Genomic DNA, 57,167 nt, shown 5'->3' with positions numbered 1-57,167 from the left:
CCAGGGCGCTGCGTGCGGCGGTGGATGCGCTGCCCACGCCGTATATCGAGCTGCATACCGATGCGGCGCAGGAGCTGGAGCCCTGGCTGCACCCGCAGCATGCGCCGTTGGCGGTGGTGATCGCCCCGCACGATGCCTCGCGTGCCTATGCGATGTCGCTGGGGATCGCGGCGCGTTGCCTACCGTCGTTGCACGCGCCGCTGCGCGTGGCGGCCTGAGGGCGCCGCCATGTCGATCATGATCGTGCGTGGGCCGGAGGCATCGTTGCCGTTGGTCCGTGGTCCGCAGCCGTTGCCGCGCGCGGTAATCCGGCAATTGGTGGAATGCGCCGGGGATGCGGGCAGGACGGTGGCGTTGCGTGCCTGCGGCTCGGAGCAGGAATTGCTGGATGCCTTGCGCGTGGCTGGCCAGGCGCGGATGGAGATCGCGTTGATCGATCCAGGCAGTTGCGTGGATAGCCCGCGCCTGCACCGGGTGCTGGGCGCGCTGCCGTATCCCTACGTGGAGACCCACGACGACAGTGCCGACAGGCCGGAACGCTGCCTGCCGGCCGGGTTGCCGCATTGCATCGCCACCGTACGCGGCTACTGCGCGCAGAGCTATCTGCTCGGGCTGGAGATCGCGTTGGAACACCTTGGCTGCACGGAGATCCAGGGCGATGTCCACGTCGGTACCTGAGCCGCGTCAACTGCATTACTTCGCCGATTACGAGGGGTATTGCGATGGCCGGGCCGTGCTGTGGGGGCAGCTGGCGCACAGCGTGCAAGTGCCTGCCGACGGCGAGCTGGATGCGGCGGGCCTGGTCTGCGCCCTGCGCCGCCGTGCCGCCGAGGCCCATGGACTGGAAGCCGGGCAGATCCGGCTGTGCCAGGTCACCCGGTTGTAGTGGCCATGCAGGGCTGCCGGCGGCGCCGGCACCCACACCGCCCACACGCCATTGCAGCGCGGAACGGGCGGCACGGCGGTCTGTCTAGGCCGGCTCGGTCCTTGTGCGGGCAAGCTGCGCGATTGCGTCCTGGACCACCTCCGGCACGCTGGCATCCACATCCACCGCGACCACATCGGCTTCGTCCAGTGGCAGCTCCAGTGTTTGCAGCTGGCTGTCCAGCAGGCTGGGCGGCATGAAGTGGCCGGCGCGGGCGCTCAGGCGCGCGGCGATCACCTGCGGGGCGGCATGCAGGAACACGAAACGCATCGGGATACCGCTGCCGCGCAGCAATTGCCGGTGCGAGCTGCGCAACCCGGAGAACGCCAGCACCACCGATTCGCCGGCGTGCACGCAGTCGCGCAAGGTGGCCGACAGCAGTTCCACCCATGGCACCCGCATGGCGTCGGTGAGCGGCTGGCCAGCGGCCATCTGCGCGCGCGCGGCCACGCTGTGGTAGTCGTCGGCATCCAGGAAACGGTAGCCGTAATGTGCGGCCAGGGCCTGTGCGATGGTGGTCTTGCCGCTGCCGGACACGCCCATCACCACGATGGCCAGGGGCGAAGCGGACGCGGGTATGGCGAGTGCGGCGGTGTCCATCACGTCAGGTTATATCTCCGGATCGATTCGGCATTTGAGCCGATTGCACGTTGGCGGCAGCCGATGCGTGGTGTAGCGTCGGCGCTCCTTGCCAGGTGAGCGGGCACCCAGCGTAACGGCGTGCCCGGCCGGGTACAACGCACCCGGAGGTCTGTCGATGACGTCATCACCCGCACCGTCTCCCGCATCGGCGCGCTTGCGCTGGCGCGAAAGACTCGGCTACGGCGCCGGCGATCTGGGCCTGAACCTGTACTGGGCCAACATCGGTTCGTTCCTGCTGATCTTCTACACCGACACCATGCACCTGCCGGCCGCGGCGGTGGGCACGATGATCCTGCTGACCAAAATCGCCGATGCGATTGCCGACCCGGCGATGGGTGCCCTGGCCGATCGCACGCGTAGCCGCTGGGGCAAGTTCCGTCCGTACCTGCTGTGGGGCGCGCTGCCGATGGCGCTGACCGGCGTGCTGGCGTACACCACGCCGGACCTGGATCAGCACGGGCGCATGTGGTGGGCAACGATCAGCTTCCTGCTGATGATGCTGGCCTACACCGTGGTGAGCATTCCCTACTCGGCGCTGTCGGGAGTCATCACCGCCGACAGCAACCAGCGCACCAGCCTCATCAGCCTGCGCTTCATCGCCGCCTTCGCCGGCACCACCCTGGTCAACTACTGCACGCTGGACCTGGTGGCCTGGTTCGGCGCCGGCAACGACGTGCTGGGCTGGCAGCGCACCATGATGCTGTACGGCGCGGTGGCGGTGGCCCTGTTCGTCACCGTGGCGCTGACCACCCGCGAGCGCGTGCAGCCGCCGCCGCAACAGCGCACCCCGATCGGCCGGGATATCGCCGACCTGCTGCAGAACAAGCCCTGGTGCGTGCTGTTTGTGCTCTCGCTCATCATCATGATTACCATCGTGATGCGTGGTGGTGCCGGCGTGTACTACCTCAAGTACTACGTGCAGCGACCCGATCTCACCGGCCTGTTCCTGGGCAGCTACTCGGTGTCGCTGGCGGTGGGTGCGGCGATCACCCCGCTGCTGACCCGGCACTGGGACAAGCGCCGGCTGATGGGCGTGCTGCTGGCCGTGGTCGGGGTGTTGAGCTGCCTGATGTTCTTTGTACCCGCCGATGCGGTGTGGGCGATCTTCGGTCTGAATGCCTTGATCGGCCTGGCGCTGGGGCCGAAATCGCCGCTGGCGTTTTCGATGTATGCCGACAGTGCCGACTACACCGAATGGCGCACCGGCCGGCGCGCCACCGCCATGACGTTCGCGGCGGCCACCTTCTCGCAGAAACTCGGCGGGGCGCTGGCTTCGGCGGGGATTGCCTGGGTGCTGGCGGGCATGGGCTATGTCGCCAACCGCGCGCAGTCCGACGGCTCGCTGACCGGCATCGTGCTGCTGCTGACGGTGATCCCCGGTGCAGTCGCCCTGCTGGCGGCATGGACCATGCGTTTTTATCCGCTGGACGACGGCTTGCTGCGTCGTCTCCAGCACGAACTGGCCGCGCGCAAGCGCGATGAACCGGAGCACCTTTGACCGTGTCTGCAACGCCTCTTGCTGCTTCCGACGATCTGTCCACCCTGCTGGCGCCCAGCGCCGATGGCGCGCGCTACGCGCTCTACAGCCCCACCGCCATGCCCAACGCCGGCGGGTTCCTGTGGAACCGCCGCATGATGCTGCAGCTCACCTGCCGCGGCTACGCCACCGGCCAATTCATGCAGCCAGAGCCATCGAAGTACGCGCATGCACCGATGCTGGAAGCGCGCAACTTCATGATGCCGGAGCAGCCGTATTACGCGCACCATCCCGGACGTTTCTTCTATCTCAAGGACGAGGACAGCGGAGCCCTGTACTCGGTGCCGCACGAGCCAGTACGTGCGCCGCCGCAGGCATTCGAATTCTCCGCCGGCAAGCACGATGTGCGTTGGCGCGTGCAGCATGACGACATCGTGGTGGACCTATGCGTGGCCTTGCCCACCGACGATGCGGTGGAGTTGTGGGAATGCCGGGTGCACAACCGGTCCGGACGCGCGCGCCGGTTCAGCCTGTATGCGTACTTCCCGGTCGGCTACATGTCGTGGATGCACCAGGCCGGTGGCTATGAGCCGGCGCTGGGCGGCATCGTCTGCCGCAGCGTGGCGCCGTACCAGAAGATCGACGATTACTTTCGCCAGCGCGATTTCAAGGACTGCACCTTCCTGCTGCACGAACAGCCGCCGGTGGCCTGGGAGGCGCAGCAACTGGCCTTCGAAGGCGAGGGCGGGCTGCATGCGCCGTCGGCGATACAGGCCGAACAACTGGGCAACCACGAGGCGCATTACGAAACGCCTGCGGCTGCGCTGCAATATCGCCTGCACCTGGAACCGGATGCAGCCAGCGTGTACCGCTTCGCGTTCGGGCCGGCCAAGGACGATGCGGAGATCGCCGCACTGCGCGCGCGCTATCTGTCCCAGGACGGCTTCGCCGCCGCCGCGCGCGATTACGCGCAGTATCTGCAAGGCGGGCGCGGTTGCGTGCAGGTTGCCACGCCGGATCCGGCGCTGGACAACCTGGTCAATCATTGGTTGCCACGGCAGGTGTTCTACCACGGCGACGTCAACCGCCTGACCACCGATCCGCAGACCCGCAATTATCTGCAGGACCACATGGGCATGGCCTATCTGCAGCCGGCCACCGCGCGCGCGGCGTTGCTGCATGCCTTGTCGCAGCAGGAGCCCAGCGGTGCGATGCCGGACGGCATCCTGCTGGTGGAAGGCGCCGAGCTGAAATACATCAATCAAGTGCCGCATACCGACCACTGCGTGTGGTTGCCGATGTTTCTGAGCGCGTATCTGACCGAAACCGGCGATGCCGGCATCCTGGATGTGATCGTGCAGACCCATGACGGGCAACGCCTGAGCGTGGCCGAACGGCTGGATGCAGCGATGCAGTGGCTGCTGGATGCGCGCGATGCGCGCGGCCTGAGTTTCATCGCGCAAGGCGACTGGAACGACCCGATGAACATGGTCGGCTGGCGCGGCAAGGGGGTGTCCGGCTGGCTCACCGTGGCCACCGCCTACGCGCTGCGGCTGTGGTCGGATATCTGCGCGGCGCACGGACGCAGTGCGCAGGCAGACAGGTTCGGCAAGGCAGTGGGCATGGTCAACGCCGATGCCAACCGCGAGCTGTGGGACGGCAACTGGTATGCGCGCGGCATCACCGACGATGGTGTGCGCTTCGGCATCGCCGATGACGTGGAGGGTCGCATCTACCTCAATCCGCAGAGCTTCGCACTGCTGGCCGGCACGGCCGATGCGCAGCAACGCGCGGCGCTGCTGGAGGCGGTGCGCGAACAGCTGCACACCCCCTATGGTCCGGTGATGCTGGCGCCGGCGTACACACACATGCGCGACGACGTGGGCCGCTTGACCCAGAAGTGGCCGGGCGCGGCGGAGAACGGCGCGGTGTACAACCATGCGGCGGCGTTCTATCTGTACAGCCTCTATCAGGTTGGCGAATCCGACCGTGCCTGGGAGATCCTGCGCGCGCTGTTGCCTGGGCCAACTCGTGAGGATGTGCTGCAGCGCGGCCATCTGCCGGTGTCGCTACCCAATTACTACCGGGGTGCCTGGCATCAGTACCCGCGTACGGCCGGACGTTCGAGCCAGCTGTTCAATACCGGCACGGTGGCCTGGGTGTATCGCTGCGTGCTGGAGGGTTTGTTCGGCCTGGTCGGCGAGGGCGATGGGTTGGCGATCCGCCCGCAGCTGCCGTCGCACTGGCCGCAGGCGCAGGTGACGCGCCAGTTCCGCGGTGCGACCTTCGAGGTGCAGCTGCAGCGCGAGGCCGGACGCGTGGCGGTGGAAGTGCTGGTGGACGGTGTGGTCAGCGCGGATCAGCGCGTGCACGCGGTGACCGCCGGCCGGGTGTATCGGGTGCAGGTGCGCCTGCCGGGCTGAGCGGCCCTCACCCGCCCTTCGGGCACCCTCTCCCGCAGGCGGGAGAGGGGAGCAGGCCAACCAGATGGGCCGCCCTCACGCAGCCATGGGGCAGTCCCCTGCTAACCGCCGCTGCCCGCCTGCGGGGGAAGGTGCCCGAAGGGCGGATGGGGGGCTGTTGGCCCGACAGTCCAGCACGCTCCCCACGGCCAATCCCCTTTCCGTAAACTCCCTGCTCGCCTTGCCCTGGGAACGCCCGTTGGTTTCGAGCTGGATTCTGCTGCTGGTGTCCGTGGGCTATGCCGCGCTGCTGTTCGGGGTGGCGTGGTGGGGCGATCGCCGGCCGATGTATACACAACGGCCGTGGCTGCGGCCGGCGGTGTACAGCCTGGCGCTGGCGGTGTACTGCTCGTCGTGGACCTTTTACGGCGCGGTGGGGTCGGCGGTGCGCAACGGCATCGGCTACCTTCCGATCTACCTCGGCCCACTGCTGTTGTTGCTGTTCGGCTGGCGCATCATCGAGCGCCTGGCGCTGATCGCGCGCGCCGAGAACACCGTGTCCATCGCCGATTTCATCTCCTCGCGCTACGGCCGCTCGCGGCGACTGGCGGCGCTGGTGGCGGTGATCGCGCTGGTCGGCATCGTGCCGTACCTGGCGCTGCAGTACAAAGCGGTGGCGATGAGCCTGGAGGTGCTGACCGGGCATAGCAGCGCCGGGCGCGGCGTCCTGGCCGATCCGGCACTGTACGTGGCGTTGTTGATGGCTTTGTTCGCCACCTTGTTCGGCACCCGCCAGGTGGATGCCACCGAACACCATCACGGCATGATGCTGGCGGTCGCGCTGGAATCGGTCATCAAGCTGGTGGCTATCGTGGCCGTGGGGTTGTTCGCGTGGCTGTGGTTGAGCGATCACCAACTGCGCATCGCCGATTCGGCACGCACGCTGTTCGAACATACGCCGTCGGTGGGCTTCATCTCGCAGACACTGTTGAGCTTCCTGGCGGTGATCTGCCTGCCGCGCCAGTTTCATGTGGCCGTGGTGGAGTGCAGCGACGTGGGCGACATCCGTCGTGCGCGCTGGTTGTTCGGTGCCTACCTGGTCGTGATTTCGGCCATGGTGGTGCCGATCGCCTCGGCCGGTGTCGCCTTGTTCGGGCAGAACAGCACGGTGGTGGACGATGCGGTGGTGCTGGCGTTGCCCCTGAGCCAGGGCAACACCGTGTTGGCGCTGGTGGCCTATGTCGGCGGCTTTTCTGCGGCCACCGGCATGGTGATCGTGGCCAGCATCGCGCTGGCTACCATGGTCAGCAACGATCTGGTGGTACCGATGTTGCTGCGCCGGCGCGTCAGCGCCGATGCGCGCGCGGCGGTGGCTTCGCGGGTGTTGTGGATCCGTCGCGTGGCCATCCTGCTGCTGGCGTTGGTCGCCTATGGCTATCACCGCAGCGTGGCCAACGACACCACGCTGGCGACCTACGGCCTGATGGCCTTCGCGGCGGTGGCGCAGTTCGCGCCGGGCCTGATCGGCGGGTTGTACTGGCGCGGCGCCAGCCGCAAGGGCGTGGAGGCCGGCATGGTGCTGGGCTTTGCGACCTGGATCTACACGTTGCTGCTGCCGGCGGCCACGCGCGCCGGCTGGCTGCAGCCGCAGTGGCTGGTGGACGGGCCCTTCGGCATCGCGTGGTTGCAGCCGCAGCAGCTGTTCGGCATGCGCGGCTGGGACCCGCTGGCGCATGGCACGTTCTGGTCGCTGCTGGTCAATGTCGGTGCGATGATGCTGGTGTCGGCGCGTTGGCGCCCGGGCGTGGACGAGCGGCTACGCGCTGCGCCGTTCCTGGACCCCTATGCACAACGCCCGGCGGTGGCCGGCGAATGGCCCGGGCATGTGCGGGTTGGCGACCTGCAGGCGCTGGCCGAGCGCGTGGTGGGCGAGCGGCATGCACGGCGCGCGTTCGTGGAGCAGGCGCAATTGCTGGAGCGCGAGCTGCAACCGGCAGCGGTGGCCGACCGCGCCTGGGTGCAGTTCACCGAGCGCCTGCTGGCGGCCTCTATCGGCGCGGCTTCGGCGCGGCTGGTGCTGACCAGCCTGTTGCGCGGCTCGGGTATGGAGCTGGGCGAAGTGGTGGCGGTGCTGGACGAGGCCGGCCAGGAATTGCGCTTCAATCGTGAGATTCTTTCGACCACGCTGGAAAACATCAGCGCCGCGGTCAGTGTGGTCGATCCGGACATGCGCCTGACCGCGTGGAATCGGCGCTACCAGCAGTTGTTCGGCTACCCGGACGGCATGCTGTACGTCGGCCGCCCGGTGGCCGACCTGATCCGCTACAACGCCGAGCGCGGCGAGCTGGGCGAGGGCGATGTCGAAGACCAGATCGACCGCCGTATCCGCCACATGCGCGCCGGCTCGCCGCATGTGTTCGAGCGCACCCGCAGCGACGGCAAGGTGATCGAAATGCGCGGCCAGGCGTTGCCCGGCGGTGGCTACGTCACCAGCTACAACGACATCACCGACTACAAGCGCGCCGAGCGCGCGCTGCTGGATGCCAACGAGAACCTGGAACAGCGCGTGGCCGACCGCTCGCGCGAAGCCGAGCTGGCGCAGCAGTCCAAGACGCGCTTTCTGGCGGCCATCAGCCACGACGTGTTGCAGCCGCTCAACGCCGCGCGCCTGTTCGCCTCGGCGCTGCGCGAGAGCCATCAGAACAACGAAGAACAGCGCCACCTGGCTGAACGCGTGGATGCCTCGTTGCGTGCGGCCGAAGAACTGCTCGACGGCTTGCTCGACGTCTCGCGGCTGGATGCCGGCGGGCTGCGGCCGACGGTGGAGGATTTCGATGCCAGCGCGCTGATGCACGAGCTGGCTGCGCAGTACGCGCCGGTGGCGGCCAGTCGCGGCCTGCGCCTGCAGGTGCATAGCCGCTCGATCTGGGTGCGCAGCGACCGCCGCCTGCTGCGCCGGGTGATGCAGAATTTTCTGGCCAATGCGTTGCGCTACACGCGCCAGGGCCGCATCGTGCTGGGCATGCGTGGGCGTGGCACGCATGTGGAGCTGCAGGTGTGGGACACCGGCCCTGGTATCCCCGAGCACCACATGCGGCAGATCTTCGAAGAATTCCGCCGTTACCAGCAGCCCTTCGACTGGGGTGAGCAGGGGCTGGGGCTGGGGTTATCGATCTGCCAGCGTATTTCGCGCCTGCTCGACCACGACCTGAGCGCACGCAGCCAGGTCGGCTGCGGCAGCATGTTCTCGATCTTGTTGCCGCGCGTGGCGCCGGTGGCGGTGGTGCCCGCGCTAGCGGCCTCGGCAGCGCGTGCCTTGCCCCGCGGCGACTCGCTGGCCGGCCTGCGCGTGCTGTGCGTGGACAACGATCGCGAGATTCTCGACGGCATGCGTGCATTGCTGGGGCGCTGGCAGGTGGAGGTCATCACGGCCAGCACCGTGGACCAGGCGCTGGACTGCGCATGCCTGCAACCGGACCTGATGCTGGTGGACTATCACCTACATGATCGCCTGGATGGTCTGGACACACTGGATGCGCTGCAGGCCGCCGCGCCCTCGCCGATTGCCGGCGCATTGCTCACCGCCGACGGCCGCGACGAGCTCAAGCAGCTGGCACGCGAACGCGGGTATCGCTTGCTGACCAAGCCGGTCAAACCGGCCTCGTTGCGCGCGTTCTTGAGTGCGTATCACGATGCGAAGACACGCTGAGGGATGTATCGCCGGCATTACCGAACACCCATGGTGCCGATCGCGCGCAGATCGTCACGCCACGCATCGTAGGAGCGCACCCGGGCGCGGGAGGCGTTATCGATAACGCTTCTCGCGCCCAGGTGCGCTCCTACGGGAAATCGCTGTGTGCTACGCGGCGCCGCTGAGGTGTTCGTAGAGGATCACACTGCCGACGATCACCAGGATCACACCGCCCAGGATCTCGGCGCGTTTGCCGATCAGCGCGCCAAGCGCGCGGCCGAGCATGATGCCGGCGGTGACCATGCTGAAGGTGCACAGCCCCACCACCATCGCCACCAGGCCGATAGGCACATCCAGAAACGCCAGGCTCACGCCCACCGCCATCGCATCGATGCTGGTGGCCAACCCGGTGGCGGCCAGGGCCAGCAGACCGTTCTTTTTCGGGGTGTCTTCGTCGGGCGCGTCGGGGGCGGTGCGCAGGCCGGCGACGATCATGTGCACCCCCAGCACGCTCAGCAGACCGAAGGCGATCCAGTGATCGAAGGCCCGCAGGTGGCTGGACGCCGCGCGGCCCAGCAACCAGCCGATCACCGGCGTGATCGCCTCGATGCAGCCAAAGATCACGCCTGCACGCAGCGCATCGCGCCACTGCGGCTTGCGCATGGCCGCACCCTTGCCGATCGCCGCGGCAAACGCATCGGTGGACATGGCAAAACCGATCAACACGATGGAAACAGGAGACATCGACACACTCGGGTTGGGCACGGTCACAACGGCATGCGCCCGCGCCAACCATCGTCAGGCACGCATGTCGTTGGTCTCGCCAAACCACGATGGGTTGCCTGCACCACGGCGCAATGGCCGAGGATGTTGATGCAGGCGCGTCCGCCGATGCGGCCGCAGGCTACTCCCCAAGGGGCGCGCAGTGTAGCAACGCAAAAGCGGTTTTCCAGCGTTCTGCCTGCACGCGAAGGTCGGTCTGATCTTTATAGCCTTGGCTATTGCAGCGTGCGTACGTGCTCGCACGCTGGCGCGAAAGGCGTGTCATGCCCGGCTCAACTGCCCAGCGCGCGTGGTGGGTGGTACATCAAGGCATCGGAGATTTCGGCGGTGGCCGCGCACAAGGCCTGCAAGGCCGCGTGCGGATTGACCAGCTCGGGGCGACGTTCGATGAAGGGCACCGTCAACGTGTAGGTGGCGCTGCCGTGCTGCAGGATCGGGGCAGTGAGATCGACCACGCCCACCACCGCCTCGCTGGCCTGCATGGCATAGCCATCGCGGCGCGTCTGCCGGGCGTCCTGCACGAACTGCGCGCGGTCGTAGGCCACCGCGCTGGCATCCAGCGCGTCCAGCCAGCGCGCCTGCACATCCGCCTGCTGGAACGCGAACAGCACCAGGCCGGAGGTGGAATGGGCCAGCGGGCGGCGGTGGCCGGGCCGGACCACCAGGCCCAGGTCGCTGGGCACGTCCATCTGCGCGATCACCACGATCTGGTCGCCCGAAGGCGCCACCAGGTGGCAGGGCTGGCAGATGGCATCGGCCAGCCGACGCATCACCGGTAACGCCGCTTCGGTGACGTTCTGCACCTGCGGCTGCTGCATGCCGAGCATGAACAAGCGGTTGCTCAGTACATAGTCGCCATCGGTGTCGCGCATCAGGTAGCCGCGTTCTTCCAGCACCTGCAGCATGCGGAAGATTTCCCCGCGCGAGCGCCCCACGCCCTGCGAGATCGCGCCCATGCTCATCGGCCGCGCGTCGCGCGCCAGCAACTCCAGGATGTCCAGGCCCTTGTCCAGGGCCGGTGCGCGGTACTTGGCGGGTTCGGTGCTCATCCGTTTGCGGTTCCAGGGCAGGGTGCGGCGTGCCAGGGGGACCGGCAACGCGGGCAGGGGTCAATGGGAGGCTGTGCGTGCAAATATAAACAAAGATTTTATATTTGCATGGTGTGGGCGCGCGCAGTACGCTCGCTCGATTGCAACGCAAGCGCCACAGCCTTGGGAGGGGAACGGTCGCATGCATCACAGTGACATTGCCGCGTCACCGCGCGGCAACCTGGCGCGTACCGCCCTGGTGCCTCTGGTGTTGATCGTCAGCCTGTTCTTTCTATGGGGTATGGCCAACAACCTCAACGACATCCTCATCAAGCAGTTCAAGAAGGCCTTCGAACTGACCGACCTGCAGGCCGGGCTGGTGCAGAGCGCCTTCTACATGGGCTATTTCGTGTTCGCGATGCCGGCGGCGATGTTCATGCGCCGCTATAGCTACAAGGCTGCGGTGGTGCTTGGCCTGCTGCTGTATGCATGCGGGGCGTTCCTGTTCTATCCCGCCGCGCAGGTGCACACCTATTGGCTGTTCCTGCTGGCGTTGTTCGTCATCGCCAGCGGGCTTGCGTTCCTGGAGACCACCGCCAACCCGTTGGTGACCGTGCTCGGCCCGGCCGATGGCGCGGCGCGGCGGCTGAACCTGGCCCAGGCGTTCAACCCGCTGGGCTCGATCACCGGCGTGCTGGTGGGCCAGCACTTCATCTTCTCCGGCGTGGAGCACAGCCCGGCCGAGCTGGCGGCGATGGCACCGGCCGCGCGCGAAGCGTTCTTCGCCACCGAATCGGCGGCGGTACAGACGCCGTATCTGGTCATCGGCGTGGTGGTGGTGCTGTGGGGGATCCTGATTGCGCTGGTGCGTTTTCCCACCGGCGCTCCGGATGCCGTGGACGGCCAGGCACCCAGGCGCGCGCGCTTTGGCGAATTGCTGCGTAACCGCCGGTTCGTGTTGGCGGTGGTGGCGCAGTTCTTCTACGTGGGCGCGCAGGTCGGGATCTGGAGTTACCTGATCCGCTACCTGCAGGATGCGGTGCCGGGCACACCGGAAAAGACCGCAGCCACCTACCTGACCATCTCGCTGGTGCTGTTCATGGCCGGGCGCTTCATCGGTACCGCGCTGCTGCGCTACCTGGCACCGGCCAGGCTGCTGGCCAGCTTTGCCACGATCAACCTGCTGCTGTGCGCCGTCGCCATCGCCTTGCCGGGATGGACCGGGCTGTACGCCCTGGTGGCGGCCAGCGTGTTCATGTCGGTGATGTTCCCGACCATCTTTGCACTGGGCTTGGACGGCATGCATGACGATGCCCGCAAGCTGGGCTCCTCGTTGCTGGTGATGTCCATCATCGGCGGTGCGCTGCTCACCGCGCTGATGGGCGCGGTATCGGACCTGGCCGGCATCCACTGGGCCATGGCCGTGCCGGGGGCGTGCTTTGCGGTGATCCTGGTGTTTGCCGTGCGTGCGCATCGCACGGCGCCCATCGTGGCAGGAGCCTGAGCATGCCGCGTCTTTGCTATGTGCTGGACCTGCACGACGATGCGGCCTTGATCGCCGAGTACGAACGTTGGCATCAACCCACCGAGGTGTGGCCGGAAGTGGTGGCGTCGCTGCGGCAGGCCGGCATCGAGGAACTGGAGATCTTTCGCAGCGGCGACCGGTTGGTGATGCTGATGCAGGTGAGCGCGCACTACGATCCGGCCGCCAAGGCCGCGCGCGATGCGTCCGACCCGCGCATCCAGGCGTGGGAAGACTTGATGTGGCGGTTTCAGAAACCGCTTCCTGGCAGTGAGCCAGGTGAGAAGTGGCGCCAGGCCGGACGGATCTTTGCGCTGAGCGAGGCGATCGAGGCGCAGAGGTAGCGCGCCCTCATCCGCCCTGCGGGCACCTTCTCCCGCAGGCGGGAGAAGGGCGTGATCTGCGTTCGGTGCTTCGCAAGGCCGAAGACTCAGCCCCCAAAGCGCCCACCCGCATAGCTGAGCCTGCCGAAGACCGACGACTCCCTTCTCCCGCGAGCGGGAGAAGGGGGTGATCTGCGTTCGGTGCTTCGCAAGGCCGAAGACTCAGCCCCCAAAGCGCCCACCCGCATAGCTGAGCCTGCCGAAGACCGAAGACTCCCTTCTCCCGCGAGCGGGAGAAGGTGCCCGCAGGGCGGATGAGGGACGTACGTGTTCAGCCCTCGGCACTGCCCGCTTGATCCTCAACCCAGAACCGTCCATCCGGATAGCGGAATTCCGCAATCGAGGCGGCATGCATTTCGGCGGAGAAGCCCGCCGCCTCCGGAGCGAGATAGCGGCCATGGCGGATGCGCACCGGGTCCAGGAAATGCTGATGCAAGTGGTCGACGAATTCGATCGCGCGGTCTTCCATCTGGCCGGTGATGGTGACGAAGTCGGCCATGGCCAGGTGCTGCACCAGTTCGCACAGGCCCACGCCACCGGCATGCGGAAACACGCGGACGTTGAACTTGGCGGCCAGCAGCAGGATGGCGAGGTTCTCGTTGACCCCGCCCACGCGCGCGGCATCGATCTGGATCAGGTCCACCGCACCAGCCTGCAGCAGTTGCTTGAACACCACCCGGTTCTGGGTGTGTTCGCCGGTGGAGACCGGCACCGGGGCGATGCCCTGGCGGATCGCGGCGTGGCCGAGGACATCGTCCGGGCTGGTGGGTTCTTCGATCCAGGCGATGTCGAATTCGGCCAGCTGGCGCATCCAGTCGATCGCCGGGCCTACATCCCAGCGCTGGTTGGCATCCACCGCCATCGCGATGCCCGGGCCGATGGCTTCGCGTGCCAGGCGGCAGCGGCGGATATCGTCCTGCACGTTGGCGCCGACCTTGAGCTTGATGGTACGGAAGCCATCAGCGACTGCTTCCTTGGCCAGGCGCACCAGCTTTTCGTCCGAGTAGCCGAGCCAGCCGGGTGAAGTGGTGTAGGCCGGGTAGCCTTGCGCGATCAACTGCGCGATGCGTTGCGCGCGCTGCGGCTGCGCATTGCGCAGGATGGCCAGCGCTTCGTCGCGGGTGAGCGCATCGGTGAGGTAGCGGAAGTCGATGGTGTCGACCAGCTGCTCGGGCGTGAGCTCGGCGATGTAGCGCCACAACGGCTTATTTGCCGCGCGTGCAGCCAGGTCCCAGGCAGCGTTGATGACCGCGCCGATGGCCATGTGCATCACGCCCTTCTCCGGGCCCAGCCAGCGCAGTTGCGAGTCATTGGTGAGCCGGCGCGCAAAGGCACCGAGATCGGCAACGACCTCGTCGACCTGCAAGCCGATCACATGCTCGGCCAGTGCAGCCACCGCCGCAGTCTGCACGTCGTTGCCGCGGCCGATGGTGAATACCAGGCCGTAGCCGGCCAGGTCATTGCCTGCATCGGTGCGCAGCACGACATAGGCGGCCGAGTAATCCGGATCGGGATTCATCGCGTCCGACCCATCGAGCTCGCGCGAGGTGGGGAAGCGGACGTCGTGGGTTTCGAGGGCGACGATGGTGCTCATGGAAGTCCTGGGCGGTGGAAGGTGGAATAAGAACGAACGGACAGAAACGGGAATAGCCAGGTGCGCTGAAGCCCCTCTGCCGAGAGGGCAGGGGCTCCGATTGCGTCGCACCGATGCATTGCCATGCCCCCGCCGCATGCCGCTCTCATGGCGGCCGAGGTGCTGGGAAGGTCGATGGGCGTCAGGCCGTATCGCGCGGATGCGCCACCACCGGTTGACGCTGGCGGCCCAGGCCTTCGATCTCCAGTTCCATCACGTCGCCCGGCTTGAGGTAGACCGGTGGCTTCTGTCCCAGGCCCACGCCCGGCGGGGTACCGGTACTGATGACATCGCCCGGCATCAGCGTCATGTAGCGGCTGATGTGGCTGACCAGTTCGGCTACGCCGAACACCATCGTGCGGGTGCTGCCGTTCTGGTAGCGGTGGCCGTTGACCTCCAGCCACATCGACAGGTTCTGCGGGTCGGCCACCTCGTCGCGGGTGACCAGCCACGGACCGATCGGGCCGAAGGTGTCGGCACTCTTGCCCTTCACCCATTGGCCGCCGTGTTCCAGCTGGAATTCGCGCTCGGACAGGTCGTTGATGACCGCATAGCCGGCAACATGGTTGAGCGCCTGGTCCACCGCCACATCGCGCGCCACATCGCCGATCACCACGCCCAGCTCCACTTCCCAATCGCTCTTGAGCGAGCCGCGCGGAATGATGACGGTGTCGTTGGGGCCGCACACCGCGGTGGTGGCTTTCATGAACAGGATCGGCATCGTCGGGACGTCCATGCCCGATTCGGCGGCATGGTCGGCGTAGTTCAGCCCCACGCAGATGAACTTGCCGATACGGCCCACGGCCGCGCCGTAGCGCGGCTGGTCATCGATCACCGGCAGCGCGGACACATCCAGCGCGCGCAATTTATCCAGGCCGGCGTTGGTGAGATGCTCACCGGCGACATCGTCGATCACACCGCTCAGGTCGCGGATGCGACCTTGTGCATCGATCAGGCCGGGACGTTCGTGGCCTTCGGCGCCAACGCGTACGAGTTTCATGCTGTCTTCCCTTGCAGGTGAGGAATGGAGGAGGCGTTATCGGATGCCGCGCGCGCTCAGTTCGACCAGCCGCCATCGATGATGTGGGTCTGGCCGGTGGTGAACGAGGATTCGTCCGAGGCCAGGTACACCACCAGCTGCGCAATCTCGCGCGCCTCGCCCAGGCGACCCATCGGCTGGCGGTCGGTGAAGCTCTTCCAAACCGCCTGTTCGTCGCCGCCCAGTGCCTTGACGCGCTCGCCCAGCGACGGCGTCTTGATGGTACCGGGGCAGATCGCATTGCAGCGCACGCCCCGGGCCACGTAGTCGGCGGCAATCGCCTTGCTCAGGCCGATCACGGCGGCCTTGGTGACGCCATAGGCGAAGCGGTTCGGCACGCCCTTGATGCTGGAGGCCACCGAGGACATGTTGACGATGCTGCCGGCGCCGCGTTCGAGCATGCCCGGCAGCACCGCCTTGCAGGTGTAGTACATCGCATCGACGTTGATCGAAAACGAACGCTGCCACGCCGGCGCGTCGCAGTCCAGGATACTGCCCTGGTGCACGTAGCCGGCGCAGTTGAACAGCACATCGAACGGGCCGTGTGCGGCCACCAGCGCGTCGATCGCCGAGGCGTCGGTGACGTCGAGCAGTTGCGTGGTGATCGTGTCGGATTCGGCGGCCAGCGTCTGCAGCGCGGCAGCGTCGATATCGGTGGCGAGGACCTGCGCGCCACCGCGCGCGCAGGCCAGCGCGCTTTCGCGGCCGATGCCGGCGCCGGCGGCGGTTATCAGGCAGCGCTTGCCATGCAGGCGCGTAGTGGAAGCGGTGGAAGCAGAGAGGGTCATACCGATGAGGTTCCGTAGGTGGGGGCCGCCGGCCGTGGCAGACGATAGAACGTGCGTGCGTTGTCGCCGAACACCGCATCGGTGTGCCCGGGCGCATGCTGCGTGACCAGTTGCTGTGCGAGGCCGAGCCACTGCGCGTACTCCGCGCGCTGGGTCAGCACCGGCCAGTCGCTGCCCCAGAGCAGGCGGTGCGCGCCAAAGCGTGCGAACAGATGCGCCACATACGGCTCCAGCGCATCCATGCCGGCGCCGCGTGCCGCTTCGGTGAGCAGGCCGGACAGTTTGCAATGCACATGGAGAGATTGCGCCAACGCCGCCATGCCGGCCGCCCAGGCGACGAACTCGCCCGCGGCGATCTGCGGCTTGCCGCCGTGATCGACGACCACGCGCAATCCCGGGTGGCGCTGCAGGCGCGCCTGCAATGCGGGCACATGGGCGGCACGGATCAATGCATCGAACGCCAGCTCGTGGGCGAGCATTGCATCGAAGGCGGCGTCGAGGTCGGCACTTGCCAGCCACTGCACATCGGCAATGTCCTGCACCATCGGACGCAAGCCCTTGAGCAGGCCGCCGCCGGCACGCACCAGTGCGTCGATGCGCGCGGCGGCATCGGGCGCGGCGAAATCCACCCAGCCCACCACGCCGGCAATGCGCGGCTCATCGCGCGCCAGTTCGAACAGGTAACAGGTTTCCGCCTCTGTCGCGGCCGCCTGCACGACGACCACGCTGCCAACGCCAGCCGCGTCCAGCGCCGCGCTCACATCGTGCGGGGCGAAGTCGCGGTAGAGCGGCGCCAGCGCAGGCGTCAGCCAGCCGTAGTCGCCACGGGCCAGGTGCCAGAAATGCAGATGCGCATCGACGCGGTTCATGGCGTGGGCAGGTCTGCGGCGAGCAGGCCGCCGTCGCGCAAATGCTGCCACAGCGCGGCCGGAATGGACGCCTGCAGGCGGGTGGCAGCCGAGTGCACCTCCGCCACGTTGCGCATGCCGGCCACCACCGTGGTCACCGCCGGATGGGCCAGCGGGAACTGCAGGGCTGCCGCGCCGATATCCACCTCGAACGCCGCGCACGCCGCATACAGCCGCTGTGCGTGCTGCAGCGTGGTGGTGTCCACCGGTGCGTAGTTGTAGGTAGCGCCGGGCCCGCGCGCGTCGCTGAGCAGGCCAGAGCTGTACGGGCCGGCGGACAGGATCGACACCCCGCGTTGCTGCGCTTGATCGAGCAACGCGCGCGCGCCGTGCTGTTCCAGCAGCGTGTAGCGGCCGGCCAGCATCACGCAGTCGAGCGGAAAGCGGGGCAGCACCTCCAGTGCCACGTCCTGCTCGTTGACGCCCAGCCCGATCGCCCCGCAGGCGCCGGCGGCCTTCAGCTCCGCCATCGCCGGCAAGGCCTCCTCCAAGGCCTGCCGCAGCACGCGGGCGTGGTTGTCGCCATGGGTCAGCGCACCGATGTCGTGCAACAGCAGCACGTCGATGTAGTCGGTGCCCAGGCGCTGCAGGCTGGAAGCGAACGCGCGGCGCACGCCATCGGCGCTGTAGTCGAACGCGGCGCGCCGGCCGGCCACCGCGAAACCCTCGCGGCCGGCGACGGCCTGCGCGTCGTCGTAAACGCAGCGGCCCACCTTGGTCGATAGCGTGTAGGCGTCGCGCGGCACCCCGGCCAGGCCGCGGCCCAACCGTGTCTCGCTCAGGCCGTAGCCGTAGTAGGGCGCGCTGTCGAAGTGGCGGATGCCGGCCTCGAACGCCCCCGCCACCGCCGCCAGCGCAGCGTCCTCGGCCACTTCGGCATACAGGTTGCCGATCGGCGCGGCGCCAAATCCCAGCGACGACAAATGCACCTGGGTGTTGCCTAGCTGTCGCCGCGACATGCTCACGCGCGTCTCTCCGCAGGCGCTGCCAGGGCGGCATGCGACGGTACGGAGTCCGGAGAACAAGGGCTGGGCATGGCAAGGTCCACTCGCCGGCAGGCACCCGGCTGTTCGCATATGAATATGGCAATCATGAGTGAACAGATCACGCTGCGGTGCAGCATAACGCGTCGATCAGGGCGAACGGTGCCGCTGGGGCGGGCGGCCGTCAGTTTGGGTGTGGAAGGCGCGCTGAAACCGGGATGCCGCCGTGGTCGGTGCCGCTTCCGGGCATCGGCCCACTCCACGGCTGCGCAGTCGTTGTGGGTCTCACGGGTAGGAAGATCCCCGTGCCGAAAGCGGGGGCGGCACGCTGCGCGGCACGGCAGGGGATGCTATGGACGTTCCGTCAGGGATGTTGGTGCAGGCCCGGGCGCGCTGGACGCCTTGCCGTTGGCGATACGCACCGCGCATGAGATCGGATCCGCGCGCTGGGTCACCTGTGCAGAATGACCACGGCGCGAGGGCGGGGCCTGGATGGCCCCGCCGCTGGACTCAGCCGCAGCAGTAGCAGACGTTGCCCTGGCCCAGGTCGCCGCCGAACTCGGGGCACTCGGCCTTGCAAGCCCACGCGCTACACGATTCGGCTTTCGGTTGTGCGCCATCGACCGCCATCACCTGGAACGCACCGAAACCGGTGCTGGCCAGGAAGGCCGCTGCCATCAACGCACTGCGCAAGCTTACCCAACGCTTTTTCATGCCTTACTCCCTCACTGTTGCAAAAGCCGCTGGCGCGTCCGTGCGGCGCAAGGCGGCAACCAGGTCCTGCACCCGCTCCGTGGTATCGAAGACGCCAAGATGGGAATGGCGCACGCGCCCCTGCCCATCGATGGCCAATAGCAGCGGCACGTTGCGCGCGCGAAACAGCATCAGCGCGCGACGATCGGTCAAACTGACCACCGGAAAATCCAGCCCATGCACATGCGCATAGCGCGCGGCTTGCGCCGGATCGCACTGGCAGACCCCAAGCAATTGCGGATGCCCGGGCAGGTTGGCCTGCAGCTGGTGCGCCGCGCGCAGCACCGTCGGCGCCGAGCGCTGGCAATACGGGCAGGTGGTGGTGAAGAAGAACAGCACCTGCGCCTGCGCCTGCGGTGCGCCCAGCAGGTGACGCTGACCCCGCGCATCGGTGGCCTCCACCCGTGGCACGTACATGCCCGCGTAGGGGCTGCTGACGCGCGTCTGCAACCACTGCTGCTGCAGGCGCAATTGCCGGTTCTGCCAGGCCAGCACGGCGATCAACGCGCAGGCCACCAGCAGGCCCATCCAGAGCCAGGGAAAACGTCGCGCCATGCCAGCTCCAGAGCACCCTTGAATGGCCGAGCCTTGCCCAGTGATGCGCAGATGGTCAATGGTGATAACGACAACTGCGATACGGCGCGGTCTGCGGTTGTGGATGCGATCACGCCGCTGCGCTTGGGCTTGCCAGCGAATCGATGTAGCACTGGCTGCGTTTGCGCGGCTATTGAAGTGCGCTTGGGCCGGGGGTGCGGTCGCGCCCGGGTGCGCTCCTACGGGGAGGCGTGATTGCGGTTATCGTGGCGCTGCGCTTGGGCTTGCCAGCGAATCGATGTAGCACGGGCTGTGTTTGCGCGGCTATTGAAGTGCGCTTGGGCCGGGGGTGCGGTCGCGCCCGGGTGCGCTCCTACGGGGGGCGTGATTGCGGCTGTGGTGCTTGTCAATCTTCTTCGGGTGGCGGCAATACGATGCCGTCTGCGTCGATGGCGAGCTTGCCGGCCATCAGCACGGCCTGGGTGCGGTTGGTGACGCCGAGCTTGCGCAGGATTGCGGTGACATGCGCCTTGATGGTGGCCTCGGAGACACCCAGGTCGTAGGCGATCTGCTTGTTGAGCCGTCCTGCGCCCAGCATCTGCAGCACACGGAACTGCTGCGGGGTGAGATCGCGCAGGCGCTGGCCGACTTCGCGTTCCTCGCTGTCGGTGGGCGGCAGCTGCTGCGCTTCGGTGGGAATCCAGCGCTCGCCGTCGAGCACCGTGGCCAGGGCGCGGCCGATGGTGTCCGAATCGGCGGACTTGGGGATGAAGCCAAACGCCCCATGGTCGATCGCCCGCCGCATCACCGTGGGCTCCTCGCGCGCGGACACCACCACCACCGGCAGCTGCGGATGCAGCGAGCGCATATGCACCAGCGCACTGAAGCCCTGCGCGCCGGGCATGTTGAGGTCCATCAACAGCAGGTCGGCATCCGGTTGCGCATCGGCCAGCGTGTACAACGCATCGACGTTGTCGGCCTCGAACAACTGCACTCCCGGCATCACGCGCTGCACCGCCCCGCGCAAGGCTTCGCGGAACAGCGGGTGGTCATCGGCAATGAGCAGCGTGGTCATGTTGGGGCCGGGAATGGGGAATCGGGAATGGGGAATCGCAAGAGCAGAAGCAAAGCACAAGAGCGACATCAACAACTAAGGGCAACAGCAACAGCGGTGAGAGATGGTGCGTATGGTGGCTCGGGGAAAGCCGCGAAACACCGGTTAACAGAGACGGACTGGAGACGGTCTTTACAATCCCCATGCCGCCTCTGCACCCCGTTCGCAGGGAACCGCTTCAACGATTCCCCATTCCCGATTCCCTCCGGTCGCAGGGAACCGCTTCAACGATTCCCCACTCCCGATTCCCCATTCCCAACGCGCGCCAGCGCGTTACCTCGCCAGCCGCTCGTTGACCAGCGAATCCACCACCGACGGATCGGCCAGCGTGGAGGTGTCGCCCAGTTGGTCGGGTGCGTTTTCGGCGATCTTGCGCAGGATGCGGCGCATGATCTTGCCCGAGCGGGTCTTGGGCAGGCCGGGGGCCCACTGCAGGTGATCGGGCGAGGCGATCGGGCCGATCTCCTTGCGCACCCAGCTCACCAGTTCCTTGTGCAGTGCGTCGCTGGGTTCTTCGCCGGCGATCAGGGTCACGTAGGCATAGATGCCCTGGCCCTTGACGTCGTGCGGGAAGCCGACCACCGCCGCTTCGGCCACCTTGGGGTGCGAGACCAGCGCGCTTTCCACCTCGGCGGTGCCGATGCGGTGGCCGGAGACGTTGATGACATCGTCCACGCGGCCGGTGATCCAGTAATAGCCATCGGCATCGCGGCGGCAGCCGTCGCCGGTGAAGTAGCTGCCCGGATAGGTGCGGAAGTAGGTGTCGATGAAGCGCTGGTGGTCGCCGTAGACGCTGCGCATCTGGCCCGGCCAGGAATCCAGCAGTACCAGGTTGCCTTCGGTGGCGCCTTCCAGGATCTTGCCTTCGGCATCCACCAGCGCCGGCTGCACGCCGAAGAACGGCAGCGTGGCCGAGCCCGGCTTGAGGTCCACCGCGCCGGCCAGCGGCGAAATCAGGATGCCGCCGGTTTCGGTCTGCCACCAGGTATCCACGATCGGGCAGCGGCTGTCGCCGACGACCTCGTAGTACCAGCGCCAGGCTTCGGGATTGATCGGCTCGCCCACGCTGCCGAGCAGGCGCAGGCTCTTGCGCGAGGTCTGCTTGACCGGCGCCTCGCCATCGCGCATCAGCGCGCGGATGGCGGTGGGTGCGGTATAGAACAGGGTGACCTGGTGCTTGTCGATCACTTCCCAGAAGCGCGACACGCTGGGATAGTTCGGCACGCCTTCGAACATCAGCGCGGTGGCGCCATTGGCGAGCGGGCCGTAGACGATGTAGCTGTGCCCGGTGACCCAGCCCACGTCGGCGGTACACCAATAGATGTCGTCCTCGCGCAGGTCGAACACCACTTCGTGCGTGTAGCTGGCAAACAGCAGATAGCCGGCGGTGGTGTGCAGCACGCCCTTGGGCTTGCCGGTGGAGCCGGAGGTGTACAGGATGAAGAGCGGGTCTTCCGCGTTCATGCGCTCGGGCTCGCACTCGGCCGGCTGGCCGTCGACCACGTCGTGGAACCAGCGGTCGCGCGGGGCCTGCATGTCCACCGCGCCGCCGGTATGGCGCACCACCAGCACGGTTTCCACCGTGGTGGTGCCGGGGATCTTCAGGGCGGCGTCCACGTTGGCCTTGAGCGGAATCTTCTTGCCGCCGCGCAGGCCTTCGTCGGCGGTGATGATGAGCTTGCTCTGGCAGTCGATCACGCGGTCGGCGATGGAGTTGGCGGCAAACCCGCCAAACACCACCGAATGCACCGCACCGATACGCGCGCAGGCCAGCATGGCCACGGCCGCATCGACGATCATCGGCAGGTAGATGGTGACCCGGTCGCCCTTCTGGACGCCCAGGTTGCGCAGCGCATTGCCGAGCTTGCACACGCGCTCATAGAGCTCGCGATAGGTCACCGGGTAGGAGGCGGCATCCGGGCTGTCGGGTTCGAACAGCAGCGCGGTCTTGTCGCCGCGGGTGGCCAGCTGGCGGTCCAGGCAGTTGACGCTGGCGTTGAGTTCGCCATCGGCGAACCAGCGGATGTGGAAGTCGTCCAGCGCGTAGCTGACGTCCTTGACCTGGGTGGGTTGCTTGAACCAGTCCAGCCGCTGCGCGGCCTTGCCCCAGAACTGCTCGGGGTGCTCGATCGATTCGCGGTACAGCGCTGCGTATTGCTCGCGGGTCACGCGCGCATCGGCGGCGAATGCGGGATCGACGGGATAAACATCAGCCATGGCAGCCTCACTTACGATGAACGTGTCGGGAGAGGGCACGGCAGCTGCCCTCGGAAAGCAATCAGTGTGCCGTATCCATTCTGTCCCGGCGTTCAACGCCGCCTTAGACCATGGTCGTAACCAGGCAGGTGCGCCAGCGCACATCCATTGCGCGTCCTGGTGCGGGCATTGCCATCCCGGTGGAATGCTGCGTTGCAGCTACGACCAAAGGCGAATAGGCTGCGAAGCGCGGACTGCCTCACGCTCCGCACAGCATCGCCATCAAAGCGCGAGGCCTTCATCGGGGAGAGGGGTTCATGAAACACCGTAATGCACCGTTGGTGCGTCATCCATTGGCCATGGCCGTGCTGGTCGCCAGTTTCCTGCCGGGGGTTGCGTTCGCGCAAACGGCCAAGGAAAAGGCACTGGAAGCGCGCATCGCCGAACTCGAGCGCCAAGTCCAGCTGCTGGTCAGCGCTCAGCAGCAACAGCAGGGCCAGATCGCCCAGACGCAGAGCCAGGTCAGCGAGGTGCGCACCTTGCAGGCCCAGGCACCTGCTGCGGCGCCTGCGCTGCCGGCCGGCAAGCGGCCGATCCAGCTGACCAGCATCACACCGAACGCGGTGGCGGGGACCACCTTCCGTTACGGTGGTTTCATCAAGGCCGACTTCATGACCACCCGCACCGGCGACGGCGCGTTGCCCGAAGGCGCGGTGGGCCGCTATCTGTATATCCCGACGCAGACGCCGGTCGGTGGCCGGGCGTCGAGCACCGACACCGACTTCCACGCCAAGTTCTCGCGCTTCAACCTGGGCGTGGACACCGTCACCGAGAACGGCGACAAGCTCACCGGCTTCATCGAACTGGATTTCTTCGGCAACGCGCTGGCCAACCAGGTCAACAACTTGTACGGCGGCACCTTGCGGCATGCCTACATGAGCTGGAACAACTGGCTGGCCGGCCAGACCTGGTCCAATTTCGTCGATGCCTCCATCCTGCCGGAAGCGGCCGACATCGTCGGGCCCACCGATGGCGCGTTATTCAGCCGCCAGAACCAGATCCGTTACACCCGTGGCGCCTTCAGCATCTCGGCGGAAAACCCGGAAACCCTCACCACGCCCTATCAGGGTGGCAACACCATCCTGGCCGCCGATCACGGTGCGATGCCGGACCTGACCGCGCGCTACAACTGGAAGGGGACCTGGGGCACCTTCGGCCTGTCGGCGATCGCACGGCAATACCGCACCCGCAGTGCGCTCACCAACGACACCGCCTTCGGTGGCGCCATCGCCGGCGGCGGGCGCTGGATCATCAATTCCAGCAACGACCTGCGGTACCAGCTGGCCTACGGCGAGGGTCTGGGCCGCTACCTGGGCCTGGGCAACGGCTCGGACGTGGAGCTGGACGTGGATGGCAACATCCACGCCGTGGGCACCTGGGCCGGTTGGTTGGCCTGGCGCCACGACTACACCCCCAAGCTGCGCACCACCATCATGTATTCGCGGGTGGACTACGACCACAGCCTGGCCAACACCGGCGGGCTTGCCAGCAAGTCGCAGCAGAGCATCCGTGCCAACGTGTTCTATTCGCCGTTGCCCAAGGTGGACGTGGGCGCTGAGCTGATGTACGGCCGTCGCGACGCGGAAAACGGCGACAGCGGCGACATCTCGCGCCTGCAGTTCACCACCAAGTACAGCTTCTAAGCTTCACTCATCGGTTCCCCCTGCCACCCCGGTGGCAGGGGCGGCACCGCCCTTGCAGCACTGGAGACCGACATGACCGTCTCGAATGACGCCTTGATCGCCAAGATCGATGCCAATCCGAAGTACCACGCCCTCAAGCGCCAGCGCAATGCGCTGGGCTGGACCCTCACCGTGATGATGTTGCTGGCCTATTACGGCTACATCGGGCTGATCGCCTTCGACAAGGCCTTCCTGGCCAGGCCGATCGGCGACGGCGTCACCACCATCGGGATCCCGATCGCGATCGGGGTGATGGTGTTCACCATCGTCATCACCGCTGTGTACGTGCGTCGCGCCAACAACACCTACGACCAACTGACCGCACAGATCCTGGAGGACGCGCGCAAATGAGCAAGTACTCGCGTCTTCTGCTGATCCTGGCCGGCCTGTTGCCCGCAGGCATGGCGCTGGCGGCCGGTGACATCGGCCAGGCCGACAAGCAGCCTACCAACTGGGTGGCGATCGCCATGTTCGGCTTCTTCGTGCTGGGCACCTTGTGGATCACCAAGTGGGCGGCCAAGAAAACCCGCTCGGCGGCGGACTTCTACACGGCCGGCGGCGGTATCACCGGTTTCCAGAATGGCCTGGCCATCGCCGGTGACTACATGTCGGCGGCCTCGTTCCTGGGCATCACCGCCGCGGTGATGGCCAACGGCTACGACGGCCTGATCTACGCGATCGGCTTCCTGGTCGGCTGGCCCATCCTGACCTTCCTGATGGCCGAACGGCTGCGCAACCTCGGCAAGTACACCTTTGCCGACGTGGCCGGCTACCGCTTCGCGCCGACCGCCATCCGCAGCTTTGCCGCCTCCGGCACGCTGGTGGTGGTGCTGTTCTATCTGATCGCGCAGATGGTCGGTGCCGGTGCACTCATCAAGCTGCTGTTTGGCCTGGACTACTGGGTGGCAGTGACCCTGGTCGGCCTGCTGATGATGGTCTACGTGCTGTTCGGCGGCATGACCGCCACCACCTGGGTGCAGATCATCAAGGCGGTGCTGCTGCTGACCGGCGTGACCTTCATGGCGGTGGCCATCATGTGGCACTTCAACTTCAGCTTCGAGGCGCTGTTCGCCGAGGGCGTGCGGGTGAAGACCGCGGTGGCGGCCAATGGCGGCGCCTCGCCGGAAGACGCGGCCAAGGCTGGCCTGTCGATCATGGGCCCAGGCGGTTTCGTCAAGGACCCGATCTCGGCCATCTCCTTCGGCATGGCGCTGATGTTCGGTACTGCGGGCCTGCCGCACATCCTGATGCGCTTCTTCACCGTTCCCGATGCCAAGCAGGCGCGCAAGTCGGTGCTGTGGGCCACCACCTGGATCGGCTACTTCTACATCCTGATCTTCATCATCGGCTTCGGTGCGATTGCGCTGGTGCTGACCAACCCGCAGTTCGCCGATGTCGCCACCGGCACCATCCACGGCGGCAAGGGTGCGGCCAACATGGCGGCGGTGCTGGTCGGTAATGCGGTGGGCGGCAACGTGTTCATGGGCTTCATCTCGGCGGTGGCCTTCGCCACCATCCTGGCGGTGGTGGCCGGCCTGACCCTGTCCGGTGCCTCGGCGGTGTCGCATGACCTGTATGCCACGGTCATCAAGAAGGGCAACCCGGCGCCGGGCTCGGAGCTGAAGGTCTCGCGTGCCACCACTCTGGTGCTGGGCCTGATCGCGGTGCTGCTGGGCATCGTATTCGAGAAGCAGAACGTGGCCTTCATGGTGTCGCTGGCCTTTGCCATCGCCGCCTCGGCCAACTTCCCGGTGCTGATCCTGTCGTTGCTGTGGAAGGACTGCACCACCCGTGGCGCAGTAATCGGCGGCTTCCTGGGCCTGATCTCCTCGCTGGTGCTCACGGTGCTGTCGCCGTCGGTGTGGGTGGATACGCTGGGCAACGCGGCCGGCTCGGCGCCGTTCCCGTACGCCTCGCCCGCGCTGTTCTCGGTGACCATTGGCTTTGTCGGCATCTGGCTGTTCTCGATCCTGGATCGCAGCCCGCAGGCCGCCAACGAGCGCATCGCGTTCAAGGCACAGCAGATCCGCGCCGAAACCGGCCTGGGTGCCAGTGGTGCTTCCGGTCACTGAGTGGTGCCTGGATGAGTGGATCGCAGACGCCGGCCTTGTGCCGGCGTCTTGCGTTTGGAGCGTGCAATGCCGGGTGGGTGTCTGCGCCAGCGCCCTGATGGGCGCGACTGGCATTGCGTGGGGTTGGATTGCGGCGCGTGGACACCATGGATATCGCGCTGCCCGCGCGCTGTGGGCTTCGCTAAACGCACCGGCAATTCGGGCGGTGCTCGGGCGGTGTAACAATTAAGTCACTGCGCGTGACTAAATTTCCTGACAAGCCGCCGCCGATCACGGATGGCTTGACTCACCCCGTCGCCGTGACACCGATACTGGCGCTTCTGGCAATTGCATCGATAGCGTCGACGCATCGGTGCACTCGCCTTCTCGCATTTCTCTCCTTCTTCGGATCATCAAAATGACTGCCTCATCTGTGATTCATCCGCTTGCACGCGCATGCCGGCTTATGGGTGCGCTTGTCGCCCTGGCGGCGTTACCGCAATGGGCAATGGCTTCCTGCAGTGACTCTGCGGACGCCAAGATGCGTGCCATCCTGTTCAACGGCGGCTCAAATACGGTTGTTCTCGCCCACCGTGGTTTATGGGGAAAGTATGCGGGCATTGCCGACATGCCCGAAAACTCGCGTGGTTCGTTGCAGGTCGCCAATGACCAGTGCATGGACGGCGTCGAACTGGACGTTAAGCTCACCAGCGATGGCGTGCCTGTGCTGTTGCACGACTACAACCTCGGCCGTACCACGACGGTGTGGCAGCAGCATCCGGGCGTCAAATACGACCCGATCACCAACCAGGGTGTCAATCCGTCGATCCTGGTCACACCTTGGTCCCAGGTCAGCCAGTTGTTCTTGCTGACTCCCGACCGCCGCGCCACAACCGGCTATCACGTGCCGCGCGTCGATGAGCTGTTCGCCTATTACAAGCAACACAACCTGCGCACGCCGATGGTCTTCGACATCAAGGACGCGGCAACGGTGCGGGCAGTGCGCAACGCCGCTAACGGTGCGTTCGGCGAACTCGCCGGCAGCTATGTCGCCGCCAAAGTCAAAGCAACGCTCTACGCCAGCCGTGACGCCTATCGCGCAGACGGTAACGGGATGGTGGGCATCCCGGTATTCACCACCAACATGCTTGGCAAGATCAATGTGCGCCAGACCATCGGGGCGTGGATGGATACCGGTAGGCAGACGATGGAAATCAACGTCAAGCAACTCGGCGGCTTGTTGCAGAGCGATGCCGACTTCATTCACGAGCGTGACTATCGCGTGGGCGTGTTCCAGGCCATTCCGGACGGCCCGTCGCCCGGCAAGTTCTATCAGAACAGTGGTGCCTGCTGTTACGCCTTGTCGGATCTGTATTTTTCCTATGCCGGCGGTCGCGACACGGCTGATAACCGCGGAGACCTCGACTTCATCGTCCGGCAGGAAGCCTTCGGGCTGATTACCACTGACGATCCGAAGACGGCCATGGCGTATCTGCGCGCGCGCGGCAAGCACGACTGATTGCATCGTCTGATCCGATCGGCGTCGGCCCGCTCGGCCGGCGCCCCGACGGTGGCGTTTGCCGCCGTCGGTTCTATCCAAGGGAGTTTCGCTACGTGTCTTCCATTCGTCTTGCCCTGAGTGCACTTGCGGTGGCGCTCATTTACACAGCGTGTCTGCGTGCAGATGCTGCGGCCATCACGACCTCCGGCACGGTCATGCAGATCGGTCCGCAATCGCTCAACGCGCAGGAATATCGTGCGCTTGCGCTGGCCGATCTGCCCAAGGAAATCAACCCTGCCACCGCTGCCGATCCTGCGTTCGTGCGGGAATTTGCCGATCGTCTGTTACTGGTGCAAGAAGCCCAGCGTGAGCATCTCCAGGACGATCCTGTGGTGGCAGCGCGCATTCGTCAGGCCACCGATGCCATCCTGGCCAAAGCAGTACAGACCCGTGCACGTGATACTGCCAAGATCGATGCCGCACAGATCAAGGCGCAGTTCGATGCGCACCCGCATGATTATGACGAGGTGCATCTGCGGCATCTGTTCGTGGCCCTGCAACCACAGGGTGATGCGCGAGGTGGCACACCGTTGAACGATGCACAGGCACTGGCACGGGCGCAGCACCTCAAGCAGCAGCTGGACGCTGGCGTGCCATTCGCGGAACTGGCCATGCGCGAGTCCGATGATGGCAGCACGGCCGCCGAAGGCGGCGAGCTATCGCCCATCTTCCAGCGCAACCTTGCCGATGCCTTCGTCGCGCCAGTGCAGGGATTGGGCGAGGGGGAGGTCTCTGCGCCGGTGCGCGGCCCGGAGGGATACCACCTGATTCGTCTCGATGCGCGGCGACCAGCCACCTTGGACAGTGCAGCGGGGCAGATCGACGTGCAACTGCGTGACCAGGCGGCTGCAACGACGTTGGCCCAACTGCGTCAGGCCAACCCGCTGAGCGTCGATCATGTTGCGTTGGAAGCCGCGCTGCGGTAACCGGCAGAACAGATGCCAAGGGATGCACAACCGATGCGCGTCCGGGATCACTCCCCGCACAGATCAGGCGCTGGAGTGATTGCAACGATCATGCTGCTGGCGTGCAGCGCTTGCTCGTCGCCCGTGCCGCAGTCGTCTCCATCGCAGAGGGGCAAGGCCACACCCACGCAGACGTCGGCGGCGTCCTCGCGACGGAAGTCGCACACCGTGCCGCAGCGGTTGTTCGATGCGGCGATACAACAACTGGCCTGCCGCGAACGTCAGCAAGAGCAGGCCGCGCAGATCGCCCGAGGGGTGGTGGCCACAGCCATGCAACCGGGGCGGGATGGGTGCACGGCAGGCACGCCATTGCAGATCGAGGCGATGTTGCGTACGGCCGCCGCGCAGGGCGACACGGACGCCAAGCGGTATCTGTTGGCGCAACGCGCAGCGCAAGTGATGCAGCGCGCCGTCGCCGAGGCGCCCGCCGGGACGCAGGCGAGGTTGTCGTCCGCCGATGAGCGCGAAGTAGACGCTCTGGTGAAAGACCTGGAGTTGCTCGCGCTGTCGGGCGACCGCGATGCCATCGAGACCCTGGCGCAGGTGGTGGAGTCACCGCTGCTGCATGCGCCCGACCCGGTCTATGCGGCCGCCTGGCGGCTGGCTTCGCGTCAGCCACCGACCCGGACGCCGGATCTGGCGGCACCGCTGGAGGCCGAAGATGAAATAGTGGAGTCGCTGCCTCCACAACAGCAGCAACAAGCGCGCAGTTTGGCAGTGGAGTTGTTCGGATATTGCTGCCGTGCACACGGCGGTGCTGGCTGAGCAGCGCCGGGCTTATCGGAAATACAGCGCTTTCAACGGCAAGGTGGCCGCGCCGATCGCGCACGCATTGGCCGGTGCTTCGGCGGGCAGTAGCGCCGGCAGCGGGCGGCCTTGGCCGCGACGCGGCTGGTTGTCGATCTGCACCGCAGCGATCAGCCGTTGCGCCAGATCCCTTGGCAGGCGCCCGCCGAAGACGATCGCTTCCGGGTCGCAGACGGCGGTGATCGCCGAAACGATCAAGGACACCCCTGGCGCGCTGCGCGCGATCCAGCGCTCGATCGCCGGCCATGTCGGGTCGTAGGCGGCCAGCAGTGCACGCACGTCCGCTAGGACGATCCCGTCCTCGGCCAGGAGTTCGCGCAGCAGTTCCAGCGTGGCGCGCTCGAGTTTTTGCGCGGGCAGCATGCCGGCGAATTCACCCGCATTGCCGCGCGCACCGCGCATCACCTGGCCATCGACGACCAGGCCACCGCCGAAGCCGTAGCTAAGGTAGAGGTAGGCGAAGTCGCGGTAGGTCCGGCCCAGCCCCAGCATGGCTTCGCCGGCCGCGGCCACGCTGCCGTCGTTGTCCATCCACACCGGCTGCGCAAGTGCGTCGGCCAGCCACGGACAGAGCGCGATCTGGCCGAGCGCACGCAGTGGCTCGGGCGGGTTGATGAAGGCATCCACGCCGGTGAAGAACCCGCTCACGGCCACCCCGACACCCAGGCGTGGGCCTGCCGCGTCGACACGCGCCAGCAGCGCGGCGTCGGCGGCCTGCAATTGCGCCAGCACACCGTGCAAGGTGGTATCGGTCAGTGCGGTCTCGCTGAGCGCCAGCACCGCGCCGGAAAAATCCACCAGCGCCAGGTTCAGCGCATCGGTGGCGATGGAGATGCCCAGCGTGTGGCCATGCCCGGGGTTCAACGACACCGCCACGCCTGGCTTGCCGCGTCCGGCCCGCACCACGCTGCTGCCCATCTGCACCATGCCACGCGCGTGCAGGCCGTCGATCAGGCGCACGGCGGTCTGCACCGTCAGCCCGGTGCCGCGGCTCAGGTCGGCGCGGGTCAGCACCCCATGCAGCCGCAGGCGCTCGAGCATGTCGCGCTCGTTGAGGCTCAGATCGGGAGGGGCGGGTGCACGGGGCGGCAAGGCGAAGGTAGCGGTGGACGGCATGGCTGAACGGGGAGGTGCACGACGGGATCGTCAAGCTTACGCAGCTGAAGATTGCAATAATTAATTCACAGTGTGTTATTAAATTAGCCTTCTCACCTCTCGCCGTCCAGCCCATGGCCCGTTTCCGCACCCGCCCGTCTCCTCGCTTCTGTCTGCTGGCGCTCGGCGTCGGTATCAGTCTGAGCGCCCATGCCACAGGGCCTGGCCCTGGCCCGAGCGGTCCCCCAGGCGACACTCCGGTGCAGCTGGATGCGGTGCAGGTGTCCGGCCAGCACCTGTCGATCCGCCAGGCCATCGGCGCCAAGCGCGAGGCGGCAGTGGTGTCCGATGGCGTGGCTGCCGACGATATCGGCTCGATCCCGGACTTCGGCCTGGGCGAGGCGCTGCAGCGCGTGCCGGGCGTATCGATGGTGGTCAACAACGGGCGGGGTGAAGCACAGTTCATGAGCCTGCGTGGCTTCAACCCCGACTACAACACGGTGCTGATCGACGGCGTGGCGCTGCCGTCCACCGAAACCAGCCGGCGCGTGCAGTCGCTGGATGTTATCCCCGCCTCGCTCGCGCAGCAGGTGGACATCTACAAGACCTTCAATGCCGACATGGACAGTAATGCCATCGGCGGCATCGCCTCGCTGCGCACGCGCAGCGCGTTCGATCACGATGGTCCCTTCGCCAGCGTGCGGGCGAACGTGGCCGATTGGGAAAACCGCCGGCATCTGCAGGGCAGTACGCCATCGGGCCAGGTGCAGGGCACTTTCAGCGACACCTTCGGCCCGGACAACCGCTTCGGGGTGGTGCTGTCGGCCGACTACTTCCGCCGCGATTCGTCGTCGTTGAACACCGCCATCGACAGCTACAGCTACTACGCCAACGGCGTTCGCCAGAACCTGACCCCGGGCCTGGACACCGACGGCATGGCGATCGCCCCGGACCGGTTTCGCCCGCTCAGCTACGACAATCTACGCCAGCGCCGCAGCGTGTTCGGCAAGCTGGAATACGACGATGGGCAGGTGATGAAACTGGCCTTGAGCGCCGGCTGGTTCGAGCACAGCAACGACGAACAACGCCGCTCGCAATGGATCAACCGGGTCGGCAATGCACAGCTGGCCGACGCCGACGACGGCCGCTATGCGCAGGGCAGTGCGCAGACCGACGCCAACCGCTTCGACCAGACCCGCACGCTGCGTTACGCACAACTGGGCGGCAGCTTCCGCCTCAACCAGGACGGCCATATCGATGTGCTGCTCAACCGTGCCAACGGGAGCTATCGGCAGGACACGCGCGAAGATGTCTTCACCGCAGCCGCATCCACACGGCTGGGATTCGGCTACGCACTGAGCGATGACACACGGCCGACCATCACCCTGGCCGACCCCGGCTACTACGCCAACCCGGCCAACTATCTGCAGTCCTACTTCCTGACGCGTGTGGAGAACAGCAGCACCGATACCACCACCTTCAACGTCGACTACAGCCAGAACGCCGACGCCGACGCGCAGGGCTGGGGGCTGCGCACCGGGCTGCACTATCGCGACCTGCAGCAGCGCTACAACCTGGACGAAACACGCCTGAATCCGGCTGGCCGGGTGAGCCTGGCCACGGTGGGCACCGACGACGCACGCATCTGCCCGTATGCCGATTTCAGCTGCCTGCTGTTGGTGGACCCGGCACGGGTTGCCGCGTTCGCTGCCGCATCGCCGGGCGCCTATGTGCTGGCCACCACCAATGCGCGTAACAGCGCCATCAGCGATTTCCGTATCGACGAACGCAGCGGCGCGGCCTACGTGATGGGCACCTGGCATGGCGAGCGCACCCAGGCCACGCTGGGCCTGCGCAACGAATACCTGCAGCGGCAGGTGCGCAGCGCGGTACCGCAACCACTGAGCAGCACCACCAACTACGTGCAGCAATCCGATGACAGCGATCGCCGCTTTCTGTTGCCATCGGCCAACCTTGGCTGGGATATCACTCCTGCCTTGAAACTGCGCCTGGCCGGCAGCCGCACGGTTGGCTTGCCCACCTACGGCGATATCGGCCAGAACAGCAGCCCGGTGGTGGATATCACCGGGTTGACCATCAACCGCAGCATCGCCAATCCGCAGCTGCGCCCGCGTCGATCGGACAATCTGGACCTGTCGTTGGAGTGGTACCCGGATCAGGACTCGCAGCTGTCGGTGGCGCTGTTCCACAAGCGCATCGACAACGAGATCGTGCGCCTGACCAGCACCGATACCGAACGCGATCCCGGCGGGCTGGTGGGCACCTACGAGGTCACCACCACCCAGGCGATCAATACCGGCGCGGCTACCGTGCAGGGTGTGGAATTCACCGCCATCGACACGCGCTTCGACTTCCTGCCTGGCGCCTGGTCGCACCTGGGTGCGATGGCCAACCTCACCCTGCTGGACCCGCGCACCGCCCAGGTGCAGATGAGCGATGGCAGCCTGCGAGCACTGCCCGGCCTGATGGAATCGCCCAAGCGCAGCGCCAATGCCTCGCTGCTGTACGACATCGGCCCGTTCAGTGCGCGCCTCAGCGCCAACTACACCGGTCTGCAATTGCTCTCCGCTGCTACCGACAACCGTGTCAACGACCGCTACTACGACGCCATCACCAGCTACGACGCGCAGCTGGCGTGGCGCTTCAACAAGCAACTGCGCCTCACCATGCAGGGCCGTAACGTGAGCAATGCGCGGCTGACCCGCGTGATCGGTGCCGACCAGCAACTGATGCGCGAGCAACTGGACAACGGCCGTGCCTATTACCTGGGAGTGGACTATGCGTTCTGATCGCCGCCGCAGCGCGGCGCGCCTGCTCCTGCTGATGCTCGTCTCCACCGGGGCTGCAAGCGCCGAGCAAGTGACGGCGCCAACAGCGGCGGCGCAGTTCACGCCGATGCAGACCCTTGTCAGCGGCGATTGCTGGGGCCGCTGGCCTGACGACGTACTGGCAGCCGTGAGCACCTGCAAACCGGCCGAGCACAATCGCATCGCCTTGCAGGTGCCCGACGATGCCGATGGCCCGGCCCGCGTTGGCATCGATGCACAGCCCTGCAACGGCGCGCGCTGCGCCGACCTGGCGCAGGTGCTGCAGCGTGCGCCTGCGCAGCAGCTGCTGTTGCGCACGCCGCCGGCGCGCATCGAGGTGGTGCTGGCGGCCCTGGATCGCGCCAACGCGCGTGCGCGCGTGGTCATCGAGCCGTTAGTGCAAGCGGTGCCGGCGCCGGCTGCGCCGGTCACCCTGGCACCGGGCGTGCGCTACTGGCGGCAGGCCATTGCCGGCGCTGCGCCGGTGATGCTGCATATCGCCCGGATCGACCTGAGCACGCCGGGTCTGCAGCTGGTGGGCACGCCCGGCCAACGCCGTGGCGGTGGCGAATTTCTCGCCACGCCCACCACCACGTTCGTGCGCGATGCCGGATTGGCGCTGGCGATCAATGCCGACTACTTTTTGCCCTTCGACGGCGGCCATCTGTTCGACCAGGCCTTCGTGCCGGTGGCAGGGCAGGGCGTCACCGCCGAAGGGCTGGCGATCGACAATGGTCATCTCGACTCGGCTGCCGCCACCACCGATGCGCGTGTCAATGCCGCCTTCTGCGTGAGCACGCACAACATCGCGCGTATCGTGCGTGGTAGCTGCGCGCAGGACACGCGCCTGGGCGTCGGTGCCGGCCCGCTGCTGCTGCTCGACGGCCAGCGCCAGCCACGCGAAGCCAGCCGCGCCGCCTACTACGACGGCCCGGAGCCACGCAGTGCGCTGGCCCTGGACCGCACCGGCAAGACGCTGTGGATGGTGGTGGCCGACGGCCGCCAACCCGGCTACAGCGCCGGCATCACGCTGGACGCGCTGACGGCGGTCCTGGAACAGCTCGGCGCAGTGGCGGCGATCAATCTCGACGGTGGCGGTTCCAGCACCCTGGCCGCGCGCGTGGACGGGCGCGTACGCACGCTCAATCGCCCCATCCACACCGGCATTCCGGGGCGCGAACGTCCGGTGGCCAACCAGCTCGGGGTGCGCATCGCCGCCCAGCGCTGAGGGGGGGCAGGGTGGCGCGGTACCATGGCGGTTTGAACCACGGCCTCCGCCATGAAGATTGCCTCCTGGAACGTCAACTCGCTCAACGTGCGCCTGCCACACCTGCAACAGTGGCTCACCGACTTCGCGCCGGACGTGGTGGGCATCCAGGAAACCAAGCTGGAAGACCACAAGTTTCCGGATGCGACACTGGCTGCGCTCGGCTACCGCAGCGTGTTCTGCGGGCAGAAGACCTACAACGGCGTGGCGATCGTGTCACGCTCGCCGGCGCTGGAGGTGCAGATGGGCATCCCCGGCTTCGACGATGTGCAGCAACGCGTCATCGCCGCCACCGTCGATGGCGTGCGCATCATCAATCTCTACGTGGTCAACGGCCAGGACGTGGGCACCGAGAAATACGCCTACAAGCTGCGCTGGCTGCAGGCCGCGCGGGAGTGGATTGCGCAGGAGCTGCAGCGGTATCCGCAGCTGGTGGTGCTGGGCGACTTCAACATCGCCCCGGATGCGCGCGACGTGCATGACCCGGCGGTGTGGAACGAACACCATATCCTGACCTCCAGCGCCGAGCGCGCTGCCCTGGAACAACTGCTGGCGCTGGGGTTGCACGATGCATTCCGGCTGCATCACGAAGACGCCGGGCAGTTCAGCTGGTGGGATTACCGCCAGGCCGGCTTTCGCCGCAACCTGGGGTTGCGGATCGATTTGACCCTGGTGTCGGAGGCGCTGCGCACGCGTGCGCTGGAATCGGGCATCGATCGCGAACCACGCACCTGGGAGCGCCCCAGCGACCACGCACCGGCGTGGGTGCGGCTGGCGGAGTCCGGTGCATGAGCGAACGGCATCTGCGTCGCAGCACCCACAAGATCGGCGAGGTCACGCTGGGACCGGTGCACCGGCTGAGCTGCCACTGCGGTGCGGTGCAGATCGATCTGGACCTGCCGCACGGCCTGCTGGATCCACGCCGCTGCGATTGCTCGATGTGCCGCCGACGCGGCGCGGTGGTCGCCTCGGTCACGCTCGATGGCCTGCACGTGTTGCAGGGCCAGGACGTGTTGCGCCTGTATCAGTTCAACACGCAGACCGCCGCGCATTATTTCTGCGGCGTGTGCGGGATCTACACCCATCATCGGCGCCGCTCCAATCCCGACGAATTCGGCTACAACGTCGGCTGCCTGGACGGGGTCAACCCGTATGCGTTGAGCATTGCGGTGCCGGTGGAAGATGGCGTGAACCATCCGGCCGATCGCATAGCGGCGCACGATTGAAGGGCTGCGCTGAAACCACAACGCCCGGGCAGGCCCGGGCGTTGCGTACAGCACGCGTGGTGCAGTCGCCTCAGCGCACCCGGCCGCGCGTGAACAGGTTGACGATGGCCAGCAGGAGCACCGCACCCACCAGCGACCAGACGAAGGTCATCAGCGTGATGGCCTGGTTGATGCCGCCGCCGAACAACCAGCCGGCGATCATCGCGCCGACGATGCCGACCACCACATTGAGAATGATGCCCTGCTGCGCATCGCGCCGCATGATGAGGCTGGCCAGCCAACCCACGATGCCGCCGATGATCAACCAGATGATGATGCCCATGGTGCCGCTCTCCTCGTTCGTTCGCACCGGACGCGGTGCATATGCGCCATTGGACGCAGCCGGCCGTGAAGCAGCCGTCGAGCGCGCCGAAGGCGATGGCCGTGCGTTCGGTTTGGTCGGCGCCAGGTGACGATGCTGCCGACCTGGCAGCACGGCCCGGTGCAGCTGTGGCTGCGACCGCACCGCCAGGGCGAGCGAGGCGAGCCGCAGGCGCGGCAACTGCTCGGTCACGCGCTTGGCCTGGATCCGACGCAGGTGCCCGTGCTGCGCGATGCGCGCGGGCGCCCGACCCTGCAGCCGGCCTTGCCGGGTTGGGACACCGGTTGGAGCCACAGCGGCGAGCATCTGTTGGTGGGATTGGGGCAGGGCGTGCAGCTGGGCGTGGACCTGGAACGGATCCGCGCGCGGCCGCGCCTGCTGGACATCGCGCAGCGCTTCTTCCACCCCGACGAACTCGCATTGCTGCGTCACCTGGCGCCGGACGCCCAGCAGGCGTTGTTCTTTCGCCTGTGGTGCGCCAAGGAGGCCTTGCTCAAGGCGCACGGGCATGGGCTGTCGTTCGGGCTGCATCGGCTGGCGTACGCATTGGCGGTCGATGGCGCACTGCAGTTGCAGTGGTGCGACCCGGCGCTGGGCCAGGCGGCGCACTGGCAGTTGCACGAATGGTGGGCGGCACCGGACTGCCACGCCGCGCTGGCGTTCTACCCGCACACCGCCGCGTGAAGCGGCGCGCCATCGACACAGGTGCCGACCCTCACGCCCTGGTCCAGCTCGGTCCGCTGCCCTTGCCGGACGTGCTGAACGTGTGCCGCCAGTCAATTACGCTTCCACCGCGCCCGGCCTGCCGTCCTCGACCAGGAAGCGTTTGCTGGTCGACACCGTCGCGTTGCGGTCGCGCCGGTCGGAAATGCCCTGCAGGCGCGTTTCCATCTGGCCCGCCGTCAGCGTCACCGAGACATAGCCACGGGTTTCGCCATCCACGTAATGCACATGCGGGTTGAGGGCCATGGTCTGGTGCAGTTCGGTATTGCTCTGCCCGTCGGAGGTGATCGAGGTGCCGACGAATTCGGTGGCCAGCGTCGGTGAGGCGTCGTCGGCCGGATCGGCCTTCAGGTCGGTGACCCAGTACGAATGGATGTCGCCGCCCCAGAACACCGGGTTGCGCAAGCGGGTTGTCGCCATCGCATCGAGCATGCGGGTGCGCGTGGCCGGGTAACCGTCCCAGCCATCGGTCCAGTGCCCGAGTACGCCATCGCGGCCGGTTTGCCGCATCGGTGCCACCAGCAGATCCTGCGCAATCACGTTCCAGCGCGCAGGCGACTGCGCAAAGCCGGCATGCAGCCAGCGTTCCTGTTCCTGGCCGAGCATCGTGCGGCGCGGGTCGGTGCGTTCGCGGCAGCTGTCGTCCACCACATGGCCACCGCGCCAGCCATTGGCCTGTGGGCAGGGTTGTTCGCTGCGGTACTGCCGGCCATCCAGCACGTAGAAGCGCGCCAGCTGGCCGTAATCCAGCGAGCGGTAGATGCGCATGTCCGCGCCCTGCGGGCGGTGCCGCGCGCGCAGCGGGAAATGTTCGTAGAAGGCGCGGTAGGCGGCAGCGCGCCGGGCCAGGAAGGTGTCCACCGGAATCGCTGGATCCTGCGACCAGCGGTTGGCGTAGTCGTTCTGCACCTCGTGGTCGTCCCAGGTCGCCACGCAGGCACTGCCGGCATGCAGCGCCTGCAGGTCCGGGTCGGTGCGGTAGAGCGCATAGCGGTTGCGGTAGCCGGCCAGGTCCAGGCATTCACCGCTGCCGTGCGGGCGCACGACCTTGTTCGCCGCCTCGCCGTGGTAGCTGTATTCGTAGATGTAGTCGCCCAGGAAGAACACCAGATCCGGCTGCTCGGCGGCCAGGTGGCGGTAGGCACTGAAATACCCCAGTTCCCAGTGCGAGCAGGACACGAAGCCGAAGCGCGCCGTCTCCGGCAGCTGATGCGCTGCCGGCAAGGTGCGCGCGCTGCCGATCGGGCTGCGCGCGCCCAGCGCCTGGAAGCAATACCAGTACGGACGATCGGCGGCCAGCCCAGTGAGCTCCACGTGCACCGCGTGGCCCCACACCGGGCTGGCGACGGTCTCGCCCTGGCGCACGATGCGGCGCATGCCCGGGTCGCTGGCCACCTGCCAGCGCACCGGCACTGCGGCATGCAGCCCGCCGCGGCCGTCCGGGTCCAGCGGGCGCGGGGCCAGCCGCGTCCAGAGGACGAAGCCATCGGCCAGCGGGTCGCCGGCGGCCACGCCCAGCGTAAAGGGGTCGGCATTGCCGCTGGCGCGTGCAAACGGACTGAGCAGCCCCGCGCCCGCCAGACTCGCGCCGGCGATGAGCAGGCGCCGACGGCTGCGATCCAGCGCCGCGTTGGTGGGGTCGGAATCAGGGGAGCGTAGGGCGGAAGGCGGGTCGATCAGGGGCATGGACAACGGCAGGCAGGCTAGCGGACGCGAGCATGCTGCATCGGTGACGTGTCGGTTTGGTGTCACCTGTGACACCTGTGGCCTCTGCGCTGCGGCGGCGTTCAGCAGCGCGCGCCGTGCCACAGCCCGGCAGTTGCGCGGTGGGCGAATGCCTTGCCGCAGCAACCATGTCATGCGTGGCCGCATTGCCATCCACGGCGCGCGCCTGCCCGCCTGCCCAGCTGCGATAATCGCGCCATGAACGATGCCGCACTCGCCCCCGATGTTTCCGCCGCGCTCGAACGCGGCCTGCAGGCCCAATCCCTGGATGCGGCATTTGCCGCTCCGCTGCTGCGTTACCTGGCCCTGCTGGTGCGCTGGAACAAGACCTACAACCTCACCGCCGTGCGCGACCCGCGCGAGATGGTCACCCGCCATCTGCTCGATTCGCTAGCCATGCAGTCCTACATCGTCAGCGGCACCCTGGCCGACCTGGGCACCGGGCCGGGCCTGCCCGGCATCCCGTTGGCGATCACCCGCCCGCAGCTGCAGGTGACGCTGGTGGAAAGCAACGGCAAGAAGGCGCGCTTCATGCGCGAGGCCTTGCGTCACCTGGAACTGCGCAACGCCCGCGTGGCCGAATCGCGCGCCGAAGCCCTGGACGAGCCGGCCACCTACGACCACCTCACCGCGCGCGCGCTGGACACCCTGGCCGGCATCATCGCCGTCGGCGGCCACCTGCTGCGCCCCGGCGGCAGCCTGCTGGCGATGAAGGGCGTGTACCCGCACGAGGAAATTGCCGCATTGCCCGACGGCTGGACAATGCGCGAGGTGCACCCATTACAGGTGCCCGGCCTGGAGGGCGAGCGGCATCTGGTGGTGGTGCGCAAGGGCTGAGCGGGTCGGTCTTCAGCTGCCCTCACCCCAACCCTCTCCCGCAGGCGGGAGAGGGGGCAAGCACGGCTCTCGACAACCCGCCAGGTCCCTTCCCCCGCCTGCAGGGAAAGGTGCCCGCAGGGCGGATGGGGGCCGTCGCCGATTGCAGGTGCCCGGCGTGGATGGCGAGCGGCATCTGATGGTGCGCAAGGGCTGAGCGTGGCGGTCTTCAGCTGCCCTTACCCGCAGGCGGGAGAGGGAGCAAGCACCGCTCTCGACAAGCCCGGCAACTCCTCCCCCCGCCTGCAGGGGAAGGTGCCCGCAGGGCGGATGGGGGCCGTCGCCGATTGCAGGTGCCCGGCGTGGATGGCGAGCGGCATCTGGTGGTGCGCAAGGGCTGAGCGTGGCGGTCTTCAGCTGCCCTTACCCGCAGGCGGGAGAGGGGGCAAGCACCGCTCTCGACAACTTGCCAGGTCCCTTCCCCCGCCTGCGGGGGAAGGTGCCCGCAGGGCGGATGGGGGCCGTCGCCGACACTCCATCCATCGCCCACGTTGGGACTTCCGGCCCATGGCTGCTCACGCGTGAGCTGCGATGATCGGGCGTTCGCTCCAGATCAGGCTTTCCGCACGTGACCTCTCCGCTCGCTACCGCCCTCGCGCTCGCCCTGTTGGGCAGCTCGCTCGCCGCCACGACCCAGGCTGCCACGCCGCCGGCTCCGGCCACGCTGAGCGCCGAAGCACCCGCCGATGCGCGCTTCCGTGCGATCTACGAAAAAGAATGGGCGTGGCGGCAGGCCGAGACCGGCCAGGCCGATGAAGACACCGATACCACCGGCGACAATACCCATCTGCCCGACGTCGGCCCGGCTGCGCAACAGGCGCGCCTGGCGGTGTGGGACGGCGTGCTCAAGCAGCTCGACGGCATCGACCCCAGGCAGCTCTCGCCGGCCAACCAGATCAACTTTGCCATCTACCGCCCACAAGTGGAGAACCTGGCCGCCGAAGTGCGCCTGCGCGCCTACGAGATGCCGTTCAATTCGGATAGTTCGTTCTGGTCCAACCTCGGCTTCATGGCGCAGCGGCCGATGCGCAGCGCGGCCGAGTACCGCGCCTACATCGCACGCTTGAACGATGTGCCGCGTTACTTCGACCAGCAGATCGCCAACATGCGCAACGGCCTGGCGCGCGGCTTCAGCGTGCCGCGCGCAGTGCTGGCCGGGCGCGATGTCTCCATCGCCAGCGTGGCCGAGGTCAAGGACCCCACCGCATCGCCGTTCTATGCACCGTTCAAGCAGCTGCCGGCGCAGATTCCCGCCGCCGAGCAGGCGCAGCTGCGCGCGCAGGCCAAGGCCACATTGAGTGGCGCAGTCTTGCCGGCCTACGCCAGGCTGCTGACCTTCTTTCGCAACGACTACATGCCCAGGGCGCGCACCACCCTGGCCGCCGAAGCGCTGCCCGATGGCAAGGCGTTCTATCGCCAGCAGATCCGCGAATACACCACGCTGGAATTGACGCCCGAACAGATCCACCAGATCGGCCTGGACGAGGTGGCGCGCATCCAGGCCCAGATGAACGCGATCATCAAACAGGTGGGTTTCAAGGGCACGTTCGCGCAGTTCCTGACCTTCCTGCGCACCGACCCGCAGTTCTACGTCAAGACCCCGCAGGAGTTGCTCGATCGCGCCGCGTGGATTTCCAAGCGCGTGGACGGGCAGGTGGGCAAGTTCATCGGAACGCTGCCGCGCGGGCGCTTCACCATCAAGCCGGTGCCCGACGACATCGCCCCGTTCTGGACCGCCGGCCGCGGTGGCGCGACGACCTACTGGGTCAACACCTACAACCTGCCGTCGCGGCCGCTGTACAACCTGCCGGCGCTGACCTTGCACGAGTCCTCGCCCGGCCATTCGCTACAGGGCTCGCTGGCGCTGGAGCAGGGCGAGCAGCCGGCGTTCCGCCGCGAGAACTATATCTCTGCCTATGGCGAAGGCTGGGCGCTGTACACAGAGAAGCTCGGCCAGGAGATGGGCATCTACGAGACCCCGTACGAAGAGTTCGGCCGGCTCACCTACGAAATGTGGCGCGCCTGCCGGCTGGTGATCGATACCGGCGTGCACCACGACGGCTGGACCCGCGAACAGGCGCTGGCGTATCTGCGTGATCGCACCGCGCTCAGCGAGCACGAAGTCACTACCGAAGTGGACCGCTACATCTCCTGGCCCGGCCAGGCGCTGAGCTATAAGCTGGGCGAGATCAGCATCGTCAAGCTGCGCGCCGAAGCCGAGAAGGCGCTGGGCGATCGCTTCGACATCAAGGCCTTCCACGATGTGGTGCTGCGCCAGGGCTCGGTCACGCTGCCGGTGCTGGAGCAGCAGGTGCGCGCGTTTATCGCCGAGAGCAAGGCGCGGCCGGTCAAGCCTCGGCCGCTCTAAGTGCTTGCAGCACAAGCAATTGCCACGCATAATGCGCGGCTCGCTGTGCCCGGATCGCTCCGGATGGCGGCACCCAGCGCAACGGGGTTGCCGGCTTTTCCAGCGTAAGTGATTGATTCCCAACGTTGCGTGGCAGCCCTGGCGCTGTCGGGGCCGCCGCTTCCCAGGCTATGGGTGGCTATTCATTTATCGAGGTGCGTAATGTCCCGCGTATGCCAAGTGTCCGGCAAGCGTGTGCAGACGGGTAACAACGTCTCCCACGCCAACAACAGAACCCGTCGTCGCTTCCTGCCCAACCTGCACGAGCGTCGCTTCTGGGTCGCCAGCGAAAACCGCTGGGTCAAGCTTCGTGTTTCCGCGCATGCGTTGCGCACCATCGACAAGAACGGGATCGATGCCGTTCTGAAAGAGCTGCGCGCGCGCGGCGAAAAGGTCTGAGGAGTAAGCAGTCATGGCAAAAGGCAAGCGTGACAAGATCCGTATGATTTCCTCGGCCGCTACCGGCCACTTCTACACCACGGACAAAAACAAGAAGAACACTCCGGGGAAGATGGAAATGATGAAGTACGACCCGGTCGTGCGTAAGCACGTGATGTACAAGGAAGGCAAGATCAAGTGATCGGCTGATCGCTGGATCTGCGCTTCAACAAACACCCGCCGCAAGGCGGGTGTTTGCGTTTGAGATGGTTGCACGCTGGCTCGGCGTATCAACGCGGCCGCACACAGGTGCGCCTGTCCCGGTCAGCGATGCCCCGGGCGTTGGCGTGGCAGGTCTGCACCGAGCGCGTGCAACCGGCCGATGCGTTCGGCGGCCATTGCGGCGTGCCGGATGCCGAGGCATCTTTGCCTTTACGCCCGGCCGGGTCAGAATCGGTTTCCTCATGACGATGGAGCGCCGATGCTGCCCGATTGGGTGTCCGGGACCTGGCTGTTGGCGCTGGACTGGGTGATCCGCCTGGCCGCGCTGCTGTGGATTCCCGCCCGCACCACGCCCGGGGCGGCGCGCAGCTGGCTGTTGCTGATCGGCTTCGTGCCGGTGGTGGGCCTGCCGCTGTACCTGCTGTTCGGCCACCCGTGGCTGTCGCGCCTGCGCGTGGAGCGCCAGGCCACCGCTTCGCAGGTGATCCGCGAACAACAACTGCCATTGCATGCATTGCGCTGGCAGCCGCCGACCGACACCAGCAGTGCCGAAGTGGTGCCGTTGATCGAGCGGCAGGGCGACTTCATGCCCACGCTGGGCAATGCGGTGGACCTGCTCGACGACTACGCACACTCGCTGCAGGCCTTGATCGCGGCGATCGATGCGGCCGAAAAACGCGTGCATCTGCTGTACTACCTGATGTTCGACGATGCCGTGGGCGATGCGGTGGTGGCAGCGCTGGAACGTGCGCAGGCGCGCGGCGTGCGCTGCCGCGTGCTGCTGGACGCGGTGGGCGCCAAGCGCGGCCTGCGGCGTTACCGCAAACGCCTGCTAGCTGGCGGCATCGAGGTGCTGGCGGTGTTGCCCGGTGGCCTGCGCTGGCGCCGCAGCGGGCGCATGGACCTGCGCAACCACCGCAAGATCGCGGTGATCGACAATCAGGTGGGCTTCGTCGGGTCGCAGAACCTGGCCGAAGCCGGCTTCATCCACGACGCGCCCAACCGCGAACTGGTCGCGCGCGTGCGCGGGCCGGTGGTCAATCACCTGGAGGCGGTGTTCGCCAGCGACTGGTTCACCGAAACCGGGCAGCGCCTGGATGTGTGGCCGGATGCACCGGTATGCGAGGCCAATATCGCCACCCAACTGTTGCCCAGCGGGCCGGCGTATCCGTTCGAGAACGCGCGTGATGCGATCAATGCGGTGATCCACCTGGCACGGCGCAAGGTGGTGCTGGTCACGCCCTATTTCGTGCCGGACGAGGCCTTGCTCAGCGCGTTGCGCATCGCTGCGGTATCGGGCGTGGAGGTGCAGCTGATCCTCTCGGAGCGCAATAACCAGCGGCTGGCGGCCTGGGCGCAGGAGGCTTACTTCGACGAGCTGCTGCGCTGCGGGGTGAAGATTGCGCTGTACCGCCCGCATTTCCTGCATGCCAAGCACCTGAGCATGGACGAGGACATCGCGCTGGTAGGCTCGATCAACCTGGATATCCGCTCGTTCGCGCTCAATGCCGAGATCGGCATGCTCTGCTACGACCGTGGCCTGGTGCAGCGGCTGCGCCAGATCGAGCAGGACTATCTGGCCAATGCGCGCCCGCTGGAGTTGGAGCAGTGGCGCCGCCGCCCGGCCTGGCGCCGCAGCCGTGAAGGCATCGCGCGGCTGGCCGATGCGTTGATGTGAGTCGCTGGCGTTGCAGCTGTCGCGTGGTGCCGGGGTGATGGAATCGACAGGCGCCCGGGACCGGTGCCGCCATCGCCTACACTGTGCGCATGACTGAACTGCGTGAATCCGGCGAAGCAGTGATCGCCATCGTCGGTGGTGGCGCCGCCGGCGTGCTGGTGGCGCTGCAGCTGCTGCGGCAGGCACGCACGCCGGTGCGGATTGAGCTGATCGAGCCGCATGCGGTGCTGGGCGAGGGCGTGGCGTATTCCACCGCACGCCCCGAACACCTGCTCAACGTGCCGGCGGCGCGCATGAGTGCGCTGGTCGATGCACCGCAGGATTTCGTTGCCTACCTGCGCGAGCAGGCGTGTTACCCGGAGCTGGACGATGCGCAGCTGGCGCTGCAGTTCGTAGGGCGGCGGCATTACGCACCGTACCTGCGGCAGCGCCTGCAGGCTGCCGTTGCCGCCAGCCCGGCCAGCCTGCGCGTGCGCAGCGCACGCGCGCAACGGCTGCAACCCACGGCGCAGGGTGCGCAGTTGCAACTGGACGACGGGCACACGCTGCACGCCGATGCGGTGGTGCTGGCGGTGGGCAATGCGCTGCGGCCGCTGCCGGTGCGTGGCGCCACCGGCCTGTCGGCAACGCAGCGCGTGGAAGCCTGGGAGACCGAGACGGTGGCCGCGCTGCCGCCCGAGGCGGTGGTGTGCATCGTTGGCTCCGGCCTGAGCATGGCCGATACCGTGGTGACGCTGGCGGCGCAGGCGCATCGTGGCGCGGTGCATGTGGTCTCGCGGCATGGCTTGCTGCCGTTGCCGCACGTGCATGGCGGCAGCGCCGATTTCGATCCGCAACCGCTGCTGGGCATGCCGCTGCGCGCGCGCCTGCGCTGCCTGCGCCAGCAGGCGCGGGACGCGCTGGCGCAGGGTCGGCCGTGGCAAGGCGTGATGGAACGGGTCCGCCCGCTGAGCCAGGCGCTGTGGCAGACGCTGTCGCTGGACGACCAGCGCCGCTTCCTGCGCCATGTGGTGCGCTACTGGGACGTGCACCGCCATCGCATTGCCGCGCCGGTGCATGCGCAGCTGCAGGCGATGCAGGCGCGCGGGCAACTGCAGCTGCACCGGGCCCGGCTGGATGTGGCGTTCCAGGTGGGTGCCTGCGTGCGCGTGAGTGCCGGGGCCGCCAGGGCCGGGCACGCGCTGCAGCTGGACGTGCAGACGCTGGTCAACGCCACCGGCGTGGAAATGCGCGTGCAGGCGATGCGCAACCCCCTGCTGCAGCAATTGTTGGGGCAGGGCATCGCGGTGGCCGGACCGCATGGCATCGGCGTGGACACTGCCGCCGATGGCAGCCTGATCGATGCCGATGGCCAGGCCAACCCACGGTTGCGGGTGATCGGCAGCCTGCGCATCGGCTCGCTGTGGGAGAGCCTGGCGGTGCCGGAACTGCGCGAGCAGGCTGCGGTGATTGCGCGGGAGGTGTGTTGTTCGCTTCTCCCTCCGGGAGAAGGTGCCCCGTAGGGGCGGATGAGGGTCCGTGCGAAGCCTCGCAATCCCAACCGCTTCATCGCAATCTCAGCCGCAGCGACGCCACAACCGGTAAAATACGGCGGTGGATGTCTCTCATTTGCTCGATCATTTAAACCCCGCCCAGCGCGAGGCCGTTTCCGCGCCGCCGGGGCATTACCTCGTGCTGGCCGGCGCCGGCTCCGGCAAGACGCGCGTGCTGATCCATCGCATCGCCTGGCTCAATGAAGTCCAGGGAGTGCCCAACCACGGCATCTTCGCGGTGACCTTCACCAACAAGGCCGCTGGCGAAATGCGCCACCGCACCGACCTGCAGCTGCGCAACGGCAGCCGCGGGATGTGGATCGGCACATTCCACGGGCTGGCGCATCGCCTGCTACGCCTGCACTGGCAGGACGCGCGGCTGCCGGAAGGCTTCCAGGTGATGGACAGCGACGATCAGCTGCGGCTGGTCAAGCGCGTGGTGCAGGCGCTGGAGCTGGACGAAGGCAAGTACCCGCCCAAGCAACTGAGCTGGTGGATCAACGAACAGAAGGACGAAGGCCGCCGTCCGCAGCACATCCAGCCCGAGCCCAACGACGACTGGACCGAGGTGCGCCGGCAGGTGTACGCCGCCTACCAGGAACGCTGCGACCGCTCCGGCCTGCTGGACTTTGCCGAGTTGCTGTTGCGCGCACATGAGTTGCTGCGCGATACGCCGGCACTGCTAGCGCATTACCGCGCGCGCTTCCGCGAGATCCTGGTGGACGAGTTCCAGGACACCAACGCCATCCAGTACGCCTTCGTGCGCGTGCTGGCCGGCGAGTCGGGCCATGTGTTCGTGGTGGGCGACGACGACCAGGCCATCTATGGCTGGCGCGGCGCCAAGGTCGAGAACGTGCAGCGTTTCCTCAAGGATTTCCCTGGCGCGCAGACCGTGCGGCTGGAGCAGAACTACCGTTCCAGCGCCACGATCCTGGGCGCGGCCAACGCAGTGATCGCGCACAACCCGGACCGGATCGGCAAGCAGCTGTGGACCGATTCGGGCGATGGCGACCCGATCGATCTCTACGCGGCCTATAACGAAGTGGACGAGGCGCGTTATGTGGTCGAGCGCGCGCGCCAGTGGGTACGCGATGGCGGCAGCTATGGCGAAGTGGCGGTGCTGTATCGCAGTAATGCGCAGTCGCGCGCGCTGGAAGAGGCGCTGATCTCCGAGCAGTTGCCGTACCGCGTGTATGGCGGCATGCGCTTTTTCGAGCGCGCGGAAATCAAGGACGCGCTGGCCTACCTGCGCCTGCTCACCAACCGCAGCGACGACGCCGCGTTCGAACGCGCGGTCAATACGCCCACCCGCGGCATCGGCGACCGCACGCTGGACGAAGTGCGCCGGCTGGCGCGCGCCAACGCGCTGTCGTTGTGGGAAGCGGCGATGCTGGCCACGCAGGAAAACAGCCTGGCCGCGCGCGCGCGCAACGCCCTGGCCGGGTTTGTGAGCCTGGTCGGCCAGCTGCATGCCGAGACCGGCGAAATGGAATTGGCCGAACGCATCGACCACGTGCTGATGCGCTCGGGCCTGCGTGACCACTGGGCCAAGGAAAGTCGCGGTGGGCTGGATTCGGAATCGCGCACCGAGAACCTGGACGAACTGGTCTCGGTGGCCTCGCGCTTCACCCGCCCGGACGATGAAGACAGCCAGGGCATGACCGAGCTGGTCGCGTTCCTCGCTTACGCCTCGCTGGAAGCGGGCGAAGGCCAAGCACAGGCCGGCGAGGAAGGCGTGCAGCTGATGACGTTGCATTCGGCCAAGGGCCTGGAATTCCCGATCGTGTTCCTGGTCGGGCTGGAAGATGGCCTGTTCCCGAGCGCGCGCTCGCTGGAAGAAACCGGCCGGCTGGAAGAAGAGCGCCGCCTGGCCTACGTGGGCATCACCCGCGCGCGGCAGAAACTGGTGCTGTGCTACGCCGAATCGCGCCGCATCCATGGCCAGGACAACTACAACGTGCCCTCGCGCTTCCTGCGCGAGATCCCGCGCGATCTGCTCAACGAAGTGCGCCCGAAGGTGCAGGTCTCGCGCACTGCATCGCTGGGCGCGGCACGCGGTGGCCCGGTGCACGGCATCGTGGAGGCGGCGCCGATCAAGCTCGGTGCCAATGTCGAGCACCCCAAATTTGGTGGTGGCGTGGTCGTGGACTACGAAGGTGCCGGCGCGCATGCGCGGGTGCAGGTGCAGTTCGACGAAGTAGGCGCCAAGTGGTTGGTGATGGCGTACGCCAATCTGACGGTGGTGTAGCCGGAGCGTGTCCAGCGGTGTTGTGCCCTCGCACTTCCTTCCCCCGCCTGCGGGGGAAGGTGCCCAAAGGGCGGATGGGGGCATTCGATCAACTCAGCCAGGGGCTCTACGCATCCGTCGCCCGCGTTGGCGGGGCAAGCAAGCAGCCCGCAAATCCCTATGCATCGATGACGTGGTTGCGACGCGACAGCAAACCCCAGCGATTGGCTGTTAGCGGACATGCCAACCTGGCGATACCCATTGGTGCATCGCGCGATGCATTCGCCGCTGCATCCATGTCACCCTGCCCACCGGCTTCATTACACCCGGGACGCGGGGCCATGCAGACGGAAAAACAGCAGATGCTGTCAGGCGAACTGTACAGCGCTACCAATACGCAGCTGCAGGCCGCCGCATGCCCTGCACGCCAGCGAACGATTCCCCGCACTGCTGCGCTTGCCGGGTAATGCCGCGCCAGCGCATTCGGCAACGATCGACGCAGTGATCCACATCAATGCGTAAGCCACCCGCACATGCCACCGTGCGTCCAGCCCCAACCATCGGCAGCAATGCCATCCCTGCAGGAGGTCACCATGTACAAACGTCTTCTCATCGCCATCGATGCATCCGAGCTGTCGCATCGGGGATTGTTCCAGGGCCTGGAACTGGCCAAGGCCACCGGCGCCAGCGTGGACATCGTGACCGTCTCCGAGCCCTGGGCCATGGGCATGTACGACGCGATGGGCTGGAGCGTGGGCTACGAAGCCAGCCCGGAATACCGCACCGAGCGCGAGGCGGCGGCGGAGAAGATCCTGCGCCCGGCGCTGGAACTGGCCGCAGCGGCCAACCTCAAGGCGCGCTCGCACCACGTGCTGGATCGCTTCGCCGCCGAGGGCATCGTGCAGACCGCCGAGCACTGCAAGAGCGATCTCATCATCATGACCTCGCACGGCCGTCGCGGCATGCGGCGCATGCTGCTCGGCAGCCAGACGGTGGAAGTGCTCACCCACAGCACGATTCCGGTGCTGGTGATCCGCTGATACATCCGCCAAGGCATCCAACCGCAGGAGCGCACCCGGGCGCGACGCGCGCTACCGACCAAGTGCTGCCCGGCTTGCGCGAAACAGCCAGCTGCAGGCGCTCAGGCGTCCATCGACTCCAGCTGGCCCAGCGTGTCGTGCGCCGGCCGAGCCAGGCGGCGTAGCGCCTCGGCGTGCACCAGTGGCGCGCCGTAGACCGATGGCACGCCAGGGCGCGAGGCGGCGGCTGCCTGTGGCGGCGTCGCCTGGGTCAGCTCGCGCATGAAGCGCCACATCGGCATGTAATGGCCGCGGCGCGGCGCCGGCGCATGCGGTTTGGCGCGGCACTGGCGGCGCCATTGCATCGGCGGCATCCCAAAGCGTTGCTGGAAGGCGCGCTGGAACTGCCGCTCCGAGGTGAAGCCCATCTCGTACAACAACCAGGTCAGGCTGCAGTCCGGGTAGGCCTGCAGATAGCGATGTGCAGTGCTCAGCCGCTGCTCGCGGATGTAGCTGGCCACCCCCCCGCGCGACTGGAACAGCCGGTACAACGACGCGCGCGACAGCGCGAACGCCTGCTGCAGCGACTCGGTGCCAAGCTCCGCCTCGCCGATGTGTTCCTGCACGTATGCCAGAAGATCGACCATCAACGGCGCTGGCGTCTCGGTAGCCGCGTACGCCTGCGAAACGATGGCGCTGTAGTAACCCATGCTCATGCGGTGCTGCCTGCGGCCCACTCCCCGGGGCCTGTCCATGGATCAACCGAAAAAAGCAGCGGCAACCCATCACGTCCTCTTCACGAAGTCGGTGATGCGTCACGCATCGGCGTGATTGAGACGATTTGTCGGGTGACAGCCCCCGGCCATTCCTAGACTCGCCGCAGCGCTGAAAAGGCGTCACCGCACGGCCTGTCGCTTCGGTCCGCGTGGTGCGCGGCAGTTGCGGGATGGCCCGCACCACCGGCGTCGCACGCAGGCCGCAGGCAATCAATCCGGCCGGCGACATCCCCAGTCACAAGGTAGCGCCCGTCCCAGACACGGTGGCGCAACGGGCAAGCTCAATCGGAGATCAGGCATGGCCAGCAGTCAGAAGTTCATCGCCCGCAACAGGGCGCCACGCGTGCAGATCGAATACGACGTGGAAGTCTACGGCGCGCAGAAGAAAGTGCAGATTCCGTTCGTGATGGGCGTGCTGTCGGACCTGTCCGGCGCCAACGCTGGCGAGCTGCCCTCGCTGGACGAGCGCAAGGCACTGGAGATCGATGTCGACAACTTCGACAGCCGGCTGCAGTCGATGCGCCCGCGTACGCAGTTCAAGGTACCCAACACGCTCACCGGCGAAGGCGAGCTGGCGGTGGATATCACCTTTGAAAGCATGGACGACTTTTCACCGGCCGCCATTGCACGCAAGGTCGCGCCATTGGCCAAGTTGCTGGAAGCGCGCACCCAGCTGGCCAACCTGGATACCTACATGGATGGCAAGGCCGGTGCCGAGCAGCTGATTGCCAATGCCATCCGCGACCCGGCGTTGCTGCAGTCGCTGGTGTCGGCGGCCAAGCCCGCCGCCGAACCGGAAGGAGCGTAACGCCATGTCCGCCACCGAAGCCGCACTGGCCAGCAGCCGCACCGAAACAAACGAGCAAGGCGATTTTGCCGCGCTGCTCAATCGCGAGTTCCGCCCCAAGAGCGAACGCGCCAAGGAAGAAGTGGAATCGGCAGTCCGCACCTTGGCCGAGCAGGTGCTCGCGCGCAGCGATGTGGTCAGCGAAGACGTCTCGCAGACCATCAAGGCCTACATCGCCGAGATCGACCGTACCCTTACCGAACAGCTCAACCAGATCCTGCATCACGCCGATCTGCAGCAGCTGGAAGGTGCCTGGCGCGGCCTGCACTACCTGGTCAACAACACCGAGACCGACCAGCAGCTCAAGATCCGCGTGCTGAATATCAGCAAGAAGGAACTGGGCAAGGTGCTCAAGCGCTACAAGGGTACCGCCTGGGATCAGAGTCCGGTTTTCAAGAAGGTCTACGAGCAGGAGTACGGCCAGCTCGGTGGCGAGCCGTATGGCTGCCTGGTCGGCGATTACTCCTTCGACAACAGCCCGCCGGATGTGGAACTGCTCAACGGCATTGCGCAGGTCGCCGCCGCCGCGCATGCCCCCTTCATTGCCGCCGCCGCGCCCAAGCTGATGGGCATGGACAACTGGAACGAGCTGTCCAACCCGCGCGATCTGGCCAAGATCTTCTCCACGCCGGACTATGCCGCGTGGCGTTCGTTGCGCGAATCGGAAGACTCCAAGTACATCGGCCTGGCGATGCCGCGCACGCTGTCGCGCCTGCCGTATGGCGCAGCCACCAGCCCGGTGGACGAGTTCGATTTCGAAGAAGACACCGCCGGCGCCGATTCCAGCAAATACACCTGGCAGAACGCCGCCTATGCAATGGCGGTGAACATCAACCGCTCGTTCAAGCAGTACGGCTGGTGTTCGCGCATCCGCGGCATCGAATCCGGCGGCGCAGTGGAAGGCTTGCCCACGCACACCTTCCCCACCGACGACGGTGGCGTGGACATGAAGTGCCCCACCGAAGTGGCCATCACCGACCGCCGCTCGGCCGAGCTGGACAAGATGGGCCTGATGCCGCTGGTGCATCGCAAGAACTCGGACATGGCCGCCTTCATCAGCGCGCAGTCCTTGAACAAGCCCGACGAATACGATGACTCCGATGCCACCGCCAATGCCGCACTGGGCGCGCGTCTGCCATACATGTTCGCCTGCTGCCGGTTTGCGCATTACCTCAAGTGCATCGTGCGCGACAAGATCGGCAGCTTCAGTAGTCGCGAGCAAATGCAGAGTTGGCTAGGCAAATGGATCTTGAATTACGTGGACGGCGATCCAGCCAATTCGAGCGAGGAATACAAGGCTAGCCACCCATTGGCTGCGGCCGAAGTGTTGGTGGAGGAAGTGGAGGGAGCCCCGGGCTACTACACCTCCAAATTCTTCCTGAAACCGCACTACCAGCTGGAAGGTTTGACCGTCTCGCTACGGTTGGTTTCCCGGTTGCCATCTCAGGCCAAGGCCTGATTACTGACACGGTCCGTCAATTCTGTCCGGATCGTCCGATTTAGCCCGTTTTATTGAGGAGTGATTCCATGGCGTTCGATATGCATCTCAAGTTCAAGGGTGGTGGTGTCACCATCGAAGGCAGCTCTGGCCACGCCAAGCACAAGGGTGAGATTCCTGTCCTCGCTTGGTCTTGGGGCGCCAGCAATTCCGGCGACCTCCACAGCGCTGGCGGAACGTCCGGCGGTGGTAAAGCGCATGTGCAGGACATCTCGCTGACGAAATACGTGGACAAAAGCTCGAATGCGTTGCTGCAGGCCGCCTGCACCGGCGCGCGGTTGGAGGAAGCATGGCTCTATGTCACCAACGCCACCGGTGAGCAGACCGATTATGTGACGTTGCATTTATCGAACGGCGTGCTTGTCACCTCTGTATCGACCGGTGGCTCTGGCGGCGAGGATCGGCTGACCGAGAACATCACCCTGCACTTCGGCAAATTTCAATACACCTTCCAGCCGCAAAAGCCTGATGGCTCCGCTGACGGCGCTCCCAAGCCGTTTGTGTACGACATGCAGCAGGTCGCGAAAGGCGCCTAACTGACGCAGGACACAGCGAGCACGCTTGCAGCGCAGTCACACCTTGCTGCGCGCATGTTCTTGCGGTGCCGCGAGCCGGCACCGCTACCCTCTTCGATAAGGCAACGCGTGATGGATGCCACCACACACAGCCTGCTTGCCCGTGGCGAGCCGGCGTAGGCATTGCAGCAGCTGGTGCAGCAGGTACGCCGGCAACCGGCCGATGCTGCGCAGCGCGTGTTCCTGTTCCAGCTGCTGGCCGTGCTGGGCCAATGGTCGCGCGCGGCCGACCAGTTGCGTGCCTGCGGCGAGCTGGATGGCACCACGCAGCCGTTGGTGCAGACCTACCTGACGGTGCTGCAGGGTGAGCAGACCCGCGCGGATGTCTTCGCCGGTACCCGCTTGCCGCATGTGATCGGCGAACCGGCCGAGTGGCTGGCGCTGCATCTGCAGGCGCTGCGGCTATCGGCGCAAGGCCATGGCGGGCAGGCGAACGCGTTGCGTCTGCAGGCCTTCGAACTGGCACCGGCAAGCGCGGGCGTGCTCGATGGCGAACGCTTCGCATGGCTGTCCGACGCCGATACGCGCTTCGGGCCATGTCTCGAACTGATGCTCGACAGCGGCTATGCCTGGGCACCGTTGCAACAGATCCATCAGCTGCGTTTCGAAGCGCCGGTGGACCTGCGCGATACCGTGTGGGCGCCGGTAAGCGTGCTGTGGCGCAACGGCGGGCAGGCGTTTGCCTACATGCCGGTGCGGTATCCGGGCAGCGAGCACCTGGATGCCGGCGAGCTGCAGCTGGCGCGCCGTACGGAATGGACGCAAGGTGCGCAGGGCGAAATCGGCCTGGGCCAGCGCATGTGGAGCACCGAATCGCGCGAGGTCGCATTGCTGGACGTGCGCCATCTGCAGTTCGACCTGGGCTGAGCCACCATGGCCGAGCTCACCACCACCGAACGCCTGCAGCCCTCGCTGCTGGACCGGCTCACCGACACCGTGCCCGGCCAGCGCGAAGAGAGCCGCGAGCAACGCGTGATTTCGGCCACGCGCCTGCGTGAATGCGTGATCCGCGATCTGGCGTGGTTGTTGAATGCGGTGAACCTGGAGACCAGCCATCCGTTGGGCGCATATCCACAGGTGCAGCGCTCGGTGCTCAACTACGGTATCCCGGATCTGGCCGGCGTGGCGGTCACCGGCATCGATGCGGTGGCGCTGCAGCAGCGTATCCGCGAGGCGATCCTGGCGTTCGAACCACGCCTGATTGCCGACACGCTGCGGGTGAGCGTGCACGCCGATGCCACGCGCATGGACCGGCGCTCGCTGCTGTTCACCATCGAATCGGAGATGTGGGCGCAGCCGCTGCCGTTGAATCTGTATCTGAAGACCGCGCTGGACCTGGAAACCGGGCGGCTCGATGTCGTCGAAGGGCATGGCTGAGATGGACCCGCGCCTGCTTCCGTACTACAGCCGCGAACTGCAGCATGTGCGCGACATGGGCGCCGAGTTTGCGCGCGAGTATCCCAAGATCGCCGGGCGGCTGGGGCTGGATGCGTTCGAATGCGCCGACCCGTACGTGGAGCGCCTGCTCGAAGGCTTCGCATTCCTGGCCGCGCGCGTGCAGCTCAAGCTGGACGCGCAGTATCCGGTCTTCACTCAGCACCTGCTGGACATGGTCTACCCGCATTACCTGGCGCCGCTGCCGTCGATGGCGGTGGTGCAGCTGCAGCCGGACCTGAAAGACAGCGGCCTGGCCGCCGGGGTGACGGTGCCACGCCAGAGCGCCTTGCGCAGCCTGATCGGCCCCGGCGAACGTACCGCCTGCGAGTTCCGCACCGCGCATGCAGTGACGCTGTGGCCGCTGCAGGTAGCTGAAGCCAAGTACCTGGATTCGCCGGCCGCGCTCGCCGCCGCCGGCATCGGCCTGCCGGCGGGGCGCACCGTGCGTGCGGGCATCCGCCTGCGGCTGGAGCTGGTGGGGGGCGCACAGGTGCAGGCGCTAGCGCTCGATCGCCTGCCGATCTTCCTGGCCGGTGCCGATGGCCTGCCCAAGCGGCTGTACGAACAGCTGCATGCCGACACCAGTGCGGTGGTCGTGCGCGGCAACGATGCTGGCGGCGCCAGCGTGGAAACCACACTGGCCGCGCACACGCTGCAGATGCGTGGCTTTGCCGACGAGGATGCGCTGATTCCCTAAGATGGCCGCTCGTTCAGTGGCTACCGCCTATTGCAGGAATACTTCGCCTGCCCGGAGCGCTTCCTGTTCGCCGAGTTCACCGGCCTGCGTGCGCCGCTGCGCCGCCTGCATGGCAGCAGCCTCGAGTTGGTGGTGTTGTTGGAGCGCAGCGTGCCCAGCCTGGCGGCCGCAGTGAGTGCCGAACACGTCAAGTTGTTCTGCACGCCGGCGATCAATCTGTTCGAGCGTCGCGCCGACCGTATCCATCTGCAGCCCGGCCAGCACGAGTACCACGTACTGGCCGACCGCACCCGGCCAATGGATTTCGAGATCCATCACCTGGGCGAGGTGGAAGGCTTCGGCGACCGCCAGGAGCCGGAGCAGCGCTTCACCCCGTTCTATGGCGGCGACGCACGTAGTTGGCATGCCCGGCATGGCGCGTTCTACAGCATGCGCCGCGAGCCGCGGGTGTTGTCTGCGCGGCAACGTCGCGACGGGGCGCGCTCCAGTTATGTCGGCAGCGAGGTCTTCGTCAGCCTGGTCGATGCCAATGACCAGGCGCAGGCCAGCAGCCTGCGCCAACTCGGCTTGCAGCTGTGGTGCAGCAACCGCGATCTGCCGCTGCACATGCCGGTGGGCAAGGGCGCAAGCGACTTCACCATGGACAACGGCGTGCCGGTGCGCAGCGTGCGCTGCGTGGCCGGGCCGACCAAGCCGCGTCCGGCGTTGTCCGATGGGCAGACCGCATGGCGCTTGCTCAGCCAGTTGCAGCTCAATTACCTGTCGTTGTTCGAAGACGGCCCCAACGGCGCGGCCGCGCTGCGCGAGATCCTGACGCTGTATAGCGACCCGTTCGATGCGTCCGCGCAACGCCAGATCGAAGGCATCAAGCAGGTGACCGGCACGCCGATCGTGCGGCGCATTCCGGTGCCTGGCCCGATCACCTTCGGCCGCGGCCTGGAAATCACCCTCACCTGCGAGGACGCAGCGTTCGAAGGTACCGGTGCATTCCTGCTGGCCTCAGTGCTGCGGCACTTCTTTGCGCGCTATGTCTCGGTGAATTCGTTCACCGAAACCGTCCTGCGCACCACCGAACGCAACGAGGTGGCCCGATGGCCAGCCCAGCCCGGCACGCGCCCGCGCCTGTGAGCGCGGCGGCTGCGGCGCTGGCACAAGCGCTGCAGACCCGGCCACAGGATTTCAGCCCGTTCGCAGCCCTACGCGCGATCGAACGCTGCCATCCGCAGCATCCTCGCCTGGGCGAATCCGCCCGCGCCGTGGACGATGCGGTGCGCCTGCGCCACACGCCGTCGCTGGCCTTTGCACCGCATGCACTGGACCGCTATACGCCAGCAACAGACGACCAGCCCGCTGCGCTGTATGGCCTGTTTCTGGGCCTGTTCGGTCCCAATGCGCCATTGCCCTTGCATGTGACCGAATACGCCATCGAGCGTGCGCAGCAAGCCAAGGACGGCACCTTTGCCGCGTTTGCCGATGTGTTCCATCACCGCATGCTCAGCCTGTTCTACCGCGCGTGGGCACAGGCGCAGCCCACGGTGCAGGCCGAGCGCGCAACCTGCGACCAGTTCCGCGGCTGGCTGGATGCGCTGGTCGGCATCGCCAGCCCGCACCTGCGCGAGCGCGATGCATTGCCGGACGATGCACGTCGTTACTACGCCGGTCGCCTGGGCGCAGCCACGCGCACGCCAGAGGGTCTGCGCGCCTTGCTGCAGCAGTTGTTCGAGTGGCCGGTGCAGGTGCAGGAATTCATTGCCGAACCTGATTAGCCCCATTCCTCAGCCGGTAGTTGCAGGATTTGCGACGGGTCGGCTGGACAATGGCCCCACTTGAAGGCAACGGAGGTGGG

At 66.7% G+C, this 57,167-nt stretch carries 47 protein-coding genes, 3 pseudogenes and 1 riboswitch (1 of these 51 running past the window's edge); of the genes and pseudogenes, 34 read left to right on the top strand and 16 right to left on the bottom strand.

Annotated features, from left to right (window positions below; translation table 11 throughout):
* The 3 genes in view from XcuCFBP2542_RS10275 to XcuCFBP2542_RS10265 are tightly spaced (at most 10 nt apart) and all read left to right on the top strand, a layout consistent with a single transcriptional unit that may run on beyond the window.
* Positions 1-218: the 3' portion of a hypothetical protein gene (locus tag XcuCFBP2542_RS10275; protein ID WP_104603477.1), read on the top strand. 208 nt of this gene lie to the left of the window's left edge; the window shows 218 of its 426 coding nt (coding positions 209-426); the start codon falls outside the window, past its left edge; it ends in the stop codon at positions 216-218.
* Positions 219-228: 10 nt separating this feature from the next.
* Entirely contained in the window at positions 229-678 is a 450-nt protein-coding gene (locus tag XcuCFBP2542_RS10270; RefSeq protein WP_167526795.1) for a 3-dehydroquinate dehydratase, read from the top strand.
* Entirely contained in the window at positions 659-886 is a 228-nt protein-coding gene (locus XcuCFBP2542_RS10265) for a hypothetical protein (RefSeq protein WP_104603476.1), read from the top strand. The genes XcuCFBP2542_RS10270 and XcuCFBP2542_RS10265 overlap by 20 nt, the downstream gene beginning before the upstream one ends.
* 84 nt (positions 887-970) lie before the next feature.
* Here XcuCFBP2542_RS10265 and XcuCFBP2542_RS10260 read toward each other — a convergent pair whose 3' ends face one another.
* A complete protein-coding gene (locus XcuCFBP2542_RS10260) occupies positions 971-1,525 on the bottom strand; it encodes a gluconokinase (protein WP_104603475.1) in 555 nt (184 codons plus the stop codon).
* Positions 1,526-1,682: 157 nt separating this feature from the next.
* Here XcuCFBP2542_RS10260 and XcuCFBP2542_RS10255 point away from each other — a divergent pair, with 157 nt between their 5' ends.
* The 3 genes from XcuCFBP2542_RS10255 to XcuCFBP2542_RS10245 all read left to right on the top strand — a co-directional run bounded on the left by XcuCFBP2542_RS10255 (position 1,683) and on the right by XcuCFBP2542_RS10245 (position 9,155).
* Complete coding sequence (locus XcuCFBP2542_RS10255; protein ID WP_104603474.1) at positions 1,683-3,065, top strand: MFS transporter; 1,383 nt, start codon at positions 1,683-1,685, stop codon at positions 3,063-3,065.
* Positions 3,066-3,067: 2 nt separating this feature from the next.
* Complete coding sequence (locus XcuCFBP2542_RS10250; protein ID WP_104603510.1) at positions 3,068-5,467, top strand: GH36-type glycosyl hydrolase domain-containing protein; 2,400 nt, start codon at positions 3,068-3,070, stop codon at positions 5,465-5,467.
* 238 nt (positions 5,468-5,705) lie between these two features.
* On the top strand, positions 5,706-9,155 hold the full coding sequence (locus XcuCFBP2542_RS10245; protein ID WP_104603509.1) for a hybrid sensor histidine kinase/response regulator: 3,450 nt from the start codon (positions 5,706-5,708) through the stop codon (positions 9,153-9,155).
* A 150-nt stretch (positions 9,156-9,305) separates the two neighbouring features.
* Here XcuCFBP2542_RS10245 and XcuCFBP2542_RS10240 read toward each other — a convergent pair whose 3' ends face one another.
* Both XcuCFBP2542_RS10240 and XcuCFBP2542_RS10235 read right to left on the bottom strand, forming a co-directional pair.
* A complete protein-coding gene (locus XcuCFBP2542_RS10240) occupies positions 9,306-9,881 on the bottom strand; it encodes a manganese efflux pump MntP (RefSeq protein ID WP_104603473.1) in 576 nt (191 codons plus the stop codon).
* 12 nt (positions 9,882-9,893) lie between these two features.
* A riboswitch (yybP-ykoY riboswitch) is annotated at positions 9,894-10,056 on the bottom strand.
* A 136-nt stretch (positions 10,057-10,192) separates the two neighbouring features.
* Complete coding sequence (locus tag XcuCFBP2542_RS10235) at positions 10,193-10,969, bottom strand: IclR family transcriptional regulator (RefSeq protein WP_104603472.1); 777 nt, start codon at positions 10,967-10,969, stop codon at positions 10,193-10,195.
* A 181-nt stretch (positions 10,970-11,150) separates the two neighbouring features.
* Here XcuCFBP2542_RS10235 and fucP point away from each other — a divergent pair, with 181 nt between their 5' ends.
* Positions 11,151-12,452 (top strand): L-fucose:H+ symporter permease, encoded by a 1,302-nt coding sequence (gene fucP / locus XcuCFBP2542_RS10230; protein WP_104603471.1) that lies wholly within the window; start codon positions 11,151-11,153, stop codon positions 12,450-12,452.
* 2 nt (positions 12,453-12,454) lie between these two features.
* Positions 12,455-12,814: an L-fucose mutarotase gene (locus tag XcuCFBP2542_RS10225; RefSeq protein WP_167526796.1), complete on the top strand. Its 360-nt coding sequence runs from the start codon at positions 12,455-12,457 to the stop codon at positions 12,812-12,814.
* A 310-nt stretch (positions 12,815-13,124) separates the two neighbouring features.
* Here XcuCFBP2542_RS10225 and XcuCFBP2542_RS10220 read toward each other — a convergent pair whose 3' ends face one another.
* From XcuCFBP2542_RS10220 to acs, 9 genes are all read right to left on the bottom strand, one after another.
* Positions 13,125-14,447, bottom strand: a complete 1,323-nt coding sequence (locus XcuCFBP2542_RS10220) for an L-fuconate dehydratase (protein ID WP_104603470.1) — start codon at positions 14,445-14,447, stop codon at positions 13,125-13,127.
* A gap of 181 nt (positions 14,448-14,628) precedes the next feature.
* Positions 14,629-15,486, bottom strand: a complete 858-nt coding sequence (locus tag XcuCFBP2542_RS10215) for a fumarylacetoacetate hydrolase family protein (RefSeq protein WP_104603469.1) — start codon at positions 15,484-15,486, stop codon at positions 14,629-14,631.
* 56 nt (positions 15,487-15,542) lie between these two features.
* Positions 15,543-16,313, bottom strand: a complete 771-nt coding sequence (locus XcuCFBP2542_RS10210; protein WP_104603468.1) for an SDR family oxidoreductase — start codon at positions 16,311-16,313, stop codon at positions 15,543-15,545.
* Positions 16,310-17,182 (bottom strand): amidohydrolase family protein, encoded by an 873-nt coding sequence (locus tag XcuCFBP2542_RS10205; protein ID WP_104603467.1) that lies wholly within the window; start codon positions 17,180-17,182, stop codon positions 16,310-16,312. Before XcuCFBP2542_RS10205 ends, XcuCFBP2542_RS10210 begins: the two co-directional genes overlap by 4 nt.
* Entirely contained in the window at positions 17,179-18,180 is a 1,002-nt protein-coding gene (locus XcuCFBP2542_RS10200; RefSeq protein WP_104603466.1) for an aldo/keto reductase, read from the bottom strand. The genes XcuCFBP2542_RS10205 and XcuCFBP2542_RS10200 overlap by 4 nt, the downstream gene beginning before the upstream one ends.
* 534 nt (positions 18,181-18,714) lie before the next feature.
* On the bottom strand, positions 18,715-18,918 hold the full coding sequence (locus XcuCFBP2542_RS10195) for a hypothetical protein (RefSeq protein ID WP_104603465.1): 204 nt from the start codon (positions 18,916-18,918) through the stop codon (positions 18,715-18,717).
* Positions 18,919-18,921: 3 nt separating this feature from the next.
* Entirely contained in the window at positions 18,922-19,485 is a 564-nt protein-coding gene (locus tag XcuCFBP2542_RS10190; protein ID WP_208800558.1) for a peroxiredoxin family protein, read from the bottom strand.
* 412 nt (positions 19,486-19,897) lie between these two features.
* On the bottom strand, positions 19,898-20,566 hold the full coding sequence (locus XcuCFBP2542_RS10180; protein WP_104603462.1) for a response regulator transcription factor: 669 nt from the start codon (positions 20,564-20,566) through the stop codon (positions 19,898-19,900).
* 312 nt (positions 20,567-20,878) lie between these two features.
* The gene (gene acs, locus XcuCFBP2542_RS10175; RefSeq protein WP_104603461.1) at positions 20,879-22,822 is read right to left on the bottom strand and encodes an acetate--CoA ligase; all 1,944 of its coding nucleotides are present in this window, start codon (positions 22,820-22,822) and stop codon (positions 20,879-20,881) included.
* A gap of 296 nt (positions 22,823-23,118) precedes the next feature.
* On the opposite strand from acs, the gene XcuCFBP2542_RS10170 reads away from it, so the two are divergent.
* From XcuCFBP2542_RS10170 to XcuCFBP2542_RS10145, 6 genes are all read left to right on the top strand, one after another.
* Positions 23,119-24,504, top strand: a complete 1,386-nt coding sequence (locus tag XcuCFBP2542_RS10170; protein WP_167526797.1) for a DcaP family trimeric outer membrane transporter — start codon at positions 23,119-23,121, stop codon at positions 24,502-24,504.
* 72 nt (positions 24,505-24,576) lie between these two features.
* A complete protein-coding gene (locus tag XcuCFBP2542_RS10165; RefSeq protein ID WP_104603460.1) occupies positions 24,577-24,894 on the top strand; it encodes a DUF485 domain-containing protein in 318 nt (105 codons plus the stop codon).
* Positions 24,891-26,615: a cation acetate symporter gene (locus tag XcuCFBP2542_RS10160; RefSeq protein ID WP_104603459.1), complete on the top strand. Its 1,725-nt coding sequence runs from the start codon at positions 24,891-24,893 to the stop codon at positions 26,613-26,615. The genes XcuCFBP2542_RS10165 and XcuCFBP2542_RS10160 overlap by 4 nt, the downstream gene beginning before the upstream one ends.
* A gap of 487 nt (positions 26,616-27,102) precedes the next feature.
* Positions 27,103-28,113, top strand: coding sequence for a glycerophosphodiester phosphodiesterase family protein (locus XcuCFBP2542_RS10155; RefSeq protein ID WP_208800560.1), 1,011 nt, complete (start codon positions 27,103-27,105; stop codon positions 28,111-28,113).
* A gap of 95 nt (positions 28,114-28,208) precedes the next feature.
* Positions 28,209-29,081: a peptidylprolyl isomerase gene (locus XcuCFBP2542_RS10150; protein ID WP_249027638.1), complete on the top strand. Its 873-nt coding sequence runs from the start codon at positions 28,209-28,211 to the stop codon at positions 29,079-29,081.
* Positions 29,082-29,114: 33 nt separating this feature from the next.
* On the top strand, positions 29,115-29,885 hold the full coding sequence (locus XcuCFBP2542_RS10145; RefSeq protein ID WP_425478020.1) for a hypothetical protein: 771 nt from the start codon (positions 29,115-29,117) through the stop codon (positions 29,883-29,885).
* Positions 29,886-29,897: 12 nt separating this feature from the next.
* Here the strand turns inward: XcuCFBP2542_RS10145 and XcuCFBP2542_RS10140 are convergent, their stop codons facing one another.
* Complete coding sequence (locus XcuCFBP2542_RS10140) at positions 29,898-31,043, bottom strand: ROK family transcriptional regulator (protein ID WP_104603456.1); 1,146 nt, start codon at positions 31,041-31,043, stop codon at positions 29,898-29,900.
* Positions 31,044-31,156: 113 nt separating this feature from the next.
* On the opposite strand from XcuCFBP2542_RS10140, the gene XcuCFBP2542_RS10135 reads away from it, so the two are divergent.
* From XcuCFBP2542_RS10135 to XcuCFBP2542_RS10120, 4 genes are read left to right on the top strand one after another with little or no spacing between them, the layout of a single operon-like run.
* A complete protein-coding gene (locus tag XcuCFBP2542_RS10135) occupies positions 31,157-33,832 on the top strand; it encodes a TonB-dependent receptor (protein ID WP_104603455.1) in 2,676 nt (891 codons plus the stop codon).
* The gene (locus XcuCFBP2542_RS10130) at positions 33,822-35,078 is read left to right on the top strand and encodes a phosphodiester glycosidase family protein (protein WP_104603454.1); all 1,257 of its coding nucleotides are present in this window, start codon (positions 33,822-33,824) and stop codon (positions 35,076-35,078) included. The genes XcuCFBP2542_RS10135 and XcuCFBP2542_RS10130 overlap by 11 nt, the downstream gene beginning before the upstream one ends.
* Before the next feature lie 51 nt (positions 35,079-35,129).
* Positions 35,130-35,909: an exodeoxyribonuclease III gene (gene xth, locus XcuCFBP2542_RS10125; protein ID WP_104603453.1), complete on the top strand. Its 780-nt coding sequence runs from the start codon at positions 35,130-35,132 to the stop codon at positions 35,907-35,909.
* The gene (locus tag XcuCFBP2542_RS10120) at positions 35,906-36,343 is read left to right on the top strand and encodes a GFA family protein (protein WP_104603452.1); all 438 of its coding nucleotides are present in this window, start codon (positions 35,906-35,908) and stop codon (positions 36,341-36,343) included. The genes xth and XcuCFBP2542_RS10120 overlap by 4 nt, the downstream gene beginning before the upstream one ends.
* Before the next feature lie 70 nt (positions 36,344-36,413).
* Here XcuCFBP2542_RS10120 and XcuCFBP2542_RS10115 read toward each other — a convergent pair whose 3' ends face one another.
* Positions 36,414-36,665 carry a GlsB/YeaQ/YmgE family stress response membrane protein gene (locus tag XcuCFBP2542_RS10115; RefSeq protein WP_104603451.1) on the bottom strand — a complete coding sequence of 84 codons (252 nt, stop codon included), beginning with the start codon at positions 36,663-36,665 and terminating at the stop codon, positions 36,414-36,416.
* Between the two features lie 132 nt (positions 36,666-36,797).
* Between XcuCFBP2542_RS10115 and XcuCFBP2542_RS10110 the strand changes: the two genes are divergently transcribed.
* Positions 36,798-37,388 (top strand): 4'-phosphopantetheinyl transferase family protein, encoded by a 591-nt coding sequence (locus tag XcuCFBP2542_RS10110; RefSeq protein WP_425478019.1) that lies wholly within the window; start codon positions 36,798-36,800, stop codon positions 37,386-37,388.
* A 96-nt stretch (positions 37,389-37,484) separates the two neighbouring features.
* Here XcuCFBP2542_RS10110 and XcuCFBP2542_RS10105 read toward each other — a convergent pair whose 3' ends face one another.
* Positions 37,485-39,113: an alkaline phosphatase D family protein gene (locus XcuCFBP2542_RS10105; RefSeq protein ID WP_104603449.1), complete on the bottom strand. Its 1,629-nt coding sequence runs from the start codon at positions 39,111-39,113 to the stop codon at positions 37,485-37,487.
* A 237-nt stretch (positions 39,114-39,350) separates the two neighbouring features.
* Between XcuCFBP2542_RS10105 and rsmG the strand changes: the two genes are divergently transcribed.
* The 8 genes from rsmG to XcuCFBP2542_RS10065 all read left to right on the top strand — a co-directional run bounded on the left by rsmG (position 39,351) and on the right by XcuCFBP2542_RS10065 (position 49,512).
* Entirely contained in the window at positions 39,351-39,989 is a 639-nt protein-coding gene (gene rsmG, locus XcuCFBP2542_RS10100) for a 16S rRNA (guanine(527)-N(7))-methyltransferase RsmG (protein ID WP_104603448.1), read from the top strand.
* A gap of 607 nt (positions 39,990-40,596) precedes the next feature.
* A complete protein-coding gene (locus tag XcuCFBP2542_RS10095; protein WP_104603447.1) occupies positions 40,597-42,396 on the top strand; it encodes a DUF885 domain-containing protein in 1,800 nt (599 codons plus the stop codon).
* 201 nt (positions 42,397-42,597) lie between these two features.
* Entirely contained in the window at positions 42,598-42,834 is a 237-nt protein-coding gene (gene rpmB, locus XcuCFBP2542_RS10090; protein ID WP_002809459.1) for a 50S ribosomal protein L28, read from the top strand.
* Positions 42,835-42,847: 13 nt separating this feature from the next.
* Positions 42,848-43,015: a 50S ribosomal protein L33 gene (rpmG, locus tag XcuCFBP2542_RS10085; protein WP_002809462.1), complete on the top strand. Its 168-nt coding sequence runs from the start codon at positions 42,848-42,850 to the stop codon at positions 43,013-43,015.
* A 279-nt stretch (positions 43,016-43,294) separates the two neighbouring features.
* Complete coding sequence (cls, locus tag XcuCFBP2542_RS10080; protein ID WP_104603446.1) at positions 43,295-44,713, top strand: cardiolipin synthase; 1,419 nt, start codon at positions 43,295-43,297, stop codon at positions 44,711-44,713.
* Between the two features lie 89 nt (positions 44,714-44,802).
* Positions 44,803-46,215, top strand: a complete 1,413-nt coding sequence (locus tag XcuCFBP2542_RS10075; protein ID WP_104603445.1) for an FAD/NAD(P)-binding protein — start codon at positions 44,803-44,805, stop codon at positions 46,213-46,215.
* Positions 46,216-46,306: 91 nt separating this feature from the next.
* Complete coding sequence (gene uvrD, locus XcuCFBP2542_RS10070; protein ID WP_104603444.1) at positions 46,307-48,493, top strand: DNA helicase II; 2,187 nt, start codon at positions 46,307-46,309, stop codon at positions 48,491-48,493.
* Between the two features lie 572 nt (positions 48,494-49,065).
* Positions 49,066-49,512: a universal stress protein gene (locus XcuCFBP2542_RS10065; RefSeq protein ID WP_104603505.1), complete on the top strand. Its 447-nt coding sequence runs from the start codon at positions 49,066-49,068 to the stop codon at positions 49,510-49,512.
* A 101-nt stretch (positions 49,513-49,613) separates the two neighbouring features.
* On the opposite strand, the pseudogene tagK reads toward XcuCFBP2542_RS10065, so the two are convergent.
* A pseudogene (gene tagK / locus XcuCFBP2542_RS10060) lies at positions 49,614-50,272 on the bottom strand (transcriptional regulator TagK).
* A gap of 293 nt (positions 50,273-50,565) precedes the next feature.
* On the opposite strand from tagK, the gene tssB reads away from it, so the two are divergent.
* The 7 genes and pseudogenes from tssB to tssG form a co-directional block, all read left to right on the top strand.
* Positions 50,566-51,075 carry a type VI secretion system contractile sheath small subunit gene (gene tssB / locus XcuCFBP2542_RS10055; RefSeq protein ID WP_104603443.1) on the top strand — a complete coding sequence of 170 codons (510 nt, stop codon included), beginning with the start codon at positions 50,566-50,568 and terminating at the stop codon, positions 51,073-51,075.
* A gap of 4 nt (positions 51,076-51,079) precedes the next feature.
* Complete coding sequence (gene tssC, locus XcuCFBP2542_RS10050) at positions 51,080-52,573, top strand: type VI secretion system contractile sheath large subunit (protein ID WP_104603442.1); 1,494 nt, start codon at positions 51,080-51,082, stop codon at positions 52,571-52,573.
* 68 nt (positions 52,574-52,641) lie between these two features.
* Positions 52,642-53,148 carry an Hcp family type VI secretion system effector gene (locus tag XcuCFBP2542_RS10045; RefSeq protein ID WP_104603441.1) on the top strand — a complete coding sequence of 169 codons (507 nt, stop codon included), beginning with the start codon at positions 52,642-52,644 and terminating at the stop codon, positions 53,146-53,148.
* A 162-nt stretch (positions 53,149-53,310) separates the two neighbouring features.
* Positions 53,311-54,054 (top strand): type VI secretion system accessory protein TagJ, encoded by a 744-nt coding sequence (locus XcuCFBP2542_RS10040; RefSeq protein WP_249027636.1) that lies wholly within the window; start codon positions 53,311-53,313, stop codon positions 54,052-54,054.
* A 6-nt stretch (positions 54,055-54,060) separates the two neighbouring features.
* On the top strand, positions 54,061-54,564 hold the full coding sequence (gene tssE, locus XcuCFBP2542_RS10035; RefSeq protein WP_104603440.1) for a type VI secretion system baseplate subunit TssE: 504 nt from the start codon (positions 54,061-54,063) through the stop codon (positions 54,562-54,564).
* A 1-nt stretch (position 54,565) separates the two neighbouring features.
* Positions 54,566-56,449 (top strand): annotated as a pseudogene (gene tssF / locus XcuCFBP2542_RS10030) (type VI secretion system baseplate subunit TssF).
* Positions 56,413-57,078: pseudogene (tssG, locus tag XcuCFBP2542_RS10025) on the top strand (type VI secretion system baseplate subunit TssG); the annotation flags it as partial. The pseudogenes tssF and tssG, both read left to right, overlap by 37 nt.
* Between the last annotated feature and the right edge of the window lie 89 nt (positions 57,079-57,167).

The sequence above is a fragment of the Xanthomonas cucurbitae genome (genome assembly GCF_002939885.1).
Taxonomy (GTDB): Bacteria; Pseudomonadota; Gammaproteobacteria; order Xanthomonadales; family Xanthomonadaceae; genus Xanthomonas; species Xanthomonas cucurbitae.
Note: the sequence above shows the minus strand (reverse complement) of the source record. Positions and strands in the feature narration are given on the sequence as shown.

What these genes read in the sequence shown, in the direction of transcription:
- XcuCFBP2542_RS10270 (WP_167526795.1), top strand. Translation starts at nt 229, where the DNA reads ATGTCGATCATGATCGTGCGTGGGCCGGAGGCATCGTTGCCGTTGGTC.
- XcuCFBP2542_RS10265 (WP_104603476.1), top strand. Translation starts at nt 659, where the DNA reads ATGTCCACGTCGGTACCTGAGCCGCGTCAACTGCATTACTTCGCCGAT.
- XcuCFBP2542_RS10260 (WP_104603475.1), bottom strand. Translation starts at nt 1,525, where the DNA reads ATGGACACCGCCGCACTCGCCATACCCGCGTCCGCTTCGCCCCTGGCC.
- XcuCFBP2542_RS10255 (WP_104603474.1), top strand. Translation starts at nt 1,683, where the DNA reads ATGACGTCATCACCCGCACCGTCTCCCGCATCGGCGCGCTTGCGCTGG.
- XcuCFBP2542_RS10240 (WP_104603473.1), bottom strand. Translation starts at nt 9,881, where the DNA reads ATGTCTCCTGTTTCCATCGTGTTGATCGGTTTTGCCATGTCCACCGAT.
- XcuCFBP2542_RS10235 (WP_104603472.1), bottom strand. Translation starts at nt 10,969, where the DNA reads ATGAGCACCGAACCCGCCAAGTACCGCGCACCGGCCCTGGACAAGGGC.
- fucP (WP_104603471.1), top strand. Translation starts at nt 11,151, where the DNA reads ATGCATCACAGTGACATTGCCGCGTCACCGCGCGGCAACCTGGCGCGT.
- XcuCFBP2542_RS10225 (WP_167526796.1), top strand. Translation starts at nt 12,455, where the DNA reads ATGCCGCGTCTTTGCTATGTGCTGGACCTGCACGACGATGCGGCCTTG.
- XcuCFBP2542_RS10220 (WP_104603470.1), bottom strand. Translation starts at nt 14,447, where the DNA reads ATGAGCACCATCGTCGCCCTCGAAACCCACGACGTCCGCTTCCCCACC.
- XcuCFBP2542_RS10215 (WP_104603469.1), bottom strand. Translation starts at nt 15,486, where the DNA reads ATGAAACTCGTACGCGTTGGCGCCGAAGGCCACGAACGTCCCGGCCTG.
- XcuCFBP2542_RS10210 (WP_104603468.1), bottom strand. Translation starts at nt 16,313, where the DNA reads ATGACCCTCTCTGCTTCCACCGCTTCCACTACGCGCCTGCATGGCAAG.
- XcuCFBP2542_RS10205 (WP_104603467.1), bottom strand. Translation starts at nt 17,182, where the DNA reads ATGAACCGCGTCGATGCGCATCTGCATTTCTGGCACCTGGCCCGTGGC.
- XcuCFBP2542_RS10200 (WP_104603466.1), bottom strand. Translation starts at nt 18,180, where the DNA reads ATGTCGCGGCGACAGCTAGGCAACACCCAGGTGCATTTGTCGTCGCTG.
- XcuCFBP2542_RS10195 (WP_104603465.1), bottom strand. Translation starts at nt 18,918, where the DNA reads ATGAAAAAGCGTTGGGTAAGCTTGCGCAGTGCGTTGATGGCAGCGGCC.
- XcuCFBP2542_RS10190 (WP_208800558.1), bottom strand. Translation starts at nt 19,485, where the DNA reads ATGGGCCTGCTGGTGGCCTGCGCGTTGATCGCCGTGCTGGCCTGGCAG.
- XcuCFBP2542_RS10180 (WP_104603462.1), bottom strand. Translation starts at nt 20,566, where the DNA reads ATGACCACGCTGCTCATTGCCGATGACCACCCGCTGTTCCGCGAAGCC.
- acs (WP_104603461.1), bottom strand. Translation starts at nt 22,822, where the DNA reads ATGGCTGATGTTTATCCCGTCGATCCCGCATTCGCCGCCGATGCGCGC.
- XcuCFBP2542_RS10170 (WP_167526797.1), top strand. Translation starts at nt 23,119, where the DNA reads ATGAAACACCGTAATGCACCGTTGGTGCGTCATCCATTGGCCATGGCC.
- XcuCFBP2542_RS10165 (WP_104603460.1), top strand. Translation starts at nt 24,577, where the DNA reads ATGACCGTCTCGAATGACGCCTTGATCGCCAAGATCGATGCCAATCCG.
- XcuCFBP2542_RS10160 (WP_104603459.1), top strand. Translation starts at nt 24,891, where the DNA reads ATGAGCAAGTACTCGCGTCTTCTGCTGATCCTGGCCGGCCTGTTGCCC.
- XcuCFBP2542_RS10155 (WP_208800560.1), top strand. Translation starts at nt 27,103, where the DNA reads ATGGCTTCCTGCAGTGACTCTGCGGACGCCAAGATGCGTGCCATCCTG.
- XcuCFBP2542_RS10145 (WP_425478020.1), top strand. Translation starts at nt 29,115, where the DNA reads ATGCGCGTCCGGGATCACTCCCCGCACAGATCAGGCGCTGGAGTGATT.
- XcuCFBP2542_RS10140 (WP_104603456.1), bottom strand. Translation starts at nt 31,043, where the DNA reads ATGCCGTCCACCGCTACCTTCGCCTTGCCGCCCCGTGCACCCGCCCCT.
- XcuCFBP2542_RS10135 (WP_104603455.1), top strand. Translation starts at nt 31,157, where the DNA reads ATGGCCCGTTTCCGCACCCGCCCGTCTCCTCGCTTCTGTCTGCTGGCG.
- XcuCFBP2542_RS10130 (WP_104603454.1), top strand. Translation starts at nt 33,822, where the DNA reads ATGCGTTCTGATCGCCGCCGCAGCGCGGCGCGCCTGCTCCTGCTGATG.
- xth (WP_104603453.1), top strand. Translation starts at nt 35,130, where the DNA reads ATGAAGATTGCCTCCTGGAACGTCAACTCGCTCAACGTGCGCCTGCCA.
- XcuCFBP2542_RS10120 (WP_104603452.1), top strand. Translation starts at nt 35,906, where the DNA reads ATGAGCGAACGGCATCTGCGTCGCAGCACCCACAAGATCGGCGAGGTC.
- XcuCFBP2542_RS10115 (WP_104603451.1), bottom strand. Translation starts at nt 36,665, where the DNA reads ATGGGCATCATCATCTGGTTGATCATCGGCGGCATCGTGGGTTGGCTG.
- XcuCFBP2542_RS10110 (WP_425478019.1), top strand. Translation starts at nt 36,798, where the DNA reads ATGCTGCCGACCTGGCAGCACGGCCCGGTGCAGCTGTGGCTGCGACCG.
- XcuCFBP2542_RS10105 (WP_104603449.1), bottom strand. Translation starts at nt 39,113, where the DNA reads ATGCCCCTGATCGACCCGCCTTCCGCCCTACGCTCCCCTGATTCCGAC.
- rsmG (WP_104603448.1), top strand. Translation starts at nt 39,351, where the DNA reads ATGAACGATGCCGCACTCGCCCCCGATGTTTCCGCCGCGCTCGAACGC.
- rpmB (WP_002809459.1), top strand. Translation starts at nt 42,598, where the DNA reads ATGTCCCGCGTATGCCAAGTGTCCGGCAAGCGTGTGCAGACGGGTAAC.
- rpmG (WP_002809462.1), top strand. Translation starts at nt 42,848, where the DNA reads ATGGCAAAAGGCAAGCGTGACAAGATCCGTATGATTTCCTCGGCCGCT.
- cls (WP_104603446.1), top strand. Translation starts at nt 43,295, where the DNA reads ATGCTGCCCGATTGGGTGTCCGGGACCTGGCTGTTGGCGCTGGACTGG.
- XcuCFBP2542_RS10075 (WP_104603445.1), top strand. Translation starts at nt 44,803, where the DNA reads ATGACTGAACTGCGTGAATCCGGCGAAGCAGTGATCGCCATCGTCGGT.
- XcuCFBP2542_RS10065 (WP_104603505.1), top strand. Translation starts at nt 49,066, where the DNA reads ATGTACAAACGTCTTCTCATCGCCATCGATGCATCCGAGCTGTCGCAT.
- tssB (WP_104603443.1), top strand. Translation starts at nt 50,566, where the DNA reads ATGGCCAGCAGTCAGAAGTTCATCGCCCGCAACAGGGCGCCACGCGTG.
- tssC (WP_104603442.1), top strand. Translation starts at nt 51,080, where the DNA reads ATGTCCGCCACCGAAGCCGCACTGGCCAGCAGCCGCACCGAAACAAAC.
- XcuCFBP2542_RS10045 (WP_104603441.1), top strand. Translation starts at nt 52,642, where the DNA reads ATGGCGTTCGATATGCATCTCAAGTTCAAGGGTGGTGGTGTCACCATC.
- tssE (WP_104603440.1), top strand. Translation starts at nt 54,061, where the DNA reads ATGGCCGAGCTCACCACCACCGAACGCCTGCAGCCCTCGCTGCTGGAC.